General features: G+C 72.3%; 49 protein-coding genes and 1 pseudogene (1 of these 50 running past the window's edge). 30 read left to right on the top strand and 20 right to left on the bottom strand.

Annotated elements, in window-relative coordinates; translation table 11 throughout:
* The 3 genes from ACFY0D_RS37310 to ACFY0D_RS37300 form a co-directional block, all read right to left on the bottom strand.
* Positions 1-1,227: the 5' portion of a PucR family transcriptional regulator gene (locus ACFY0D_RS37310; RefSeq protein ID WP_390802330.1), read on the bottom strand. It extends 393 nt beyond the left edge of the window; the window shows 1,227 of its 1,620 coding nt (coding positions 1-1,227); its start codon is at positions 1,225-1,227; its stop codon lies off the left edge, out of view.
* A gap of 35 nt (positions 1,228-1,262) precedes the next feature.
* Positions 1,263-2,645 carry an FAD-binding protein gene (locus tag ACFY0D_RS37305; RefSeq protein WP_390802329.1) on the bottom strand — a complete coding sequence of 461 codons (1,383 nt, stop codon included), beginning with the start codon at positions 2,643-2,645 and terminating at the stop codon, positions 1,263-1,265.
* Positions 2,646-2,786: 141 nt separating this feature from the next.
* Positions 2,787-4,598: a glycoside hydrolase family 15 protein gene (locus ACFY0D_RS37300; protein ID WP_390802346.1), complete on the bottom strand. Its 1,812-nt coding sequence runs from the start codon at positions 4,596-4,598 to the stop codon at positions 2,787-2,789.
* Positions 4,599-5,062: 464 nt separating this feature from the next.
* Between ACFY0D_RS37300 and ACFY0D_RS37295 the strand changes: the two genes are divergently transcribed.
* From ACFY0D_RS37295 to ACFY0D_RS37230, 14 genes are all read left to right on the top strand, one after another.
* Positions 5,063-6,715, top strand: a complete 1,653-nt coding sequence (locus ACFY0D_RS37295; RefSeq protein ID WP_390802328.1) for a CTP synthase — start codon at positions 5,063-5,065, stop codon at positions 6,713-6,715.
* Between the two features lie 83 nt (positions 6,716-6,798).
* Positions 6,799-7,434 carry an NUDIX domain-containing protein gene (locus ACFY0D_RS37290; protein ID WP_390802345.1) on the top strand — a complete coding sequence of 212 codons (636 nt, stop codon included), beginning with the start codon at positions 6,799-6,801 and terminating at the stop codon, positions 7,432-7,434.
* 210 nt (positions 7,435-7,644) lie between these two features.
* Positions 7,645-9,633 carry a tetratricopeptide repeat protein gene (locus tag ACFY0D_RS37285; protein WP_390802327.1) on the top strand — a complete coding sequence of 663 codons (1,989 nt, stop codon included), beginning with the start codon at positions 7,645-7,647 and terminating at the stop codon, positions 9,631-9,633.
* Between the two features lie 152 nt (positions 9,634-9,785).
* Positions 9,786-10,901, top strand: a complete 1,116-nt coding sequence (ald, locus tag ACFY0D_RS37280; RefSeq protein ID WP_390802326.1) for an alanine dehydrogenase — start codon at positions 9,786-9,788, stop codon at positions 10,899-10,901.
* Positions 10,902-11,269: 368 nt separating this feature from the next.
* On the top strand, positions 11,270-12,388 hold the full coding sequence (locus ACFY0D_RS37275) for a ParA family protein (protein ID WP_351160871.1): 1,119 nt from the start codon (positions 11,270-11,272) through the stop codon (positions 12,386-12,388).
* Positions 12,373-12,894, top strand: a complete 522-nt coding sequence (locus ACFY0D_RS37270; RefSeq protein ID WP_390802325.1) for a hypothetical protein — start codon at positions 12,373-12,375, stop codon at positions 12,892-12,894. Before ACFY0D_RS37275 ends, ACFY0D_RS37270 begins: the two co-directional genes overlap by 16 nt.
* 338 nt (positions 12,895-13,232) lie before the next feature.
* Positions 13,233-14,303: a segregation/condensation protein A gene (locus ACFY0D_RS37265; RefSeq protein WP_390802324.1), complete on the top strand. Its 1,071-nt coding sequence runs from the start codon at positions 13,233-13,235 to the stop codon at positions 14,301-14,303.
* 8 nt (positions 14,304-14,311) lie between these two features.
* Positions 14,312-14,935 carry an SMC-Scp complex subunit ScpB gene (gene scpB / locus ACFY0D_RS37260; protein ID WP_376165076.1) on the top strand — a complete coding sequence of 208 codons (624 nt, stop codon included), beginning with the start codon at positions 14,312-14,314 and terminating at the stop codon, positions 14,933-14,935.
* A complete protein-coding gene (locus ACFY0D_RS37255; RefSeq protein ID WP_390802323.1) occupies positions 14,935-16,374 on the top strand; it encodes a pseudouridine synthase in 1,440 nt (479 codons plus the stop codon). Before scpB ends, ACFY0D_RS37255 begins: the two co-directional genes overlap by 1 nt.
* A gap of 145 nt (positions 16,375-16,519) precedes the next feature.
* Positions 16,520-17,128, top strand: coding sequence for a nicotinamide riboside transporter PnuC (gene pnuC / locus ACFY0D_RS37250; RefSeq protein WP_390802322.1), 609 nt, complete (start codon positions 16,520-16,522; stop codon positions 17,126-17,128).
* The gene (locus ACFY0D_RS37245) at positions 17,125-18,204 is read left to right on the top strand and encodes an AAA family ATPase (RefSeq protein ID WP_390802321.1); all 1,080 of its coding nucleotides are present in this window, start codon (positions 17,125-17,127) and stop codon (positions 18,202-18,204) included. Before pnuC ends, ACFY0D_RS37245 begins: the two co-directional genes overlap by 4 nt.
* Positions 18,201-18,929, top strand: coding sequence for an NUDIX domain-containing protein (locus ACFY0D_RS37240; protein ID WP_390802320.1), 729 nt, complete (start codon positions 18,201-18,203; stop codon positions 18,927-18,929). Before ACFY0D_RS37245 ends, ACFY0D_RS37240 begins: the two co-directional genes overlap by 4 nt.
* Positions 18,926-19,936, top strand: a complete 1,011-nt coding sequence (locus ACFY0D_RS37235) for an ADP-ribosylglycohydrolase family protein (RefSeq protein WP_390802319.1) — start codon at positions 18,926-18,928, stop codon at positions 19,934-19,936. Before ACFY0D_RS37240 ends, ACFY0D_RS37235 begins: the two co-directional genes overlap by 4 nt.
* 3 nt (positions 19,937-19,939) lie before the next feature.
* On the top strand, positions 19,940-20,698 hold the full coding sequence (locus ACFY0D_RS37230) for a DNA polymerase beta superfamily protein (protein WP_390802318.1): 759 nt from the start codon (positions 19,940-19,942) through the stop codon (positions 20,696-20,698).
* Here the strand turns inward: ACFY0D_RS37230 and ACFY0D_RS37225 are convergent.
* From ACFY0D_RS37225 to ACFY0D_RS37215, 3 genes are all read right to left on the bottom strand, one after another.
* Positions 20,687-21,367 carry a DNA polymerase beta superfamily protein gene (locus tag ACFY0D_RS37225; protein ID WP_390802317.1) on the bottom strand — a complete coding sequence of 227 codons (681 nt, stop codon included), beginning with the start codon at positions 21,365-21,367 and terminating at the stop codon, positions 20,687-20,689. The genes ACFY0D_RS37230 and ACFY0D_RS37225 overlap by 12 nt on opposite strands.
* A gap of 28 nt (positions 21,368-21,395) precedes the next feature.
* A complete protein-coding gene (locus ACFY0D_RS37220) occupies positions 21,396-21,872 on the bottom strand; it encodes a Rieske (2Fe-2S) protein (protein ID WP_390802316.1) in 477 nt (158 codons plus the stop codon).
* 81 nt (positions 21,873-21,953) lie between these two features.
* Positions 21,954-22,295: a DUF952 domain-containing protein gene (locus tag ACFY0D_RS37215; protein ID WP_301372060.1), complete on the bottom strand. Its 342-nt coding sequence runs from the start codon at positions 22,293-22,295 to the stop codon at positions 21,954-21,956.
* Between the two features lie 137 nt (positions 22,296-22,432).
* Here ACFY0D_RS37215 and ACFY0D_RS37210 point away from each other — a divergent pair, with 137 nt between their 5' ends.
* The 5 genes from ACFY0D_RS37210 (at position 22,433) to der (ending at position 27,149) form a co-directional block, all read left to right on the top strand.
* Positions 22,433-22,894: a YidB family protein gene (locus ACFY0D_RS37210; RefSeq protein WP_390802315.1), complete on the top strand. Its 462-nt coding sequence runs from the start codon at positions 22,433-22,435 to the stop codon at positions 22,892-22,894.
* 132 nt (positions 22,895-23,026) lie between these two features.
* Positions 23,027-24,115, top strand: coding sequence for a prephenate dehydrogenase (locus ACFY0D_RS37205; protein ID WP_390802314.1), 1,089 nt, complete (start codon positions 23,027-23,029; stop codon positions 24,113-24,115).
* Positions 24,116-24,257: 142 nt separating this feature from the next.
* The gene (cmk, locus tag ACFY0D_RS37200; RefSeq protein WP_390802313.1) at positions 24,258-24,965 is read left to right on the top strand and encodes a (d)CMP kinase; all 708 of its coding nucleotides are present in this window, start codon (positions 24,258-24,260) and stop codon (positions 24,963-24,965) included.
* A 56-nt stretch (positions 24,966-25,021) separates the two neighbouring features.
* The gene (locus tag ACFY0D_RS37195; RefSeq protein ID WP_373041677.1) at positions 25,022-25,609 is read left to right on the top strand and encodes a lysophospholipid acyltransferase family protein; all 588 of its coding nucleotides are present in this window, start codon (positions 25,022-25,024) and stop codon (positions 25,607-25,609) included.
* 76 nt (positions 25,610-25,685) lie between these two features.
* Positions 25,686-27,149 carry a ribosome biogenesis GTPase Der gene (gene der, locus ACFY0D_RS37190; protein ID WP_390802312.1) on the top strand — a complete coding sequence of 488 codons (1,464 nt, stop codon included), beginning with the start codon at positions 25,686-25,688 and terminating at the stop codon, positions 27,147-27,149.
* A 33-nt stretch (positions 27,150-27,182) separates the two neighbouring features.
* On the opposite strand, the gene ACFY0D_RS37185 is transcribed toward der, so the two are convergent.
* Positions 27,183-27,545, bottom strand: coding sequence for a hypothetical protein (locus ACFY0D_RS37185; RefSeq protein ID WP_390802311.1), 363 nt, complete (start codon positions 27,543-27,545; stop codon positions 27,183-27,185).
* A 209-nt stretch (positions 27,546-27,754) separates the two neighbouring features.
* A complete protein-coding gene (locus ACFY0D_RS37180) occupies positions 27,755-28,564 on the bottom strand; it encodes a hypothetical protein (RefSeq protein WP_390802310.1) in 810 nt (269 codons plus the stop codon).
* Between the two features lie 296 nt (positions 28,565-28,860).
* On the opposite strand from ACFY0D_RS37180, the gene ACFY0D_RS37175 reads away from it, so the two are divergent.
* The 3 genes and pseudogenes from ACFY0D_RS37175 to ACFY0D_RS37165 all read left to right on the top strand — a co-directional run.
* Positions 28,861-29,565: a transglycosylase family protein gene (locus tag ACFY0D_RS37175; RefSeq protein ID WP_390802309.1), complete on the top strand. Its 705-nt coding sequence runs from the start codon at positions 28,861-28,863 to the stop codon at positions 29,563-29,565.
* A gap of 119 nt (positions 29,566-29,684) precedes the next feature.
* On the top strand, positions 29,685-30,236 hold the full coding sequence (locus tag ACFY0D_RS37170) for a hypothetical protein (protein WP_390802308.1): 552 nt from the start codon (positions 29,685-29,687) through the stop codon (positions 30,234-30,236).
* 37 nt (positions 30,237-30,273) lie between these two features.
* A pseudogene (locus ACFY0D_RS37165) lies at positions 30,274-31,227 on the top strand (helix-turn-helix transcriptional regulator); the annotation flags it as partial.
* A gap of 313 nt (positions 31,228-31,540) precedes the next feature.
* On the opposite strand, the gene ACFY0D_RS37160 reads toward ACFY0D_RS37165, so the two are convergent.
* Both ACFY0D_RS37160 and ACFY0D_RS37155 read right to left on the bottom strand, forming a co-directional pair.
* A complete protein-coding gene (locus ACFY0D_RS37160; RefSeq protein WP_390802307.1) occupies positions 31,541-32,662 on the bottom strand; it encodes a phosphatase PAP2 family protein in 1,122 nt (373 codons plus the stop codon).
* 242 nt (positions 32,663-32,904) lie between these two features.
* Positions 32,905-34,020, bottom strand: a complete 1,116-nt coding sequence (locus ACFY0D_RS37155; protein WP_390802306.1) for a hypothetical protein — start codon at positions 34,018-34,020, stop codon at positions 32,905-32,907.
* Between the two features lie 304 nt (positions 34,021-34,324).
* Here ACFY0D_RS37155 and ACFY0D_RS37150 point away from each other — a divergent pair, with 304 nt between their 5' ends.
* Together ACFY0D_RS37150 and ACFY0D_RS37145 are read left to right on the top strand one after the other, a co-directional pair.
* Positions 34,325-35,995, top strand: coding sequence for an MFS transporter (locus tag ACFY0D_RS37150; protein ID WP_390802305.1), 1,671 nt, complete (start codon positions 34,325-34,327; stop codon positions 35,993-35,995).
* Between the two features lie 250 nt (positions 35,996-36,245).
* On the top strand, positions 36,246-37,418 hold the full coding sequence (locus ACFY0D_RS37145; RefSeq protein WP_390802304.1) for an acyl-CoA dehydrogenase family protein: 1,173 nt from the start codon (positions 36,246-36,248) through the stop codon (positions 37,416-37,418).
* A gap of 9 nt (positions 37,419-37,427) precedes the next feature.
* On the opposite strand, the gene ACFY0D_RS37140 is transcribed toward ACFY0D_RS37145, so the two are convergent.
* The gene (locus ACFY0D_RS37140; protein WP_052875748.1) at positions 37,428-37,877 is read right to left on the bottom strand and encodes a cell division protein SepF; all 450 of its coding nucleotides are present in this window, start codon (positions 37,875-37,877) and stop codon (positions 37,428-37,430) included.
* A gap of 285 nt (positions 37,878-38,162) precedes the next feature.
* Here ACFY0D_RS37140 and ACFY0D_RS37135 point away from each other — a divergent pair, with 285 nt between their 5' ends.
* From ACFY0D_RS37135 to ACFY0D_RS37120, 4 genes are all read left to right on the top strand, one after another.
* Positions 38,163-39,443, top strand: a complete 1,281-nt coding sequence (locus tag ACFY0D_RS37135; RefSeq protein ID WP_390802303.1) for a DUF5685 family protein — start codon at positions 38,163-38,165, stop codon at positions 39,441-39,443.
* A 77-nt stretch (positions 39,444-39,520) separates the two neighbouring features.
* Positions 39,521-40,336, top strand: coding sequence for a DUF1684 domain-containing protein (locus tag ACFY0D_RS37130; protein ID WP_390802302.1), 816 nt, complete (start codon positions 39,521-39,523; stop codon positions 40,334-40,336).
* Positions 40,337-40,472: 136 nt separating this feature from the next.
* A complete protein-coding gene (locus ACFY0D_RS37125) occupies positions 40,473-41,369 on the top strand; it encodes a S1 family peptidase (RefSeq protein WP_390802301.1) in 897 nt (298 codons plus the stop codon).
* Positions 41,370-41,466: 97 nt separating this feature from the next.
* Positions 41,467-41,946, top strand: a complete 480-nt coding sequence (locus ACFY0D_RS37120) for a hypothetical protein (protein ID WP_390802300.1) — start codon at positions 41,467-41,469, stop codon at positions 41,944-41,946.
* A gap of 24 nt (positions 41,947-41,970) precedes the next feature.
* Here ACFY0D_RS37120 and ACFY0D_RS37115 read toward each other — a convergent pair whose 3' ends face one another.
* The 9 genes from ACFY0D_RS37115 to ACFY0D_RS37075 form a co-directional block, all read right to left on the bottom strand.
* Entirely contained in the window at positions 41,971-42,867 is an 897-nt protein-coding gene (locus ACFY0D_RS37115; RefSeq protein ID WP_390802299.1) for a DUF4231 domain-containing protein, read from the bottom strand.
* An 84-nt stretch (positions 42,868-42,951) separates the two neighbouring features.
* A complete protein-coding gene (fxsT, locus tag ACFY0D_RS37110) occupies positions 42,952-46,950 on the bottom strand; it encodes an FxSxx-COOH system tetratricopeptide repeat protein (RefSeq protein ID WP_390802298.1) in 3,999 nt (1,332 codons plus the stop codon).
* Complete coding sequence (locus tag ACFY0D_RS37105; protein ID WP_390802297.1) at positions 46,934-48,310, bottom strand: TIR-like protein FxsC; 1,377 nt, start codon at positions 48,308-48,310, stop codon at positions 46,934-46,936. Before ACFY0D_RS37105 ends, fxsT begins: the two co-directional genes overlap by 17 nt.
* Positions 48,311-48,390: 80 nt before the next feature.
* Positions 48,391-49,236, bottom strand: coding sequence for an aminoglycoside N(3)-acetyltransferase (locus ACFY0D_RS37100; protein WP_390802296.1), 846 nt, complete (start codon positions 49,234-49,236; stop codon positions 48,391-48,393).
* Positions 49,233-51,485 carry a radical SAM/SPASM protein FxsBH, inactivated beta-hydroxylase extension form gene (gene fxsBH, locus ACFY0D_RS37095; protein WP_390802295.1) on the bottom strand — a complete coding sequence of 751 codons (2,253 nt, stop codon included), beginning with the start codon at positions 51,483-51,485 and terminating at the stop codon, positions 49,233-49,235. The genes ACFY0D_RS37100 and fxsBH overlap by 4 nt, the downstream gene beginning before the upstream one ends.
* Positions 51,486-51,513: 28 nt before the next feature.
* Positions 51,514-51,678, bottom strand: coding sequence for an FxSxx-COOH cyclophane-containing RiPP peptide (gene fxsA / locus ACFY0D_RS37090; protein WP_094744751.1), 165 nt, complete (start codon positions 51,676-51,678; stop codon positions 51,514-51,516).
* Positions 51,679-51,916: 238 nt separating this feature from the next.
* Positions 51,917-52,180, bottom strand: coding sequence for a hypothetical protein (locus ACFY0D_RS37085; protein WP_390802294.1), 264 nt, complete (start codon positions 52,178-52,180; stop codon positions 51,917-51,919).
* Positions 52,181-52,328: 148 nt separating this feature from the next.
* A complete protein-coding gene (locus ACFY0D_RS37080; RefSeq protein ID WP_301372113.1) occupies positions 52,329-53,231 on the bottom strand; it encodes an alpha/beta fold hydrolase in 903 nt (300 codons plus the stop codon).
* Between the two features lie 358 nt (positions 53,232-53,589).
* The gene (locus ACFY0D_RS37075; protein ID WP_390802293.1) at positions 53,590-54,192 is read right to left on the bottom strand and encodes a TetR/AcrR family transcriptional regulator; all 603 of its coding nucleotides are present in this window, start codon (positions 54,190-54,192) and stop codon (positions 53,590-53,592) included.
* Between the two features lie 143 nt (positions 54,193-54,335).
* Between ACFY0D_RS37075 and ACFY0D_RS37070 the strand changes: the two genes are divergently transcribed.
* Together ACFY0D_RS37070 and ACFY0D_RS37065 are read left to right on the top strand one after the other, a co-directional pair.
* Positions 54,336-55,727: a purine-cytosine permease family protein gene (locus ACFY0D_RS37070; protein WP_390802292.1), complete on the top strand. Its 1,392-nt coding sequence runs from the start codon at positions 54,336-54,338 to the stop codon at positions 55,725-55,727.
* A 32-nt stretch (positions 55,728-55,759) separates the two neighbouring features.
* Entirely contained in the window at positions 55,760-57,418 is a 1,659-nt protein-coding gene (locus ACFY0D_RS37065; protein WP_390802291.1) for an amidohydrolase, read from the top strand.
* Positions 57,419-57,671 lie beyond the last annotated feature (253 nt).

Genomic DNA, 57,671 nt, shown 5'->3' with positions numbered 1-57,671 from the left:
CGCCGCCCAGCCACCCGCCACGCCGACGACCACGGCCGGCGGGGCGGCGGCCCGGTCCAGGCCCGCGCGCTCGACGCCCGCCCGCAGCGCGGCCGAGACCCGGTCCGCCACCGCCGTACGCTCCGACTCCGCGCGCAGGGAGACCAGCAGCGGCACCCGGCCCTCGACCGGGCGGACGCCCAGCAGGACCGGGACCCCGACGGACGACAGCTCCTCCAGCACCGCACGGGCCAGGACGGCCCAGTTCCCGGACGGGCCGAGGTCGGAGGCCAGCCGCATCACCACCGGCAGCAGCGGACCGCCGCCCGGCTTGAAGCCCAGGACACGGGCCTGCGCCGGTGCGTCCTCCGCCGAGATGCGGCCCTCCGCCAGGTCGGTCAGGAAGTCGCCGCGGCCGCGCGCCGCCAGCTCCTCCTCCTGCCGGGCCTGCATCAGGACGACGGCCAGGACGCCCGCCGTGCGTTCGGCCGCCATCCGGTGCACCGGGAGCAGCGGGGCCGAGACACCGACCAGGACGACCCGGGCCCGGACCGAGCCGGTGCCGTGGCCCCCGCCCGGTACGTCGACCACCACCGTGTTCGTGGAGGGTTCGGCCTCGCGCTGGCCCCGCAGGCCCTCCCACACCTGGAGCGGGTCCGCGCCCGCGTCCCCGGCCGCGCTGCCGGCCGCGTACAGGAGCTGCCCGTCGGGGGTCTCCAGGAAGACCGGGTTCCCCGTGAAGTCGGCCAGGATCCGCAGGACCTGCGGGATGCCCCCGCCGCCCAGCAAGGCCTCCGTGCAGCGGCGGTGGACCTCCTCGGCCCGCTGGAGCAGGGCGTAGTGGTGGTTGACGATCTCGGTGTGGACCTCCTCCGTGACCGCCACGAAGGGGACCTCCCGGTGGAGCTGGACCAGGGGCAGCCCCGCCGAGCGCGCGGTCTCCACGAGGGTCGCCGGCAGCCGGGTGAAGCGCGGGCCCAGCTCGACCACCAGCGCGGCGATCCCGCGGTCCGCGAGGCGGCGTACGAAGGCACGCTGCTCGGCCGGCCGGGTGCCGAGGCCCAGGCCCGTGGTCAGCAGCAGCTCACCGCCCTTGAGCAGGGAGGCGATGTTCGGCACCTCGCCCGCGTGCACCCAGCGGACGGTCCGCCCCAGGCGGTCGGCGCAGGCCACCACCTCCGGCAGTCCGCTGCGCAGCCCCGGCAGTTCCAGTGCCCGCTGAACCGTGATCCCGCCCTGGTTTTCCATATCGCGGGACGCTACCGGCACAACCGTGCCCATCGTCAGGCGGGCCGGATGTTGTGGTTGAAGCGGAAGATGTTGTCCGGGTCGTACTGCCGCTTCAGCGCGCCCAGCCGCTGCATGTTCTCGCCGCCGAGGCCCGAGACCACCCGCTCCACGCCCTCGTCCCCGGTGAAGTTGAGGTAGACCGCGCCGGTGCTCCACGGCCGGGCGTCGGCGCGGACGTCCTTGACCCACTGCCGGCAGCGCTCGTCGTCGGCCGCGTCCTCCCAGATCCCGAACGGGTGCACCGCCCACGGCGCGTCGCGGTACGGCACCGGGTAGTCGGCGGGGCCGGAGGCGATGGCGCCGCCCTGCGGGAAGACCAGGTGCTGGGTGCCGGTCGGTACCGGCATGGCCTCGGCGCGGGCGCAGAAGACGTCCACGAACGCGTCGGGACAGCCGGTGAGGTACTCGGCCGACCAGTAGTTCCGCATGCCCGGCGGGTCGTCGATCATGCACTGGAGATCGGCGTACGGGATGGCGGTGACGATCTCCGACTCGTGGGGGATCGCCAGCAGCGGCTCGGCCAGTTTCCGCATCTCGTCCTCGGGGCCGGCGTACGTCAGCAGCGTCCCGGCCAGCAGCCGGCCGACCAGGTGCGGCGGGACGAACTCCTCGGGCGGGCCGGTGAGGTAGAGCGCGGCGCCCGCGGCCTCGGGCGGTGCGGCCTCGATGACGTCCCGGTAGGTACGGACCACCTCGGGCCCGCGCTCCGGCAGGTACAGCAGGAACGCGATCGACATGGCGGGCAGTTCGTACAGCCGCAGGGTCAGCGAGGTGGCGATGCCGAAGTTCCCGCCGCCGCCGTGCAGCCCCCAGAACAGCTCCGGATGCTCCTCCGCGGTCGCGTGGATCAGCTCGCCCTCCGCGGTGACCAGGTCCACGCCCAGCAGGTTGTCCACGGCCAGGCCGAACTTCCGGTCCAGCCAGCCGCTGCCGCCCCCCAGGACGTAGCCGCCGACGCCGGTGGTGGAGGCCCGGCCGCCGGTGGTCGCCAGCCCGTACGGCTGGCAGGCCCGGTCCAGGTGGCTCATGGTGGCCCCGCCCCCGATGTGCGCGGCCGCGGCCGCCGGATGGACCGTCACCTCGTGCATCCGCCGCAGGTCCACGACGAGGCCGCCGTCGTTGAGGGACATCCCGGCCACGCTGTGCCCGCCGCCGCGCACGGCGACGTTCAGGTCCAGATCCCTCGCGAACCGCACGGCGGTCACCACGTCCGCCGCGCTCTCGCACTGGGCGATGACGGCGGGCCTGCGGTCGATCATCGCGTTGAAGAGGGTCCGGGCCTCGTCGTACCCCGGATCCTCCGGGGCGAAGACCTCGCCGGACAGATCCTCGCGGAGCGCGGTCAGGGCCGCGCCCGCCTTCGACAGGGGAGCCATGGCTGCCCCCTTCCACCGGGGGGAGGGCATAGGACCCTTCCAGGGTAGGCGCGGACGATCACCGGGGCGCGGCGAGAAGATCCGCGCCCCGGGCGAGTCGCCCGCAGCCGAGCCGAGCCGGCCCGGGCCGGCCCTTTCGACCTAGCCTCCGTACGCCCCGCTGGCCGTCAGCCGCAGGGCCGTGTCGATCAGCGGAACGTGGCTGAAGGCCTGCGGGAAGTTCCCCACCTGCCGCTGGAGCCGCGGGTCCCACTCCTCCGCGAGCAGACCCAGGTCGTTGCGGAGCGACAGCAGCCGCTCGAACAGCCGCCGCGCCTCGTCCACCCGGCCGATCATCGCGAGGTCGTCGGCCATCCAGAACGAGCAGGCCAGGAAGGCCCCCTCGTCGCCCTCCAGGCCGTCCACACCGGCCTCCTCGCCCGCCGTCGGGTAGCGCAGGATGAAACCGTCGGGCGTGGACAGCTCGCGCTGGATCGCCTCGATGGTGCCGATGACCCGCTTGTCGTCCGGCGGCAGGAAGCCCATCTGCGGAATGAGCAGCAGGGAGGCGTCCAGCTCCTTCGACCCGTACGACTGGGTGAAGGTGTTGCGCTCCTTGTCGTAGCCCTTCTCGCACACGTCCTGGTGGATCTCGTCGCGCAGCTCGCGCCACCGCTCCAGCGGGCCGTCCGCGTCCCCGCTCTCGATCAGCTTGATCGTGCGGTCCACGGCCACCCAGGCCATCACCTTCGAGTGCACGAAGTGGCGGCGCGGGCCGCGCACCTCCCAGATGCCCTCGTCCGGCTGGTCCCAGTGGGTCTCCAGGTAGCGGATCAGTTTGAGCTGGAGCAGCGAGGCGTAGTCGCTGCGGGCGAGCCCGGTCATGTGGCCCAGGTGCAGGGCCTCGGTGACCTCGCCGTACACGTCGAGCTGCAGCTGGCCGGCGGCGCCGTTGCCGACCCGGACCGGGGTGGAGCCCTCGTAGCCCGGGAGCCAGTCGAGCTCGGTCTCGCCGAGCTCCCGCTCGCCCGCGATCCCGTACATGATCTGCAGGTTCTCCGGGTCGCCGGCGACGGCGCGCAGCAGCCACTCGCGCCAGGCGCGGGCCTCCTCGCGGTATCCGGTGCGCAGCAGCGAGGAGAGGGTGATGGCCGCGTCCCGCAGCCAGGTGTAGCGGTAGTCCCAGTTCCGGACCCCGCCGATCTCCTCGGGGAGGGAGGTGGTGGGCGCGGCGACGATCCCGCCCGTGGGGCCGTACGTGAGGGCCTTGAGGGTGATCAGCGAGCGGATCACGGCCTCCCGGTAGGGCCCGTGGTACGTGCACTGCTCGACCCACTCGCGCCAGAACTCGGCGGTCGACTCCAGGGCCGCCTCGGCGTCGGGGGTCTCGGGCGCGTCGCGGTGCGAGGCCTGCCAGCTGATGCTGAAGGCCTTCCGGTCGCCGGGGCCGACGGTGAAGTCGGAGTACGTCGTCAGGTCCTTGCCGTAGGTCTGCGCGTCGGCGTCCAGCCAGACGGAGTCGGGGCCGGCCACGGCCACGGTGCGCCCGTCGACCTTGTGCACCCACGGCACGACCCGCCCGTAGCTGAAACGCATCCGCAGGGCCGAGCGCATCGGCACGCGCCCGCTGATGCCCTCCACGATGCGGATCAGCTGCGGCGCGTGATCCTCGCGGGGCGGCATGAAGTCGATCACGCGGACCTTGCCGCGCGGGGTGTCCCACTCCGACTCCAGCACCAGCGAATCGCCGCGGTAGCGGCGGCGGGTCGCACGCGGGGCCTCGGTACCCGCCGGGAACGACGGGCCGATCCGCCAGAACCCGTGATCCTCGGTGCCGAGAATGCTCGCGAACACGGCGTGCGAGTCGAAGCGTGGCAGGCAGAGCCAGTCCACCGCCCCGTCCCGACAGACCAGTGCCGCGGTCTGCATGTCCCCGATCAGTGCGTAATCCTCGATGCGCCCGGACACGTGCATCTCCAGTCGAACGGCCACGTCCGCCCCGAAGGGCGCTTGCATTGCGCGGTTGCGCGGTCTCCTGTGTGCAGGGATCTCCGCGTGAGCCCATGATTCCGTATATCGGCTCGGTTAGGCCGTCTGACGGACTGCCCGGCGGTGATGTGTGCAATATCCGAGCAGGATATGACGGCACCCTAGTGATCTACGTGAGCCTGTGGAGAATGCGGCTGGGCCGAACGGGTGAGCAGCGGCGATGCCGCCCCGGCGCACTTCGGCGCTCCCGGACCGAGCGTGCGCGCCGCGTGCCCGGAGGCGGACCGCTCCGGGCGCTGATAGGCTGGTACCCCGTGGACCGGTGGTCTGCCTGTGCGAATCAGGAGCCCCGAAACCGCAGCTTCGGCGCCCCCCGAGACCCTTCCGGATCGAGGGTGGCCGGCGCCGGACGCACCTCACCTCGCGACCACGGGAGCCCCCTCTTGGCGATGCCGCCCAAATCCATGACGACCAAGCACATCTTCGTCACCGGGGGTGTCGCTTCCTCCCTCGGCAAGGGCCTGACGGCCTCCAGCCTGGGTGCGCTGCTGAAGGCGCGCGGTCTGCGGGTCACGATGCAGAAGCTCGACCCGTACCTGAACGTCGACCCCGGCACGATGAACCCGTTCCAGCACGGCGAGGTGTTCGTCACCAACGACGGCGCCGAGACCGACCTGGACATCGGCCACTACGAGCGCTTCCTCGACGTCGACCTCGACGGCTCGGCCAACGTCACCACCGGCCAGGTCTACAACACGGTCATCGCCAAGGAGCGCCGCGGCGAGTACCTCGGTGACACCGTGCAGGTCATCCCGCACATCACCAACGAGATCAAGCACCGCATCCGCCGCATGGCGACCGAGGACGTCGACGTCGTCATCACCGAGGTCGGCGGCACCGTCGGCGACATCGAGTCGCTGCCGTTCCTGGAGACCGTCCGCCAGGTGCGCCACGAGGTCGGCCGCGACAACGTCTTCGTCGTGCACATCTCGCTGCTCCCCTACATCGGCCCCTCCGGTGAGCTCAAGACCAAGCCGACCCAGCACTCGGTCGCGGCCCTGCGCAACATCGGCATCCAGCCCGACGCCATCGTGCTGCGCGCCGACCGTGAAGTCCCCACCTCCATCAAGCGCAAGATCTCGCTGATGTGCGACGTGGACGAGGCGGCCGTGGTCGCGGCGATCGACGCCAAGTCGATCTACGACATCCCGAAGGTCCTGCACACCGAGGGCCTGGACGCGTACGTCGTGCGCAAGCTCGACCTGCCGTTCCGCGATGTCGACTGGACGGTGTGGGAGGACCTGCTCGACCGGGTCCACAACCCCGACCACGAGGTCAAGGTCGCGCTCGTCGGCAAGTACATCGACCTGCCCGACGCCTACCTGTCGGTGACCGAGGCGCTGCGCGCCGGCGGTTTCGCCAACAAGGCCCGGGTCCAGATCAAGTGGGTCACCTCCGACGACTGCAAGACCCCGGCCGGTGCCGCGGCGGTGCTCGGCGACGTGGACGCGATCTGCGTGCCCGGCGGCTTCGGCGACCGCGGCGTCAACGGCAAGGTCGGCGCGATCACCTACGCCCGCGAGAACAAGATCCCGCTGCTCGGCCTGTGCCTGGGCCTGCAGTGCGTGGTCATCGAGGCCGCGCGCAACCTCGCGGGCATCGAGGACGCCAACTCCACCGAGTTCGACGCCTCCACCCCGCACCCGGTCATCTCGACCATGGAGGAGCAGCTGGCCTTCGTCGAGGGCGCGGGCGACCTGGGCGGAACGATGCGCCTGGGCATGTACCCGGCCAAGCTCGCCGAGGGCTCCATCGTCCGTGAGGTCTACGGCGACGAGGCCTACGTGGACGAGCGCCACCGGCACCGCTACGAGGTCAACAACTCCTACCGCGGCGAGCTGGAGAAGAAGGCGGGCCTCGTCTTCTCCGGCACCTCCCCGGACAACAAGCTCGTCGAGTACGTCGAGTACCCGCGCGAGGTGCACCCCTACCTGGTGGCCACCCAGGCCCACCCGGAGCTGCGCTCGCGCCCGACGCGCCCGCACCCGCTCTTCGCCGGCCTGGTGAAGGCGGCCGTGGAGCGGCAGCAGTCCGCGAAGTGAGAGCCTGACCGCATAACGTAGGCAGCCGGGGCACGGACCGTGTCCCGGCTGTCGCGTTCTCGGGGAAGGTATCGGCCATGGCCATGGGCAACGACATCGTGGACACACCGGAGTCGTGGGCGGTCGTCGCCTCACGTACCCCGTTCGAGGGCGCGAAGACGGCCGTTAAGTCGGACCAGGTGCGGATGCCCGACAGCTCGGTGGTCCGCCGCGACTACCAGGTGCACCCGGGCTCGGTGTGCGTCCTCGCCCTCGACGAGGAGCAGCGGGTGCTGGTCCTCAAGCAGTTCCGCCACCCGGTGCGGCACCGGCTGTGGGAGCTCCCGGCCGGACTGCTGGACGTACCCGGCGAGAACCCGCTGCACGCGGCCCAGCGGGAGCTGTACGAGGAGGCGCACGCCAAGGCGGGCGAGTGGCGGGTGCTGGCCGACTTCTTCACCTCGCCCGGCGGATCCGACGAGGCCGTCCGGATCTTCCTCGCGCGGGATCTGGCGGAGGCCGAGGGGGAGCGGTACGAGGTCTCCGAGGAGGAGGCGGACATGGAGATCGCCCGGGTCCCGCTCGCGGACCTGGTCCGCGGGGTGCTGGCGGGCGAGCTGCACAACCCGGGGCTGGTGACCGGGGTACTGGCCCTCACGGCGGCCCTCGCCTCCGAGGGCGGCATCGACGCCCTGCGCCCGGCCCTGGCCCCCTGGCCGGCCCGCCCCTACGAGGCTTAGGGGGCCTCCTGGCGATCCCGCCGGGCTCGTCGGCACGACACCACCCAGGGCGCGTCCGCGGGGTGCCGGCCGGGCGCGCCGCGCGAGCTGCGCGTGAAAAATAGGCCCATCTGCTGATCCGATTGGGGGATTTGCCCGCCGCGCTCCACCCGGGTCGTCGCTCTGCGTGAACTACGCTCGCAATCCGGTGGCAGGGAGAGGAGCGGATCCGTGGCGGATTTCGTCGGGCGGCGGCGTGAGCTCAAGGAGCTGCGCGAGGACATCGCGCGGACCGGGCTCGACACCCTCTCCGGCCGCAAGGCCAAGGCGCCCCGGGCCCGGGTGCTGCTCGTCGCCGGGCGGCCCGGCTCCGGGCGCACGGCCCTCGCCGAGGCCTTCGTGCGCGAGGTCGCCGAGGAGTACCCCGACGGAGTCGTCCGCACCCGGCTCACCGCCCCCGGCGGGGAGACCGTGGCCACCGAGCGGGCCGTCCGGAGCCTGTTGGAGGGACTGGGGCGGCCCACCCCGCCCGGGGCCGGTGAGGACGAGCTGAGCTCCGCCCTGCGCACCGCCCTCGAAGGCCGCCGGGTCATCATCCTGGTCGACGACGCCGCCGACCCCGAGCAGGTGGACGCCCTGCTGCCGGACACCCCCGAGTGCCTCGTCGTGGTCACCGCCGAGGGGCCGCTCACCGGGATCCCCGACGTCCGGCCCTGCACCCTCGGCGGGCTCGACACCCCCTCCGCCGTGGAACTGCTCGCGCAGCGCATCGGCGACACCCGCGTCACCGCCGACCCCCGGGCCGCCGAGGCCCTCGCCGAGGAGTGCGGGGGCCAGCCCGCCGCGCTCGTCCTCGTCGGCGGGTGGCTCGCCGCCCACCCCAAGGCCTCCGTCGCCGACGTGGCCAAGCAGCTCCACGACATGCCCGCCACCACCGGCGGCCCGCTCGCCCGCGGCTTCCGGCTGGTCTACGAGTCTCTGCCGCAGCCCGCCCAGCGGACCCTGCGGCTGCTGCCGCTCGCCCCGGCCGGCATCGTCGACTCGCACACCGCCTCCGCCCTCGCCGGCTGCTCCGTGGCCGCCGCCCAGTCCACCCTGGACGACTTCGCCGGGCTGGGCCTCGTCCGCCCCTCCCGCGACGGCCTCTTCCTGCTGCCCGGCTGTCTCGCGCCGCTGCTCCAGGCCCTCCTGGAGGCCAAGGAACGCCCCGCCGAGGTCCAGCTGGCCCGGGCCCGCATGCTGGAGCGCACCGTACGGCTGCTGCACTCCTGCCGGGCCATGGCCGAGGCCGAGGAGCCCGGGGTGGACGCCGCCGTCGACGACGGCCTCCGCGAGCTGCTGGACGGCCTGCCGCGCGCCCTGCGGTTCCCCGACCGGCGGGCCGCCGCCACCTGGCTGGACACCCGGCTGCCCGCGCTCACCGCGGCCGCCTCCCTGGCCGTGGCCGACGGGGAGCTGGACACCCTGGCCCGCCGGCTGGTCGCGGCCCTCGTGCGGGCGCTGGCGGACCACCGGGGCACGGCCGGGGCCGCCCCCGAGCTGTACGGGCTGCACCGCCTGGTCCTGGACGTGGCCGAGCGGCGCAATCTGCGCCGGGAGCAGGCCGCCGCGCTGCTGAACCTGGCCGACCTGGACGCCGAGACCGGCCGGACCCAGGAGGCCCTGGAGCGCTACCGGGCCGCGCTGGACGCCGGACGGGCCGCGAACGACCCGTACGCGACGGGCCGCGCGATGGAATCCGTAGGCGGCGCCTACCAGGAGCTGGCGGACTGGCACCGGGCCTCCGACTGGTTCGGCCGGGCGCTCTCCCAGGCCCTCGCGCGGGGCGAGCGCGCGGACGAGGCCCGGCTGTACGGGCGGCTCGGGAACGTCCACACCTACGCGGGGCGGTACGGGGACGCGCTGCGCAGCTGGCGGGCGGCCGCCGCGGGCTACCGGAAGCTGGCCGATGTCCCCGGTCAGGCCAAGGCGTTGAGTGAGATGGCGCGGGTCCAGGAGTACGCCGGCCGGCCCGAGGAATCGCTGCACACCTGCCGCGAGGCGGTGGAGCTGGCACGCAGGGCGGGCGACCAGCGACTTCAGGCCGCACTGCAGGTCCGGCTGGCCGACACGCTGGACAGGCTGGGGGACCCCGCGGCTGCCAGGCTGCACCGCTCCGCAGCCGACAGATTGCTGGGAGATGACCCCGCAGCCTGCGAAATCCGTAGTGCTTCCGACTGAGATTATTGGTTTGCAAGGCTAGACAGCGACTCATCCTTCATTAGACTGGGTTCACCGCGGCTTCCCGTGGTGCATCCCGTTGCGCGTTCTTGTGGGCGGGTATGTATGGAAGTGCCCCGTAATATCCCCTGAGCCAAGGACCGTGATCGACGATGAAGGTCGGCATCCCCCGCGAGGTCAAGAACAACGAGTTCCGGGTCGCCATCACGCCCGCCGGCGTGCATGAGCTGGTCCGAGGCGGCCACCAGGTCTTCATCGAGCAGAACGCCGGTGTGGGCTCCTCGATCACGGACGCCGAGTACGTCTCGGCCGGCGCCGAGATCCTCGGTACCGCCGACGAGGTCTGGGCCACCGCCGACCTTCTGCTCAAGGTCAAGGAGCCCATCGCGGAGGAGTACCACCGCCTCCGCAAGGACCAGACGCTCTTCACCTACCTGCACCTCGCGGCCTCCCGCGAGTGCACGGACGCCCTGCTGGAGTCCGGCACCACCGCCATCGCCTACGAGACGGTCGAGCTCGCCAACCGCGCGCTTCCGCTGCTCGCCCCGATGTCCGAGGTCGCGGGCCGCCTGGCCCCGCAGGTCGGCGCCTACCACCTGATGCGCTCGGCCGGCGGCCGTGGCGTCCTCCCCGGCGGTGTCCCCGGCACCCACGCCGGCGAGTGCGTCGTCATCGGCGGCGGCGTCTCCGGCTGGAACGCCGCGCAGATCGCCATCGGCATGGGCTTCCACGTGACCCTGCTCGACCGCGACATCAACAAGCTCCGCGAGGCCGACAAGATCTTCGGCACGAAGATCAAGACGATCGTCTCCAACGCCTTCGAGCTGGAGAAGGCCGTCGTCGAGGCCGACCTCGTCATCGGCGCGGTGCTGATCCCGGGTGCGAAGGCCCCGAAGCTGGTCACCAACGAGCTCGTCGCCAAGATGAAGCCCGGAAGTGTCCTTGTCGACATTGCGATCGACCAGGGCGGCTGCTTCGAGGACTCCCGTCCGACCACTCACGCCGAGCCGACCTTCATGGTCCACAACTCGGTCTTCTACTGCGTCGCCAACATGCCGGGCGCGGTTCCGAACACCTCCACCTACGCGCTGACGAACGCGACGCTGCCCTACATCGTGCAGCTCGCCAACCTCGGCTGGGTCGAGGCGCTGCGTCGTGACGCCGCGCTCGCGCTGGGCCTCAACACCCATGACGGCCAGGTCGTTTACGGTCCCGTCGCCGAGGCCCACGGCCTTGAGACCCTTGAGCTGAGCACGCTGCTCGGCTGACACGTCAACGACTGACGTCAATCTCACGTATCCGGCCGGACCTTGCCCGCAAGGTCCGGCCGGGCGCGTTTGCGGGGTGCCCCGGGACCCCGTTCAACTCGCCTCGAACGTAACCCTTTAACCCTTTCGCACACCCGCGAAACTTCGCAGCGACAGCTCGTGCGCCCTTGACAGAGTGGTGTTCGGTTGCCGACACATCGTGCCGGGTCCGGCGGATTGTGTTGCCGCTGGGCGGTGACACGCCATAGAGTCGCCAACCGTCGGCATGGTGCCACGCTGACCTATCGATAAGTGTCCTGGTCACGTCCGAGGAGGTAAGACGACTTGTGAATGAGTCGACATTTGCTCCTGGGGGTGGTCGAGCAGGGATGCCTGAGCGGGGCCAGGGCCCTACCGGGCTCGAAGCCGTCGGCTCCGTCGCAGTACGCACCTTCGCAAACCACCAGCACATGACGACGCCCCAAAAGAGCATGGACGGCCTAGACGTGAACTCCAGGGCCGGCGACCTGAGCGGCGAAAAGCCCGTGGGTTTCGCCGACTACGAAAATGTGCCCGAGGGGCACTTCTACGACCCCGACGCGGAGTACGAACCGGACCCCGAGTACGCGGCCACTCTCGCCCCCGACGCTGCCCGTCAGCGCCGTGAGCGGATCGGCCCGACCGGACGCCCGCTTCCGTACTTCCCCATCCCGGGTCCGCTGACCGACCACGGTCCGGCGAAGATCATCGCGATGTGCAACCAGAAGGGCGGCGTGGGCAAGACCACGTCGACCATCAACCTGGGTGCCGCGCTCGCCGAGTACGGGCGCCGCGTGCTGCTCGTCGACTTCGACCCGCAGGGCGCGCTGTCCGTGGGTCTCGGCGTGAACCCGATGGAACTCGACCTGACGGTCTACAACCTGCTCATGGAGCGGGGCATGTCGGCCGACGAGGTGCTGCTCAAGACGGCGGTCCCCAACATGGACCTGCTGCCGAGCAACATCGACCTGTCCGCTGCCGAGGTGCAGTTGGTCAGTGAGGTCGCGCGCGAGTCCACCCTGCAGCGGGCCCTGAAGCCCCTGATGGCCGACTACGACTACATCGTGATCGACTGTCAGCCCTCGCTCGGTCTGCTGACCGTCAACGCCCTGACGGCGGCTCACAAGGTCATCGTCCCGCTGGAGTGCGAGTTCTTCGCGCTGCGCGGCGTGGCGCTGCTGACCGAGACCATCGAGAAGGTGCAGGAGCGGCTCAACCCCGAGCTGGAGCTCGACGGCATCCTCGCCACGATGTACGACTCCCGTACGGTGCACAGCCGTGAGGTGCTGGCGCGCGTCGTCGAGGCCTTCGACGACCACGTCTACCACACGGTCATCGGCCGCACGGTGCGCTTCCCGGAGACCACGGTCGCCGGTGAGCCGATCACGACGTACGCGTCCAACTCCGTCGGCGCCGCCGCCTACCGCCAGCTGGCCAGGGAGGTGCTCGCCCGGTGTCCCGCCGAGTGAGTCTGCCCGGAGCCGACGAACTGTTCCGTACGACCGGTGGGATGGCGCTCCAGTCGTCCTCACCGCGGCGCGGGGCCGAGGAGGCGCCCGCCGCGGAACACTCGGCCACTTCGGCCGAGGGCACGGCGGGCGAGGGCCGCGGCCGGGAGACCACGGACTCCGGCGGGCCCGTCGTGGGGCAGCCCAGGCGGCCGCAGGAAGGTTCTGCCGGACCGGCCGGCGCCGTGGGGTCCGCCCCGGCCGGCGCGGGCCGCCGGGGCAAGGGGCAGGGCCGGGGCGCGAACCGGCGCCCCAGCGGCCGCGAGCGCCACGACGAGAAGATCACGGTCTACGTCTCCGCCGAGGAGCTCATGGACCTGGAACACGCGCGGCTGGTGCTGCGCGGGGAGCACGGACTGGCGGTGGACCGGGGCCGCATCGTCCGCGAGGCGGTCGCGGTCGTCCTCGCCGATCTGGAATCCCGCGGCGACGCGAGCATCCTCGTACGGCGCCTGCGCGGCCGCTGACCGCCCTGCGGGCCCGCTCTCCCGATGCCCCCGCCCGTCCGGGCCGCCGGCGCGTCGCCGCCCGGCCCGCGGCGCGCGCTCCCGGAGCCGGGACCCGGCGGCCGTCCGCCCGATGGCCGGGCCTCCGGGCGATCTGCGGCCCCGTCCCCCGGAACTTCGCCCCGGCGCGGGGAGCCGCCCCCACGGGGCTCCGTACAGGCGGGGGAGCGCCGGTCCGGCGGTGGGCGCCGTGCCGGGCGGTGGTCCACCGGGGAGCGCGGGGGAGCCCGTAGGCTGCTGGTGGCCGCGGCCACGGCGCCCGGCCCTCCACGCCGCCCCCATGCACCTTCTGGACCGCGATGCCCTTCCCCGCCGAATCCGGCCGACCGACCCGGCGCGTCCTGGGGCGCGGCCCCGGCGCCCCCGACGCGGCCCGGCAACCGGACGCGCGTGAGGGGGGAGCGGGCCCCGAAGCCCCTGAGGCGCCCGCTGTGCGCCCCGCGCCGACGGCGGGCGGTACCCAGCCGGAACGTTCCCCCGGGCCCGCAGACGGGCAGCAGCAGCCTCCTGAGTCCTGCCCGGCCCCCGACGCCGGGGCGGCCGTACGCCCGGACACCGCGCCTCCCGCGGGCGGCGACGGGCGGTTCACCCTGCGCCTCGCCAACTTCGAGGGCCCCTTCGACCTGCTGCTCCAGCTGATCTCGCGGCACAAGCTCGACGTCACCGAGGTCGCGCTGTCCAAGGTCACCGACGAGTTCATGGCGCACATCCGGGCCATGGGGCCCGACTGGGACCTCGACCAGACCACCGAGTTCCTCGTCGTCGCCGCCACCCTCCTCGATCTGAAGGCCGCCCGGCTGCTGCCGGTCGCCGAGGTCGAGGACGAGGCGGACCTGGCCCTGCTGGAGGCCCGGGACCTGCTCTTCGCGCGCCTGCTCCAGTACCGGGCGTACAAGCAGATCGCCGAGATCTTCGAGCGGCGCGCGGAGGCCGAGGGCAGGCGGTACCCGCGGACGGTCGGGCTGGAGCCGCACCACGCGGACCTGCTGCCCGAGGTCGTCATCAGCATCGGCCCGGAGGGGTTCGCCCGGCTCGCCGTGAAGGCCATGCAGCCCAAGGCCAAGCCCCAGGTGTACGTGGACCACATCCACGCCCCCCTGGTCAGCGTGCGCGAGCAGGCCGGGCTCGTGGTGCGGATGCTGAAGGCGCGCGGCGAGGCCACCTTCCAGGAGCTCACCGAGGACGCCGGGGACACCCTCACCGTCGTCGCGCGCTTCCTGGCCCTGCTGGAGCTCTACCGGGAGAAGGCGGTCGTCCTCGACCAGGAGGAGGCCCTGCAGACCCTCACCGTGCGCTGGAGCGGCGGGGACGGCGACGGCATGCCGACCGTGACCGACGAGTTCGACCAGATCGTGGAGGCGAAGGATTGAACGGCGACGTGAGCGCGGTGGCCGCGCTGGAGCTGAAGCCGGCCCTGGAGGCCGTGCTCATGGTCGTGGACGAGCCGGCCACCGAGGCGCACCTGGCCAAGGTGCTGGAGCGCACCCCGCGCGAGGTCGGGCAGGCGCTGCGGGAGCTCGCCGACGAGTACACGGCCGCCCGCCGGGGCTTCGAGCTGCGGCTGGTCGCCGGCGGCTGGCGGTTCTACACCCGGGCCGCGTACGCGCCGGCCGTGGAGGGCTTCGTACTGGACGGCCAGCAGGCCCGGCTCACCCAGGCGGCCCTGGAGACCCTGGCGGTCGTCGCGTACCGCCAGCCGGTGAGCCGGTCGCGGGTCTCGGCGGTCCGCGGGGTCAACTGCGACGGGGTCATGCGGACCCTCCTCCAGCGGGGTCTGGTGGAGGAGGCGGGGACGGAACCCGAAACAGGTGCGATCCTGTACAGGACGACGAACCACTTTTTGGAGCGGATGGGCCTGCGCGGTCTTGACGAGCTCCCGGAGCTCGCGCCCTTCCTCCCCGAGGCGGAGGCGATCGAAGCCGAGACGCAGGAAGGTGTTCCGTCGTTCGATCCGGACGCACCGGACACAGATGCAGACGACGACAAGACGACGGAACTTTGATGCGAAGCAGCGGCAACGGCAACGGTGGCGGCAACAGGAACAGCGGCGGCGGCGGTGGCGGCGGGCGCGGTAACGCCCGCGGCGGCTCCTCCAGCGGCGGCGGTGGCTACCGCGGGAGCGGCTCCGGCGGTGGCAGCGGCTCCGGCGGCTCCCGCGGCGGCAGCTCCGGCGGCGGCTACCGGGGTGGCAGCTCCGGCGGCTCCGGCAGCTCCGGCGGCGGTGCCCGCGGCGGCAGCTCCGGCGGCGGCTCCCGTGGAGGCAGCTCCGGCGGCTCCCGCGGCGGCTACCAGGGCGGTGGCTACCAGGGCGGCGGCTCCCGCGGCGGCAGCTCGGGCGGCGGCTACCAGGGCGGTGGCGGCTACCAGGGCGGCGGCTCCGACTCGCGCGACCGCGACCAGCCGGCCCCCCGCATCCGCAACCCGCGTCCCGAGGAGCGCCGCTACGACGTAGGCCCCGAGGGCGAGCGCAGCGGACGCAGCGGCCCCAAGGCGGGCGGCGGCGGTGCCCGCGGCGCCGCGGCGCGCGGTGGCGCCAAGGGCGGTCCCCGGACCTCCAAGACCCCCGGCATCGGCGGCGCCGGCGGCCCGCGCAGCGGCCCCGGCAGCCGTAGCGGCCAGTCCCGCCCGCGCGAGCTGGACGCGCGGATCGAGGAGCGCGTGCGCGACCGGTACGCCGACAAGCCCGTGGTCAAGACCCCGAAGACCTTCCCGGGTGCCGAGGAGGAGGGTGAGCGTCTGCAGAAGGTGCTCGCCCGCGCCGGCATGGGTTCGCGCCGCGCCTGCGAGGAGCTCATCGAGCAGGCCCGCGTCGAGGTCAATGGCGAGATCGTGCTGGAGCAGGGCAAGCGCGTCCTGCCGAAGGACGAGATCAAGGTGGACGGCCTGACCGTCGCCACCCAGTCGTACCTGTTCTTCGCGCTGAACAAGCCCGCCGGTGTCGTCTCCACCATGGAGGACCCGGACGGCCGTCAGTGCCTCGGCGACTACGTCACCAACCGTGAGACCCGTCTCTTCCACGTCGGCCGGCTCGACACCGAGACCGAGGGCATCATCCTGCTCACCAACCACGGTGAGCTGGCCCACCGCCTCACGCACCCGAAGTACGGCGTGAAGAAGACGTACGTGGCGGCCATCACCGGCCCGCTGCCGCGCGAGATCGGCAAGCGGCTCAAGGACGGCATCGAGCTGGAGGACGGCTACGCCCGCGCCGACCACTTCCGCGTCGTCGACCAGGTCGGCAAGAACTACCTGGTCGAGGTCACCCTCCACGAGGGCCGCAAGCACATCGTCCGCCGCATGATGGCGGAGGCCGGCTTCCCGGTCGAGAAGCTCGTCCGGACCTCCTTCGGTCCGATCGAGCTGGGCGACCAGAAGTCGGGCTGGCTGCGCCGCCTGACCAACACCGAGGTCGGCATGCTGATGCGCGAGGTCGGTCTCTAGGACGCAGGCCGGCCGCCGCGCAGGCGGCCGGTCCGATCGCAGAAAACCCGCGGTGCCCCACGGCGCCGCGGGTTTTCTGCTTGTCGGGGACCCCCATCACTGTTTATAGTCAGTCTGACCATTAAACAGTCCGAGGGGGGTCGTCATGAGCTGGACCATGAGCTGGACCGAGGTGCTGGGCTTCGCCACCGGCGCCCTGTGCGTCTGGCTGGTCGCCCGGCAGCACGTGGCCAACTGGCCGATCGGGATCGCCAACAACGTCTTCTTCATCGTGCTCTTCGCCCAGGCCGGCCTCTACGCCGACGCCGGGCTCCAGATCGTCTTCATCGCCCTCGCCGCCTACGGCTGGTGGTCCTGGACCCACGGGGGTGGACCAGGATCCGCCGAGGCCCTGCCGGTGCGCCGCACCACGCGCACCGAATGGGCCGCGCTCGCCGCGGCGGGGGCGGTGGGGGTGCTCGCGCTCACCCTGCTGCTGAGCCGGGCCACCGACTCCACCGTCCCCTTCTGGGACGCGCTGACCACCGGGCTCTCGCTCGTCGCCACGTACGGGCAGTGCCGCAAGCTCGTGGAGTCCTGGTGGCTGTGGATCGCCGCCGACCTCGTCTACATCCCGCTCTACGCGCACAAGGGGCTCTACCTGACCTCCGCGCTCTACGTGGGCTTCCTCGCCCTGTGCGTGGTCGGACTCCTCGGCTGGCGGCGCACCCTGCCGGCGCGCGGCGCCCGTACGGCGGCGGAGGCGACGGCATGAGACGCCACGGCCACGGCCTGGTCCTCGGCAAGTTCTACCCGCCGCACGCCGGGCACCACCACCTCGTACGCACCGCCCAGGACCAGTGCGAGCGACTGACCGTGCTGGTGTGCGCGGCCTCCGTCGAGTCGGTCCCGCTCGCCGACCGGGTCGCCTGGATGCGCGAGGCGCACCCCGGGGCCGACGTCGTCGGCGCGGTGGACGACATACCGGTCGACCTGCACGACCCGGAGATCTGGGAGGCGCACATGGCCGTCTTCCGCGGCGCCGTCCCCGGGCGGGTGGACGCCGTGTTCACCTCCGAGGAGTACGGCGGCGAGCTCGCCCGGCGCTTCGGCGCCGAGGAGGTCCTGGTGGACCGGGAACGGACGCTGTTCCCGGTGTCCGGTACGGCGGTACGCAAGGACCCGGCCGGCTCCTGGGAGTTCCTCGGGCCGGCCGTCCGCGCCGCCCTGACCCGGCGGGTCGTCGTCCTCGGCGCGGAGTCCACCGGGACCACCACGCTCTCGCGGGCCCTGGCGGACCACTACCGGCGGCGCGGCGGCGTCTGGGCCAAGACGGGCTGGGTCGCCGAGTACGGGCGCCGGTACAGCGAGGAGAAGCTGGCGGCGGCCCGCGCCGCCGACCCGGCGGCCTCCTGGGCGGACGTGTCCTTCACCTCGCAGGAGTTCCCGGTCATCGCACGCCGCCAGGACGCGGACGAGGAGCACGCGGCCCGGCTCGGCTCCCCGGTGCTGTTCTGCGACACCGACTCCTTCGCGACCGCCATCTGGCACGAGCGGTACATGGGCGGCCGGAACACGGAGGTCGAGCGGATCGCCGACCTCACCCGGCGCGACCTGTACCTGCTCACCGACCACGCCGACGTGCCCTTCGAGGACGACGGACTGCGGGACGGGCCACAGCTGCGGCCCTGGATGACCGAGCGGTTCCGGGCGGAACTGGAGCGCACCGGGAGGCGTTTCCTCGTCGTACGCGGGGACCGGGCGGCCCGGCTGGAGGCAGCCGTCCGGGCCGTGGACGGACTGCTCGCCGAGGGCTGGCACTTCACCGACCCCCTTCCGGAGAACCGATGACCGCCGGCTATGACCCGTACGCCTTCGAGCCGTTCGCGGTGACCGTCGACCTGGCCGTCTTCACCGTGCGCGGCGGCGCCCTGCACGTCCTGCTGATCCGGCGCGGCCAGGAACCGTACGCCGGGGCCTGGGCGCTGCCCGGCGGGTTCGTCCTGCCGCGGGAGTCCGCCGAGACCGCCGCCCGGCGCGAACTGGCCGAGGAGACCGGCCTGCCGGACCGGCTCGTGGCCGCGCTCCACCTGGAGCAGCTGCGCACCTACAGCGAACCCGACCGCGACCCCCGGATGCGGGTGGTCTCGGTGGCCTTCACCGCCCTCGTCCCCGACCTGCCGGAGCCGGCGGCCGAGGGCGGCGGGGACGCGGCGCACGCCCGCTGGACCGCACTGGACGAGGTCTCGGAACTCGCCTTCGACCACGCGGTGATCCTGGCGGACGCACGCGAGCGGATCGGCTCCAAGCTGGAGTACACCTGCCTGGCCACCGGCTTCTGCCCGCCCGAGTTCACCCTCGGCGAGCTGCAGTCCGTCTACGAGACCGTCTGGAACACCACCCTCGACCGCCCCAACTTCCGCCGCAAGGTCCTGGCGACGCCGGGATTCGTCGAGGCCGTACCGGGCGCCGCCCGGCTGACCGGCGGCCGCGGCAAACCGGCCGCCCTCTACCGGCCCGGTCCCGCGACCACCCTCCACCCTCCCCTGCTGCGACCGGAAGGAACCACCCGATGACCAAGCGAGCCGCGACGGGCGCCCTGATCGGCCTGGCCCTGGGCGATGCCCTCGGCTTCCCGACCGAATTCAACGACGTGCCCTCGATCCTGGCCAAGACGGGCCCCTGGCGCGAGATGCGCCTGCCGCGCCCGGCGTTCGTCACGGACGACACCCAGATGACCCTCGCCCTGGCCCGCGGCATGCGCACGGCGGCCGAGCGCGGCCCGGTGGGCCCGCTGCGCCTGACCCGGCCGGTCCGCGAGGAGTTCGTCGACTGGTACCACTCCCCGGAGAACAACCGCGCCCCGGGCCGCACCTGCATGACGGCCTGCCGGCTGCTCGACACCCCGGACCGGGACTGGCGCGACGCCAGCCAGATCGGCTCCAAGGGCTGCGGCGCCAACATGCGGGTGGTCCCGGTCGGGCTGGTGCCGGACTGGACCGAGGAGGAGCGGGCCGGCGCCGCACAGCTCCAGTCGGCCCTCACCCACGGACACCCGACGGCGCTCGCTGCCTCCGACCTGACCGCACGGGCGGTGTACCTGCTGGCCGAGGGCACCGAGGTGACCGGGCTCGTCGGACGGCTGCGCTCCTACGCCCTGGAGAACCGGACCCGCTACCACGAGCGCTGGCTGGGCGACCTGTGGATGCGGACCGCGTCCGACGCCTCCCCGGAGTCCTTCATCGCACGGGGCTGGGACGAGTGCCTGGCGGTCCTCGACCGGCTCGCGGCCGCCCTGCGCTCCCCCTCCCCGGAGACCGACCCGTGCCTGACCACGGGAGACGGCTGGATAGCCGAGGAAGCCCTCGCCACCGCCCTGCACTGCTTCCTGCTCTTCCCCGACGAGCCGCTGACCGCGCTGCGCCGGGCCGCCTGCACACGCGGCGACTCCGACTCCCTCGCCTGCCTCGCGGGCGCCTTCGCCGGAGCCCACCTCGGCGCGGACGCATGGCCCCGCGAATGGGAGGGCCGCATCGAGTACCGGGACGAACTCCTGGCCTTCGGCACCCTCTGGGACGCTTGATCCATGCTGGACGCACTGAGTATCGACCTGACCCCCGTCGTGGCGGAGCAGCCCGACCCGCTGCTCTTCGCCACGGTCTCCGGCGCGCACCTGTACGGCTTCCCGTCCCGGGACTCCGACATCGACCTGCGCGGCGCCCACCTGCTCCCGGCGCGGGACCTGCTGGGCCTGCGCGATCCGCAGGAGACCCGGACCCGCATGTGGGACCGGGACGACGTGGAGATGGACCTCGTCACGCACGACCTGCGCAAGTTCGTCCGCCTGATGCTGAACCGCAACGGCTACGTACTGGAGCAGCTGCTCTCCCCGCTCGTGGTCCACACGACGGCGGCGCACGAGGAACTGATCGCGCTGGCCCCCGGCGTGCTGACCTCCCACCACGCCCACCACTACCGGGGATTCGCGGGCACCCAGTGGCGGCTCTTCGAGAAGGCCGCCGCACTCAAACCGCTGCTCTACGCGTTCCGGGCGCTGCTCACCGGCATCCACCTCATGCGGTCGGCCGAGGTGCAGGCGCACCTGCCGACCCTGCTGGCCGAGGTGCCGGAGGCGCCCCCGTACCTCGCCGCCCTCATCGAGGCCAAGGTGGCCGCCGAGCACGGGGGCTACGAGGGACCGCCCGTCGGCGGCGTGCGCGAGGACTTCGAGGCGCTGCACGCCGTGCTGGACGCGGCGCAGGCCGCGTCCGCGCTGCCCGAGCAGGCGACGGCGTACGACGCGCTCGACGAGTTCGTCGTACGGCGGCGCACGCTACGCGGCTGACGCGCGGCGGGTGCGGACCAGGAAGTCCTGCACCCGGGCGTGGTCCGGCTCCGCGGGCAGCACGGTGGAGGCCAGGGCGCTCTCCGTCTCCTCCTGGAGGCGGGCCATCCAGGCGTCGACCTCCTCCCAGCCGAGCTCGCCGCGGCGGACCGCGAGCAGGCGGTCGCGGTGCGGGCCGGCGTCGATGGTCAGCCGGCCGGTGCGCAGGAGGTCACGGCAGGACAGCAGCAGGCGCAGCAGGTGCATGGCGTGCTTCCAGCGCGGGGCGCCGTGGATGCGGACGTCCGCGAGGAGTTTGCCGCGCTGGGAGGCCGCGTACCGGCTGAAGCTGGTGTGGGCCCGGCGGGAGAGGAAGGCCCCGCGGAGGGAGAGCAACTCCTCGCCGACCGGGGTGACCTCTTCCACCAGGGGGGAGTGCAGGCACTCCAGGATGTTCGGGTTGGCCCGCAGGGCGAGTTCGCAGAAGCGCTCCAGCTCCCAGGAGAACTCCTCGTCCCGCGGGCCCTCCACATGCGTGGGGGGCTTCTCGAACCGCCAGAACAGCGGCGTCGGGGCGAGGTAGACACCGCGCAGGTCGGTGTCGCTCGCCTCCGTCGCCAGTCCGAACGCCCGGGAGCCCATCACGCACCGGTAGACCGTGTGGTCCCGTACCAGCGTCAGATCGTCCATCAAGGGAGCGTAGGCGCCTGACCTGCCGCTATGCGAGCGAGATATTGCCGTCCGCCGCGACCTTGATCTTCTTCTCCGCCAGCCCCTTGGTGGCCGGACCCTTGGTCACCGCGCCGTCGGCGATCGCGAACTTGCTGTTGTGGCAGGGGCAGTCGATGCTGCCGTCCTCCACCTTGTTGACCAGGCAGCCCTGGTGGGGGCAGACCGCCGTGAAGCACTTGAAGGTGCCGGCCTTGGGCTGGGTGACCACGACCTTCTCCTCCTTGAAGACCTTGCCGCCGCCCACCGGCACGTCCGCCTTCTTGGTGAGGGCCTTGCCGGCCGCGCCCGCGTCCGACGGGGTGGCGGGGGCCGGGGCGGCGGGCTGGACGGCAGCGTCGTTCGGTTCCCCCGGGGAGGCCTTCTCGCCGCTTCCAGCGCCGCAGGCGGTGATCGCGCCGCCTGCCAGGGTGGCCGCGCCGATCGTCAGTACCGTGCGCCGGGCGGTGTGCGTGAGGTCGCTCATGAGTCTCTCCTCGCTTCGTGGCCGGATGGCGTGCAGCATCCTGGCCTGCGGCGGGCCTCAGGTGAAGCCTGCCGCGCCGGTTCATCGGCCCGGTTCCCATGGGGCCAGTGAGGCAGGGCTGCCGGGTGTGCGTACGACCTCCCACACGTGGATCACGGCTTCCCGGTTCAGCGGACCGTGAACATGTGGATATCGGCCACCGGAATCACTCTCCCGGCGGACCTCGGCGGTCAGCACGCCCTCGTCGAGCTCCACCGCGAGCAGGATCCCGGGTACCGACCGGTAGTGCGCGTCGACGATCGCGAGCGCCGTGGGGCGGTCCGCGGAACAGTGGACGAACCCCTCGGCCTCCAGCGAGGGCGGGGCGTACGGGAGCTCGGGCGCGGCGGCCCAGTCGGCGAGCGGGACGATGTGGAAGATCATGCGGATCGTTCTACCTCAGGGGGCGTGTACGTGTGCGCCAGGTGGCGGCATGGTCCGCAATGGGTGACATTGTCCGTGTCTCGAAGCCGGGTGTGCCGCTGTCCGCGCGGCCCGGTCCCTCTGCGAAAGGCATGACGATGGCGGGTAACGACCTCGGCTCCCTGCTCGGCGGCCTCCTGGGTGGCAGCGGCGGCCAGGGCGCGAGCTCCGGCGGCGGCAACATCCTCGGTGCGCTGCTCGGCGCCCTCATGGGCGGGGCCGGCGGTTCCCAGGCCGGTGGTTCGCAGGCCGGCGGTTCCCAGGCCGGTGGGAGCAACCCGCTCGGCGGGCTGCTGGACATGCTGACCAAATCCGGCCTCGCCGACCAGGCCCAGTCCTGGATCGGCACCGGCGACAACCAGGCGGTCAGCGGCGCCCAGATCGCCGAGGCGGTGCCCGACGAGGCCCTGCAGAAGGCGGCCGCGCAGGCCGGCGTCAGCCCGCAGGAGGCCGCCGACCAGATCGCGCAGGCGCTGCCGGCGGCCGTCGACAAGCTGAGCCCGGAAGGACAGCTTCCGACCGGGTCGCTGGAGGACATCATCCGCGCGCAGAAGTTCTGACCGCCCGACAGCGCCGCACGAGGGCCCGGCCGCCGTCCCACGGGATGGGCGGTCGGGCCCTCGTGCCGCGGGTGCTGGATACCCTGGCCGGACAGCCCGTCAGCTCGCCTTTTCGTCCCCTGGGAGTGCCTCGTGAGAACCGCCGTCGTCATCGGAACCGGACTGATCGGCACCTCCGCGGCGCTCGCCCTGTCCGCCCGGGGGATCACCGTTCACCTCGCCGACCACGACCCGGACCGGGCCCGTACGGCGGCGGCCCTCGGAGCCGGCACCGACGAGGCCCCGCAGGGCCAGGTCGACCTCGCGATCGTCGCCGTACCGCCGGCCCACGTGGCCGCGACCCTGGCCGACCTGATCGGGCGCGGGGTCGCGCGCGCCTACGTGGACGTGGCCAGCGTCAAGGGCGGACCGCGGCGGGAGCTGGCGGCGCTCGGCGTGGACGTCACCGCGTACATCGGGACGCACCCGATGGCCGGCAAGGAGCAGTCGGGGCCGCTCGCCGCCACCGCGGACCTCTTCGAGGGCCGGCCGTGGGTGCTGACCCCCTCCCGGGACACCGACCACGAGGTGCTCAACCTCGCGCTGGAGCTGGTGGCCCTGTCCCGGGCCGTACCGGTGGTGATGGACGCCGACGCCCACGACCGCGCGGTGGCGCTCGTCTCGCACACCCCGCAGCTGGTCTCCAGCATGGTCGCGGCCCGGCTGGAGGAGGCCGACGAGACGGCGGTCCGGCTGTGCGGGCAGGGCATCCGCGACGTGACCCGGATCGCGGCCTCCGATCCGCGGATGTGGGTGGAGATCCTCTCGGCCAACCCGGGACCGGTGGCCGACGTCCTCGCCGGGATCGCCGCCGACCTGGAGGAGACCGTGGAGGCACTGCGGGGCCTGCAGTCCGCCGACGTGGAGAAGCGGCGCGGCGGCGCCGCCGGCATCGAGGACGTGCTGCGCCGCGGGAACGCGGGCCGGGTCCGGGTGCCGGGCAAGCACGGTGCGGCGCCCACGGTCTACGAGACGGTGGCCGTGCTCATCAGCGACCAGCCCGGTGAGCTGGCGCGGATCTTCGCCGACGCAGGGCGGGCCGGGGTCAACATCGAGGACGTACGGATCGAGCACGCGACGGGCCAGCAGGCCGGCCTCGTCCAGCTCATGGTGGAGCCGCGGGCGGCGGCCGGCCTGACCGCCGAGCTGCGCGAGCGGGGCTGGGCGCTGCGACAGCAGTAGCGGAGCGGCAGGGCGGCTTCCGGGGGCCGGCCGGCCCCCGGAACGCACGGCGGGGACGGGGGCCGTCCGGGGCCGGTAACCTTGGGGAGGGGCGCTTTGCCGCGCCCGGACACGTACGCGCAACCAGGAAGGTGCCCGCACCGTGGAAACCGCAGCTCCGTCCGCCGTGATCGTCGCCATCGACGGTCCCTCCGGCACGGGCAAGTCCAGCACCTCCAAGTCCGTGGCCGCCAAGCTCGGGCTGCGCTACCTGGACACCGGCGCCCAGTACCGGGCCATCACCTGGTGGATGATCACCAACGGCGTCGACACCGACGACCCGCAGGCCATCGCGATCGCCGCCGGCAAGCCCACCATCGTGTCCGGCACCGACCCGGCCGCCCCCACCATCACCGTGGACGGCCTCGACGCCGCCGGTCCCATCCGGACCCAGGAGGTCACCTCCAAGGTCAGCGCCGTCAGCGCCGTCCCCGAGGTGCGCACCCTGATCACCGACCTGCAGCGCTCCATCGCCGCCGAGGCGGCCCAGGAGGCCGACGGGATCGTCGTCGAGGGCCGGGACATCGGCACCACCGTCCTGCCCGACGCCGACCTCAAGATCTTCCTGACCGCTTCCGCCGAGGCGCGCGCCGCCCGGCGCAGCGGCGAGCTCCGCGGCAAGGAGGCCGCCGACCTCGCGGCCACCAAGGAGGCGCTGATCAAGCGCGACGCGGCCGACTCCGGCCGCAAGACCTCCCCGCTGGCCAAGGCCGACGACGCCGTCGAGGTGGACACCACCGAACTCACGCTCGACCAGGTGATCGAGTGCGTCGTGACGCTGGTGGAAGAGAAGCGGGCGGGCCGCAAGTGAGCCAAGCGCCCTCCCTCAAGGGTGCGGCGGTCGGCAGGCGCATCGGAATCGGGCTCATGTACGGGCTCTGGAAGCCGCGCGTACTGGGGGCCTGGAAGGTGCCCGCCTCGGGCCCCGTCATCCTCGCCGTGAACCACTCGCACAACATCGACGGCCCCATGGTCATGGGCACCGCGCCCAGGCCGCTGCACTTCCTGATCAAGAAGGAAGCGTACGTGGGCCCGCTCGGCCCCTTCCTCGAAGGGATCGGGCAGGTCAAGGTCGACCGCGGCGGCCCCGACCGGACGGCGATAGGCCGCGCCCTCGGCGTGCTCGACAATGGAGGGGCCCTGGGGATATTTCCCGAGGGCACCCGGGGCGAGGGCGACTTCGCCTCGCTGCGCGCGGGCCTCGCGTACTTCGCGGTCCGCAGCGGCGCACCCATCGTCCCCGTGGCCGTCCTGGGCAGCGGGGACACCCCGGGCCGGGTCGTCAAGGGCCTGCCGGCCCTCAAGAGCCGGGTCGACGTCGTCTTCGGCTCGGCCTTCGACGCGGGTGACGGCAGTGGCCGCCGTACCCGTACCGCGCTGGACGAGGCCACCGTACGCATCCAGGACCGGCTGACCGCCCACCTGGCCGACGCCAAGCGCCTCACCGGGCGCTGAGCGAGACTTGAAACCAGTAGTGGAACCGCGCTGCGCGGGTACCACCGATCACCACGAACGACGAGGAACGGACTTCATGAACGACCAGCACGACCACGGAGCACTTGGCGATGCCGAGTACGCGGAGTTCATGGAGCTCGCCGCGGAAGAGGGCTTCGACATCGAAGACGTCGAAGGCGCGATCGAGGAGGCCGGTCACGGCCCGCTTCCCGTCCTCGCCGTCGTCGGCCGCCCGAATGTCGGCAAGTCGACCCTGGTGAACCGGATCATCGGCCGCCGCGAGGCGGTCGTCGAGGACAAGCCCGGCGTCACCCGCGACCGCGTCACGTACGAGGCCGAATGGGCCGGCCGCCGCTTCAAGGTCGTCGACACCGGCGGCTGGGAGCAGGATGTCCTCGGCATCGACGCCTCCGTCGCCGCCCAGGCCGAGTACGCCATCGAGGCCGCCGACGCGGTCGTCTTCGTCGTCGACTCCAAGGTCGGCGCCACCGACACCGACGAGGCCGTCGTACGGCTGCTCCGCAAGGCGGGCAAGCCCGTCGTGCTGTGCGCCAACAAGGTCGACGGCCAGAGCGGCGAGGCCGACGCGGCCTCCCTGTGGTCGCTCGGCCTCGGCATGCCGCACCCGGTCTCCTCGCTGCACGGCCGCGGCACCGGCGACATGCTCGACGCCGTCCTGGAGGCCCTGCCCGAGGCCCCCGCGCAGACCTTCGGCGGCGCCGCCCTCGGCGGCCCGCGCCGCATCGCCCTGATCGGCCGCCCGAACGTCGGCAAGTCCTCGCTCCTGAACAAGGTGGCGAAGGAGGACCGCGTCGTCGTCAACGAGCTGGCCGGCACCACCCGCGACCCGGTCGACGAGCTGATCGAACTCGGTGGCATCACCTGGAAGTTCGTCGACACCGCCGGTATCCGCAAGAAGGTCCACCTGCAGCAGGGCGCCGACTACTACGCCTCCCTGCGCACGGCCGCCGCCGTCGAGAAGGCGGAGGTCGCGGTGATCCTGATCGACACCACCGAGACCATCAGCGTCCAGGACCAGCGCATCATCACGATGGCCGTCGAGGCGGGCCGCGCCATCGTCATCGCGTACAACAAGTGGGACGAGCTCGACGAGGAGCGCCGCTACTACCTCGAGCGCGAGATCGAGACCGAGATGCAGCAGGTCGCCTGGGCGCCCCGGGTGAACGTCTCGGCGCTCACCGGCCGCCACATGGAGAAGCTGGTCCCGGCGATCGAGACGGCGCTGGCGGGCTGGGAGACGCGCGTCCCCACCGGCCGGCTGAACGCCTTCCTCGGTGAGGTCGTCGCCGCCCACCCGCACCCGATCCGTGGCGGCAAGCAGCCCCGCATCCTGTTCGGTACCCAGGCGGGCAGCAAGCCGCCGCGGTTCGTCCTCTTCGCCTCCGGCTTCCTGGAGCACGGCTACCGGCGCTTCATCGAGCGCCGCCTGCGCGAGGAGTTCGGCTTCGACGGCACCCCGATCCACATCTCGGTGCGGGTGCGCGAGAAGCGCGGCGCCCAGTACAAGAAGAAGAAGTAGGACCGGGCGGGGACTCCGGCGGACTCAGCGGGGTCAGTAGCCCCGGCGCGGAGCGGGCGGCAGGGCCGCCGGGATGTGCGTCATCCCGGTCTGGTGCTGCCGCCCGTCGGCGTATCCGGGGCTGCCCGCGTACGAGTACGCCGGCAGCGGCTGCGGGGTGTACGAGGGCTGCCAGCCGTCGACGCGCTGCCACGCGGAACCGCTCCAACCGCTGCCGTACGAGCTGCCGCTCGTGTACGAGCCCCCGTATGAGAAGGACGTGAACCCGTGGTCCTCCTCGCCCGTACGGTCGCCCGGCAGCGCCCGGAAGGCGCGCAGGTACTCCGAGTACAGCGTGTCGTAGATCGGGGTGTGCGAGACGGCCGGAGGGGTGTCCCGGTCCCGTGCGGGACGCATCGCGGGGACGGTGCTCGGATAGGACGGGGCGCGGGAGGAGTCGTATGAATGCACGTACCAGCCAACGAAACCGGCGCGCTGCGGATGCGGGGTGACAGGGGACGAAACGCAGATCGCCGGGGGTGTGCGGGACGGACCGCACACCCCCGGCGCACGCCGCCCGGCCCCCTCGGCGGGGGGCTGGGCGGCCGTTCTCCTGCCGGCTGGGATCAGGCGCCGGGCGTACCCGCCAGCGGCATCGCGGCGGCAACGAGCTTGCCCGCGGCGGCGGCCTTGTCCAGCGCGTCGCGCAGCAGGTCCTCACGGGGCTGCTGGCCGATGGAGCCGACCGGGGCGGCGTAGATGAGCACGCGCTGGGTCTTGTTGACGGCGGCCCGCCAGCCGTCGGTGACCGACAGCGCCTGGTGCGCCTGCCACCAGGCGACCTGGCCGCCGCCGTCGTTGCCCGGCTGCAGCACGGCGTGCAGCTGGCCCGCGGCGAGCAGGACCGACCAGCCGCCGAGGACGGTGGGGACCTCGGCGGTGTCGGTGACCGGGATGAAGCCCTGCTCGATCAGGAGCGGCAGGAAGTCGTCGCCGGGGCCGTCGCTGCCGGGGCGGGCGATGGGCGCGGTCGGCTCGACGACCAGGGCGGGGTGCAGTTCCCCGGCGATCAGGATCAGGCCGCTGGTGATGCCGAGGACGGCCTGGCCGCCGGGCACGTTCTGCGGGGCGGCACCGGGGCAGCCGGCGGCCGCCGGGCTGTCACCGGTGATGCTGCGGACGGCGCCCTGGAGCTGCTCCTCGGAGACCGAGACCACCTGCGAGGGGATGCAGGTGGCGTGGGCGAAGGCGAGGACGGCGGTCTCCTCGCCGACGAACAGCACCGTGCTGGTGCGGTCGTTCTCGGGGTCGCCCGGGGTACGGCAGGAGGTGCAGTCGTAACTGCGCGGCGCGTCTTCGCCGACGAGCAGCCTGTCGGCTTCTTCGTCACCGATCTCGGCACGTACCTCATCACTGACGTCGAGCATGCGCGGCACGGGGTGGCTCCTCGGCATAGGTGCGGGTCCGGGAGGCTCCCGGCTCGCCGGGCTCAACGGCCGAGCGGCGGCCGGGGTCACGCCATTTGAGGGAACGGATTCGAACCTGGCCCCCGGAAGGGTGAACCGTGCGACCGGCGCTTCCCTTTCGTGCCAACTGTTTTCTGCTTGTGCTCAGTTGATGCCCGGGTGTGGTCGTTTTGGGTGGTGGTGACGGTCGGCCGACCGGGTGGGGTGCGGTGACCTGCCGCGTGGCGGGCCGAAGGGGGCCGCAGGTGGCTGCGTAGCGTGACCCGATGCCCAACCACCGGACCTGTCGGGCCGTATCCGGCGGCGCCGTCGTGCTCGCCGCCGTGCTGGCGCTCGTACTTCCCTGCGCGGCCGCAGCCGCGGCCGTGGCTCCGCCGCCACCGGCGCCCGGGCCGGCCGGGGCGGCGCACCCCGGCTCGCCCGGTGTGATCGGGGACGGGCCGGGGGACTGCGGACCGGGCGGGGAATGGCCCTGGGACTGCGTGGCCGACTGCGAGAGCGGCGGGCGGTGGGCGGTGAACACCGGTAACGGCTTCTACGGGGGGCTGCAGTTCTGGCAGCCGACGTGGGAGGAGTTCGGCGGGCCGGCGTTCGCGGAACGGGCCGACCTGGCCAGCCGCGTGCAGCAGATCCGGGTCGCGGAGGACGTCCTCGGCTCGCAGGGCTGGAACGCGTGGCCGGTGTGCTCCAAGCGGTACGGGCTGGCCGGACGGATGCACGCGGTGCGGGACGGCGACACGCTGGTGTCGGTCGCCCACAAGCACCGGGTCCGGGGCGGGTGGCGGGCCCTGTACGAGGCGAACCGGGAGCGGATCGGGCCGAAGCCGGAGGCCCTCACGGTGGGCATGCTGCTGGCCCTCCCGACCCCGGAGCCCGCCGCCCCGCCGCAGGTCCCGGCCGGGCCGGCGCCCTCGCCGGTGCCGGGGCCGGTCACCGCTCCGGCCGCTCCGCCGGCGGCCCCGCGCCCCTGACCGGGGCGGCCCGGGCCGTCCGGGCGGCCCGGCCGGCCGCGCGTTGCGCGATGCCGTGCGGGCGCTGACCCTGGAAACGACGAGCCGTACGGCTCGCTCGGAGACCGGTGGTGAGCCAGATGCTCCAGAGCAGACACCCACGCGCCCACCCACACGTAGACCCGCGCGCACCCGTACGGGCCGCGGCCTGCACGGCGGCCGCGGTCCTGCTGGCCGTCCCGGCGGCCGTGGGGTGGTCCGCACCCGCGGTGGCGGCGGGGCCGCCGGGCCCACCGTCCGCAGCCGTCCTGATCCTGCCGGCCGCGGACGGGCCCGCGGATCCCGCGGCGGCCAAGGAACAGATCGAGAAGAACTGGACCGCATTCTTCGACCCGAAGACCCCGACCGACGAGAAGGCCGGGCTGTTGCAGCACGGCGACCTGCTCAAGGTGCTGCTGGACGGCTTCTCGGCCGGTGCCGAAGCGGCCAAGACCTCCGCCAAGGTCACCGGCGTCACCTTCACCTCGCCCACCGAGGCCGAGGTGACCTACGACCTGAAGGTCGGCGACGAGACGGTACTGCCCGGCAGCAAGGGGACCGTGGTGTTGGAGGACGGGGTCTGGAAGGTCTCTCTGAAGACCCTCTGCACACTCGTCGAGCTGAGCGGCGCCGAGGCACCGCTGGTCTGCTGAGGCCCGGCCGGGCGCGGCGCGCTGGCAGACTCTGGGGATGCTCGATACCTCCGCACGACTGCTGCGCCTGCTGTCCCTGCTGCAGGCCCACCGCGAATGGACCGGGGCCGATCTCGCGGACCGCCTCGGGGTCACCGCGCGGACGGTCCGGCGCGACGTGGACCGGCTGCGGGAGCTCGGGTATCCGGTGAACGCCAGCCCCGGGACCGGCGGCGGCTACCAGCTGGGCGCGGGGGCCGAGCTGCCGCCGCTGCTGCTGGACGACGACGAGGCCGTGGCCGTCGCCGTAGGCCTGCGGACCGCCGCCGGGAACGGGGTCGAGGGCATCGGGGAGGCCTCCGTACGCGCCCTCGCGAAGCTGGAGCAGGTGCTGCCGTCGCGGCTGCGCCGCAGGGTGTCCGCGCTCAACGAGTTCACCGTACCGATGCTACGAGGCGCCCAGCGGTCCACCGTGGACCCCTCGGTGCTGACCGAGCTGGCCTCGGTCTGCCGGGACGCCGAGCGGCTGCGCTTCGGGTACCGCGACCACGAGGGGAACGTCAGCCGCCGCACCGTCGAACCGCACCGGCTGGTGTGTACCGAGCGGCGCTGGTACCTGGTCGCCTGGGACCTGGACCGGGAGGCGTGGCGGACCTTCCGCGCGGACCGGATCGAGCCCAGGCCTCCGCACGGACCGCGGTTCACCCCGCGCCCGGCGCCCGCCGAGGACCTCGCCGCGTACGTATCCGAGGGCGTCTCGCAGCGGGTGTACGCGGCCCGCGCGCTGGTGCGGCTGAAGGTTTCGGCGCAGGACGCGGCACGGATCATCGGGCCGAGCGACGGGGTCCTGGAACCGGTCGACGGGCAGAGCTGTCTGCTGCGCACCGGGGCGGTCAACCTGGACGTTCTGGTGATTCACGTCATGCTGCTCGGTTGTGAGTTCGAAGTGGTCGAGCCGCCGGAGCTGACGGATCGGATCAGGGCCGCGCGTGATCTCCTGGGGAGGGCCGTGGAGACCGGAGAAGTGAAGGAAATGTAGGGGAGCTGAGGGGGATTCAACTGGTCTGGTCCAAGAGGATCGCGGCAATCCCGGACAGGAATTCGCCAGGGTTCGGCGCAAATTCCAAACCGCCTGAACCCCGGGCGTGTCGCGGACCGGTAAATAATTTGCGGCTGTTGATATTCTGTGACACAAGCGTGACCCGGGACGGACGAACGTCCGGGCGTGGCGCTGACGAACGGCGAAGGCGGGCCGGGTCCGAGGACCCGGCCCGCCTTCGTGCGTCGCGGGGAGAGGTGGTGCGTACCGCCCCCGCGGTGGGACGTCAGCCCCCGGCCACCGGACGGGCCGCGGCCCCCCGGGCGGGGGCCCGTTCGGTGTGCGCCGGGCGGCGGCTGCCGACCGGCGTGACCGGGGTCCGCTCGGAGCGGATCACGTGCGGCCGGCCGGCCGGATGCACGGCGGGCCGGGCGGTGGGGGAATGCGCGGTGACGTTGCTCGTGGCGCTCGTGGTGGTTGTGGTGCTCGTGGTGGCCGCCACGGCCACGGTCGCCGTGACGGGCTGCGGGACCGGCTCCGCGGCGGTGCCGGCAGCCGTCTCGGCGGGACTCCGCAACTGCCATTTGCCGCCCGCCGAAAGCAGCGGGGTGAGCACGGAGACGACCGGCGCGGGCATCCGGCCGGTCTCGGCGCGGCGGCGCAGCAGCTCGCGCACGTCGAAGACGTAGGCCTCGGTCCGGGCGATGAGCGGCTCGAACCAGGGGAGGGCCAGCAGGATCAGCAGGCCCGCGGACCAGCCGAGCAGGACGTCACTGACCCAGTGGGTGCCGAGGTACACGGTGGTGGCGCCGACGCTCAGCGAGACGACCGCGGACACCACGGACAGCACCCGGCGGGTGACCCCGGTGGAGGCCAGGTAGGCCAGGATTCCCCATGTCACCACGGCGTTGGCGGTGTGACCGGAAGGGAATATATCGCCACCGGCGAAGAGTTCGGCGGATCCGATCTCCGTGGCGTAGTGCGGACCGAGCCGGCCGAGGCCGAGCTTGACGGAGCCGACGGTGATGTTGAGCAGCAGCAGCGCCACGCCGAGGGTGATCAGCGGGCGGAGGGTGTGCTGCCGCCAGGAGCGCCAGCCGAGCCAGGCGGCGACCATGACCGCGGTGGGTCCGCGCTGGCCCAGCACGACCAGATAGTCGAGGAAGGCGTGCAGCTGCGGCCACTGCTCGTAGGGCCGGAAGAACATGATCTGCCAGTCCAGGCGGACCAGCCAGGAAGTGGTCAGTACGGCAACCACGATTGCGAGATAGAAGGCGAGGGTCGATCCCAGGAGTACGACGCGGTGCCGGCTCATCTGCGGGGTTTGCAGATGAGCCGGTCGCTCTGGTTCCCGGTCCAGCCGGGCGAACACCCGCTCCAGACGGGTCAGGATTTGGTCGGTACGCACTCAATCGACGTTACCGCCCGTCGATGGTCGGCCCGGGCGAATCGCGGGCTTTGTGATGACCATGTGATGTGGAGTTGGTCTCACGCGGGACTTAATTCCCGCTATTTCGACAGCGGTTGGCGGCTGCTTGATCCACTGTCTCGGCGAATTGATTCGGTCACTTATCCGGACTTTATTGCCGCGCGGGCCATTTCTTTTGCTGAAAGATGGACCGGAATGATCCGTTCCGTGACGTGGGGGCTCTATGGAGGACCCGAGCCGTTCAGCCAGAACGCCCCGTAGACCGCCGAGGCCAGGGCCAGCGCTCCCACCACCGCGGCCGCCCGCCCGGTCCGCCACCGCGACAGCGCCACCGCCGGCGGCAGCAGCAGCGGGAAGGCGGGCAGCAACAGCCGGGGCTTGGAGCCGAAGTACCCGGACGCGCACAGCGCCAGCGCCACGACGATCCCGCAGTACACGAGCAGCGGCACCGGCTGCCGCTGCCCGACGCACTTCGCGTACAGCCAGAGCACCAGCACGACCCCCGCGATCAGCCCCACCCCGGCGAGGAACGCGGACGAGGCCAGCTTCGCCCCGATGAACCCCGCGAACGCCCAGCCGCCGTCGAAGCCGTTGCCCCAGCCGCCCTGCACGTCCAGGTAGCCCAGCAGACCGCCCCCGGTGCGCGCGCCGACCCACAGGACGTACGCCGCCGCGCCCGCCGGAGCCAGCAGCACCCCCGCGACCGTCCGCCAGGACCGCTCCCCGCGCCGCCAGGCCATCGCCGCGGCCACCCACACCGCCGCGACCACCGCCGCGCCGACCGGGCGGGTCAGCCCGGCCCCGGCCGCGAGCAGCCCCGCCGTCAGCCACCGTCCGCGCAGGGCCCCGTAGAGCGCCCAGGCGGCCAGGGCGGTGAACAGCGACTCGCTGTACGCCATGGACTGCACGATCCCGACCGGCAGCGCCGCCCAGACCGCGACCGCGAACACCCCGGCCCGGCGGCCGTGGACCAGATCGGCCACCGCGAAGATCCCCCAGGCCGCGGCGAGCCCCGCGATCACGGACACCACCAGACCCGCGGAGCCGTACGAGAACCCGGTCGCGGCGGACACCACCCGTTCCAGCCACGGCAGCAGCGGGAAGAACGCCAGGTTCGAGTGAACGTCCCCGTTCGGGAGGAGCACCTCGTACCCGTACCCCTCCGCGGCGATGCGGGCGTACCAGAGCGAGTCCCAGCGGGCCGACAGCAGCGTGTGCGGGCTGCTGCCGACCGCCGCGCCCCACGCCGCGAGCACGGTCAGCCCGAGCAGCCGGACCGCCGCGAAGACGGCCAGTGCGGGCGCGGCCCGGCGAAATCCAAGATCTTCCACAGACATGATTATCGGTGGAGCCGGCAATACGTCCCTCAAGGGGCAGGGAACGTGGCGTGCGGAAACCACGGGCCGTGAGTGCGCGTGTACACGGGGGAAGGAGGGCGGCGGAGGGAGTGGCATACACCACACCGGGGCCGCCACCGGGATGAGAGCTTGACCACGTGTCGGGCAGACGAACTCGCGTACGCTGACCGTTCACTCGCGTGTCGATGCCGGACCCCGTGGGACGCCGCACAGCGCACCACCCCCCGTGGCTCCACAAGACGCTGGTCCGCCGAGCGCGAGGGATCACCTGGGAGGTACATGCATGTCGGGGACGAACGCGGCCGGGGTCAAGACCCCTTCCCCCTGGCAGCGGCTGAACGCCGCCTCCGGTGGGACCAACCGCTGGGTCGTCCTGGCGGTGCTCTGCGTCAGCCTGGTCCTCGTCGCGCTCGACGCGACGATCCTGCACGTCGCCGTCCCCTCCGTGACCGAGGACCTGCGCCCCGGCTCGATCGAGCTCCTGTGGATCGTCGACGCCTACCCGCTGGTCTGCGCCTCGCTGCTCATCCTCTTCGGCACCCTCGGTGACCGGGTCGGCCGCCGCCGCATCCTCCTCCTCGGCTACGGGCTCTTCGGCGTGGCCTCCGCGATCGCGGCCCTCGCCGACAACGCCCAGGTCCTGATCGCCGCGCGCGCCCTGCTCGGCATCGGCGGCGCGATGATCATGCCCGCCACCCTGTCGATCCTGCGGCAGGTCTTCCCCGACCGGCGCGAGCGGGCGCTCGCCATCGGCATCTGGACCGCCGTCGCCGCCATCGGCGCGGCCAGCGGCCCGGTGCTCGGCGGCTTCCTCGTCCAGCACTTCTGGTGGGGCTCCGTCTTCCTCATCAACATTCCGCTGATGGCACTGATCCTGCCGCTCGGCCGCTGGCTGCTGCCGGAGTCGCGCGGATCCGCCGACGGGCCGTGGGACGTGCTCGGCGCGCTGACGGCCGCCGCCGGAGTGCTCGGCACGGTGCTCGGGATCAAGCGGCTGGGCGCCGAACGCCGGCTCCTCGACGCCGAGGCGCTGCTCCCGCTGCTGCTGGGCGTGGTGCTGCTCGTGCTGTTCGTGCGGCGGCAGAAGCGGCGCGAGCACCCGCTGATCGACATGCGGATGTTCTCGCGGGCCGCCTTCTCCACCTCGGTCGCCTGCATCGTCCTCGCCATGCTGGCCCTGGTCGGCCTGGAGCTGATCGCCGTCCAGTACCTGCAGCTGGTGCTGCACCTCAGCCCGCTGGAGACCGGCCTGCGGCTGCTGCCGCTGACCTTCGCCGCGATGGCCGCGGGCGCCACCGGCTCGTACACCCTGGGGCGGGTCGGGCCGCGCACGATGGTGTCGCTGGGCTTCGTCCTGACGGCCTTCGCCGTGCTGCTGCTGACGCTCATGGGCCAGCACGACCGGCCGCTGCTGCTGACCATCGGCTTCATCCTGCTCGGCTTCGGGCTGCAGACCACGCTGTTCGCCGCGTACGAGTCGATGCTGAGCGAGGCCCCGTCGGCCACCGCGGGCGGCGCCGCCTCGATCGGCGAGACCTCGTACCAGCTGGGCGCGGGCATGGGCATCGCGCTGCTGGGCAGCGTGATGAACGCGGCGTACCGGCCGGGGCTGGTCGGGGTGCCGGGGGTGACGGCGGCGGATTCGGCGGGCGCGGCGAATTCTCTGGGCGAGGCCTACCAGATCGCGGCGCACCTCGGGGGGCCGGCGGGGGCGTCGCTGTACGCGGCGGCGCGGCAGTCGTTCGTGCACGGACTGCATGTGACGTTGCTGGTGAGCGCGGTGCTGTTGTTCGCGGGGGCGGTGATGGCACTGAAGTTGCCGCGGGCGATGGATTGCGGGGCGGTGGAGGACGAGGCGGCGCCGGCCGCCGGCGAGGCCGTGCGGTTGCCCGCGCAGGCGAAGGGTGAGGTGCGGTCGGCCCCGGTCCCGGCCCCGGTCGAGCAGGCGGGCTGACGCCGTCCGGTGCCGCCGGGTGCGGCGCCGTTGCCGGGGGCGCTGCCCCCGGAACCCCGCACCTCAAACTCCCCCAGCTACCGCTGGGAGGTACCCCCTGGCGGGGCGGGGCGGGGCTGGGTTGGTGAGGCGGGGCCGGGTTGGCGGGGCCGGGTTGGTGGGGGCTGGATTTGCCCGGCGCGGGCGAATAGCTTCGGACGAGCGCAAAACTTGCGCTGCTAGGTTCTGTCTCAGGCCGCCGGGAGGCCCAGTGTCCGCGTTCCTGCCCCATGATCCGCTCGGGCTCGACGAGCTCCTCGGGCCCGAGGACCTCGCCGTCCGGGACACCGTCCGCGCCTGGGCCGCCGACCGGGTGCTGCCGAACATCGCGCAGTGGTACGAGAGCGGGGAGCTGCCCGGGATCCGTGAGCTGGCCCGGGAGCTCGGTGGCATCGGAGCGCTCGGGATGTCCCTCCAGGGCTACGGATGTGCCGGTGCAAGTGCCGTGCAGTACGGGCTCGCCTGCCTGGAGCTGGAGGCCGCCGACTCCGGGATCCGCTCGCTCGTGTCGGTGCAGGGCTCGCTCGCCATGTACGCGATCTGGAAGTACGGCTCCGAGGAGCAGAAGCAGCGCTGGCTGCCCGGTATGGCGGCCGGCGAGCTGATCGGCTGCTTCGGGCTGACCGAGCCCGATGTGGGATCGGACCCCGCGGCGATGCGGACCTTCGCCAAGCGCGACGGCACCGACTGGGTGCTGAACGGCCGCAAGATGTGGATCACCAACGGTTCCGTCGCGGCGGTCGCCGTGGTGTGGGCGCAGACCGACGAGGGGATCCGCGGTTTCGCGGTGCCGACCGACACCCCCGGGTTCTCCGCGCCGGAGATCAAGCACAAGTGGTCGCTGCGGGCCAGCGTCACGAGCGAGCTGGTGATGGACGACGTACGGCTGCCCGCCGACGCGGTGCTGCCGCTGGTCACCGGGCTCAAGGGGCCGCTCGGCTGCCTCAGCCACGCGCGGTACGGGATCATCTGGGGATCCATGGGCGCGGCGCGGGCCAGTTTCGAGTCCGCGCTCGACTACGCGAGGACGCGGGAGCAGTTCGGCAAGCCGATCGGCGGTTTCCAGCTCACCCAGGCCAAACTGGCGGACATGGCCCTGGAACTCCACAAGGGCATCCTGCTCGCCCACCACCTGGGCCGGCGGATGGACGCGGGCACCCTGCGGCCGGAGCAGATCAGCTTCGGCAAGCTCAACAACGTCCGCGAGGCCATCGAGATCTGTCGCACCGCGCGGACCATCCTCGGCGCCAACGGGATCTCCCTCGAATACCCCGTCATGCGGCACGCCACCAACCTCGAATCGGTCCTCACCTACGAGGGCACCGTCGAGATGCACCAGCTGGTGCTGGGCAAGGCGCTCACCGGCCTGGACGCCTTCCGGTGAGAGCCCTGCTCAGCTCTGGTTGAAGAAGTCGCGTGAGCGGCCGCCCGCTTCGCCGCTGACGATCTGGGTGTCGGCCGGGGTCAGGAGGAAGACCCTGGTCGCCACCCGCTCGATCGAACCGCGCAGCCCGAAGGTCAGTCCGGCCGCGAAGTCGACGACGCGCTTCGCGTCGCCCGGGTCCATCGACGACAGGTTGACGATCACCGGGACCCCGTCGCGGAACAGCTCGCCGATGCCCCGCGCGTCACGGAAACCGTCCGGGGTGACCGTCGCGATGCGACGGCCGTGCTCCACGGCCGACTCGGATGCCACGCGGACCCGCGGGTCGGTGACCCACTGCTCGCCGGGGCCGGCCACCGAACCCTGGGCGGCCTCCGCGTAGTCGTCGTCGTAGTAGCGCTCGTCGTCGCTGTCCTCCACGAGACCCAGCCAGGCACTCGCCTTGCGCACCGAACCCATGGACTGCCTCCTTTCACCGCGGTCAGTCTGTCTTCTCTCCGCTGCCCCTATGCTCGTCCATGATGCTGACAACGCGCCAAGTGGATAGTCGCCGCGCAGGGGTTTCGTGACGGTACTGGTGCAGAACATCCGTTGCACGGTCAAGGATCCTGGTGGCTACCACTGCTGACTGAGTGAAAATACGACCGCAGCCGCCGTACGGGTGAGCGACGCGGACGTACGGGTGAAACGCGCGGGTCGATACGATGCCCGGCAAGCACGCGTACGACACACGGGGGAAGCAGCTTGTTCGGCATCGTGAGACCTTGCACGCACAGGTTGGGGGAGCGGTTCAAGGCGGAGTGGATGGCCCATCTGTGCGGGCTCTGCCTGGCACTTAGGGGAGACCACGGACAGTTCGCCCGGATCGTGACGAACTATGACGGGCTGCTCGTCTCCGTTCTGACGGAGGCTCAGTCGGGTACCGCGCCCGAAGCCCGGCGCACCGCCGGGCCCTGCCCGCTGCGCGGGATGCGCACCGCCTCCGTGGCCCAGGGCGAGGGGGCGCGGCTCGCCGCCGCCGTCTCGCTCGTGCTCGCCTCCGCCAAGGTGCGCGACCACGTGGCCGACCGGGACGGGCTGTTGGCCCGCGCTCCCATCGCCGCCGCCGCGCGCAAGGTGGCCCGGGGCTGGGACCGGGCCGGAGCCCGCACCGGGGCCTCGCTCGGCTTCGACACCGCTGTGCTCGTCGACGCCGTGGACCGGCAGGCGGGCATCGAGACGCTCGCGGGCCTCGGCACTCCCGTGCTCGTGGTGACCGAGCCGACCGAGACCGCGACGGCCGCCGCCTTCGCGCATACCGCGCAGCTGGCCGGACGGCCGGGCAACGCCACCGCGCTGGCCGAGGCCGGCCGGTACTTCGGCCGGCTCGCGCACCTGCTGGACGCGGTGGAGGACCAGGGCGCCGACGCCGTCGCGGGCGCCTGGAACCCGCTCACCGCCACCGGGACCTCGCTCACCGAGGCCCGCAGGCTCTGCGACGACGCCCTCCACGGCATCAGGCTGGCCCTGCGCGAGGTCGAGTTCACCGACGCGGGGCTCGCCCACCGGCTGCTCGTGCACGAGCTGCGCACCTCGGTGGACCGGGCCTTCGGCGCCGGTAGCTGCGGCCACACGGCGACGGCCTCCGCAGGTCAGGGCGGCAACCCGTACGCGGGTGGGCCCGCGGTGGAGAGCCCGTACGGGTCGAACCCCTACGGCGGGAATCCGTACGGCGGCAACCCCTATGCCCCGAACGCCCCCCAGGCCCCCGGCGGCCCGGGTATGCCGCCGCCCATGGGGCCCGGCGGAGGCGGCGGTGGCGGCGGCCGGCCCCCGCAGCGGCCGCGCCGCGGGCTGCTCGCGGGCTGCGCGGTGGCCATCGGGCTGTTCTGCACCTGCCAGATGTGCTGCACCGAGTACGAGGGCCCGTGGTCGCGGGAGCGCCGCGAACCGCTCTGTGACGGCGAGGACTGCTGCGACGGCTGCGACTGCTGCGGCGACTGTGGATGCAGCGACTGCTGCTGCTGTCCCTGCGACGGCTGCTGAGGCTCTTTCAGAATTCACAGGTCCGGACGGCGTACGCGGGGATTCCCGTCCGGACCCGTGTGGAAGGGTTGAGCGGGATGAGCGACGACGCAGACGACCCGCACGCCGCGTGGCGGGAATGGCACGAGCGCAGGGCGGCGGCCGTGTCCGCGCCCTACGGCCCCCTCGCGCTGACCGGAACCTTCTGGCTCGCCGACTACCCGGAAGGTCGAATTCCGGCCGTTCCGGGGCACTGGCGCCGGACAGGGACCGGTGTGGCGCTCACCGCCACCGCCGGGGACTCCTGCCGTCTCGACGGCGAGCCCTTCACGGGTGACGTCGTCCTGGGCGCCGACGAGGCCCCGCCCGCGCACTCCAGGCTCTCCGCCGGGGAGCCCCGGATCGTGGTGATCCGGCGCGAGGAGGAGTGGGGCGTCCGCGTCTACGGCCCCGCCTCCGAGGCCCGCCGGGCCCACGCCGGCCTCGAAGCCACCCCCTACGACCCGGCCTTCGTACGGCCGGGGCGATTCCGTCCGTACGCCGAGGACCGCAGCGTCCGGGTGGAGAACGCCGACGGGCGGGCGCGCGGACTGGACCTCGGCGGGGAGCTGGTCTTCTCCTTCGGGGGAGCCGAGCACACCCTCCAGGTCGCCGTCGACGCCGACGACGGCAGCCTCTGGGCCGTCTTCGGCGATGCCACCGCCGGGCGCTCCAGCTACCGCTTCCGGTTCCTGAAGCCCGGCATACCCGACGCGCGAGGCGCGATGGCGGTGGATTTCAACCGCTCCCTGCTGCCTCCCTGCGCCTTCGCGGACCACTTCATCTGTCCTTTCCCGCCGCCCGGGAACACGCTGCCCTTCGAGGTGACGGCGGGCGAGCGGAGGCTGAAAGCCGCTCTTGCGACCGGTATCTGACGACAGGACACTCCCGACAGCGCTTGTCAGGGGCACGGCCAAAGTTCATGCGCCCGCCGTGCCCCCGGCTGCGCCTCACGGGCTCTGGCAACCCCCACGACCGCCGGGCCCCCGACCCTCTCCAGGAGGACGAGAAGTGAGGATCAAGCGCATGACCCGTACCAGGCTGCTCGCGGCGGCCACCGGCCTGGCCGCCGCCGCAGCGCTCGCCGTCCCCACGGCCGCGAGCGCGGACTCCGACCGGGACGGCAAGGACACGGCATTCAGCGCCGACCGGCTCGCCTCGGCCGGCGCCTCCGTCCTGCGCGCCGACGTGGCGGGCACCGCCTGGCACACCGACCCCGCCACCGGAACCCTCGTGGTCTCCGCCGACTCCACGGTCTCCGAGGCCGGAATCGCGAGAATCAAGCGCGAGGCCGGAGCCGACGTCGGAGCCCTGCGCATCGAACGCATCCCCGGCAAGCTGACGAAGCTGGTGTCCGGCGGCGATGCGATCTACGCGAACAGCTGGCGCTGCTCCCTCGGCTTCAACGTGCGCAGCGGCAGCAACTACTACGCCCTGACCGCCGGACACTGCACCGACGGCGCGGGCACCTGGTGGACCAACTCCGCCCGCACCACCGTCCTCGGCACCACCACCGGATCCAGCTTCCCCACCAACGACTACGGCCTCATCAAGTACGCCAGCAATACGCCGGTGCCCCCCGGGACCGTCGGCAGCCAGGACATCATCAGCGCCGTGAACGCCACGGTCAACATGTCGGTGACCAGGCGCGGCTCCACCACCGGCATCCACAGCGGCCGGGTCACCGGGCTCAACGCCACCGTCAACTACGGCGGCGGCGACATCGTCTACGGCATGATCCGCACCAACGTGTGCGCCGAACCCGGCGACAGCGGCGGCCCGCTCTACTCGGGCACCCGCGCCGTCGGCCTCACCTCCGGCGGCAGCGGCAACTGCTCCTCCGGCGGCACGACCTTCTTCCAGCCCGTGGTCGAAGCCCTCAACGCCTACGGTGTCAGCGTCTACTGACGGTGGCTCACGCGCCCCTGTCACACCCCTGGACGTCCTCCCGCCTTCTGGGAGGATGTTCCAGGCGACCGTGTCCACGGGGGAGGCTGGTTTCTGCATGAAACGAATCGGCGTGACCGGGCACCGAGCCATTCCGGACTCGGTGCTCGGCCATGTGGAGAGCGGACTGCGCGCCGTACTGGGCGGCCACGAAGGACCGCTGGAGGCCTTCTCCAGCCTCGCCGAGGGAGCGGACCAGCTGTTCGCCTCCATCGCCCTCGAACACGGCGCCGACCTCACCGTGGTGATCCCCAGCGGGGACTACGAGGACGCCTTCGAAGGCGCCGAGGCCCTCGCCCGCTACCGGGGCCTCAAGAACCGGGCCGCCCAGGAGATCCGGATGGACTTCGCCCGCTCCACGGACGAGGCCTACTACGCCGCCGGCACCTACATCGCCGACTCCTGCGACCGGCTCGTCGCCGTCTGGGACGGGCAGCCCGCCCGCGGGCACGGCGGCACCGCCGAGATCGTCGCCTACGCGCGATCGCTCGGCAAACCGGTCACCGTCATCTGGTGCGAGGGCGTGACCCGGGACTGAGCCACACCTCCCACCAGCAGCGCCTCAACTGCTGTGCCGAGCCAGCCAGTCCGTGTGCTGCGGCGACACGTACCGCTCCGTCTCGTACACCGACGAAGGCCACTGCGACTCGGTGATGGTCGTCTGCATCACTACCATCATCGCCGCCAGATCCTGCTCGATCAGCGTGTGCGCCTCGATCAGCGGATGGTGGCGGCGCACCTCGTTCCAGGCGATCCCGGCCGCCGCCGCCGCGCTCAGCAGCGCGGTCAGCCTCGGCCCCGGACCCGAACCGAACGACCCCAGCAGCGCGAACAGCAGCGCCAGGCAGGTCAGCAGCACGATCGTCCACGACCACACGCTCGTCGCCCGCCGGGACACCTCCGTGCGCCGCCGGTACCAGTTGCGCTGCTCGATCAGCCGGTCCCGGACGTACGTCTCGCGCCGCGCCTGGTAGTCCATCCCGCGCAGCCGCTGCATCGCGCCGGTGATCTCCCCGCCCTCCGGCACCGTCCCGGCGGCCCGCGGATCCTCCCAGCCCATCTTCCGCAGCTCGGCCAGACCCGCCTCCAGCCGGGTGCGGTACGTCGCCTCGGGCGCGGCGACCTCACTGCCGAACGGCGCCCCGTGCACCGCGTACCGCCAGGCCAGGGACTTGACGAACTCCGCCGCACTGCGGTTGAGCTGCCACTGTGGGCGGGCCCGGCGCCGGGTCGCCCGCATGCCCACGCCCAGCACCCCCACGTACGCGAGCACGCTCAGCAGCCCGAAGAGGTACATCGAGCCCAGCTTCGGCCCGGCGGGCAGCGCGGCCGCCGCCGCGGCCGCGACCAGCAGCAGCAACTGGGCGCGGGTGGCCTGGGTGGACTCCCGCTGCCGGGAGATCGCCGCCTGGTCGGTGTGGTGGAAGAGGGCCGGCAGGTCCTCGTTTCGAAAGGTCATGCTGTCGGTCACAGCGCCCCCCTGCTGTCGGGTGGCGGGCGGCGGGGGCCCCGCGGTCGCGGAGCCCCGCCGCCCGCCGTCGGATCAGACGGCGAGAGGCTCCAGGTCGCGATGGACCCGCCGCTCGTCGCGCGCGTACCGGGTCAGGCTGTGGTCCTCGCCGAGCAGCCGGGTCAGCTCGGACACCGCCTCCGCCCGCAGCCGGGCCGCCTCCTCCTTGCGGCCCATCGAGTCCAGGCTGACCGCCATGTTGGAGCTGCTCGCCAGGGTCTCGGGATGGTGCGCCCCGAGCGCCTCGCGCAGCCGCATCACCGCGAGCCGCTCCAGCTCCAGAGCGCCTTCCGGATCGCCCAGGTCGGCCCGCGTGTTGGCCAGGTTGAGGTGGGCGAAGACGGTGTGCGGGTGGTTGTCGCCGAGGACGTCCCGCATCCCCCGTATCGTCTGGCGCAGCATCGTCTCCGCCGTCTCCGCGGCGCCCGTGCCCCAGTGGAAGACCGCCAGGTTGTTCACGGCCGCCAGGGTGTACGGATGCCGCTCGCCCGGCACCTTCATGTACTCGTCCACCACCTCCTGCGCCAGGTCCCGCGCCCCGCCCGGATCCCCGGTCGCGAACAGGTCCGAGGCCAGGTTGAGCTCGCAGGACAGCAGGTCCGGGTTGACGGAGGTGTACTTGGCCCGGTAGCGGGCCCGGGTGGCCGTGGTCAGCCGGAGGGCGTCCTCCAGCTGGCCCGCCCGGCGCAGCGACACCGCGAGGTTCTTCGCGGCCGACAGGGTGCCGGGGAACGTCCGTCCCAGCGTCCGCTTGTAGGTGTCGTACGTCCGGCTGAGCAACTGCACCGAGTCCTCGTACCGGCCCACCTCGCGCAGGTCGCGGGCCAGGTTCTGCGCGGAGGACAGGGTGTACGGGTGCTCCGGCCCGAGCACCTCCGTGCGCAGGTCGTGCACCTCCTGGTCGATCTCCCGGGCCCTGGTGTACTGACCCACGAGCCGCAGGTTCAGCGCCAGGTTGTTCGCGGCGGCCAGCGTGCGCGGGTGCGCCTCGTGGAAGATCTGGCTGAAGCCCTCGTGCGCGTCGGTCGCCAGCTCCATCGCCTGTCCGTAATAGCCCAGCGCGCCCAGCGTGTTGGCCAGCCCGCTCATGGTCATGTACGTGTGCGGGTGCGAGGGGCCGAGCACCGCCTTCTGCCGCTCCAGCGTGACCTCGTCCAGCTCCTTCGCCTCCACGAACCGGCCCTGCGAGCGCAGGATGTTCGACAGGTGGAAGCGCAGGTACAGGTACTGGAGGTCGTCGTTGCCCAGCATCTCCTTCCAGGCCTCGCGCAGCTCCTCGCCGAGCTGGTAGGCGGCCTTGAAGTCGCCGCGCTTCCAGAGGTAGCGGACCCGGTCGATCAGCAGCCTGCGCGTCTCCGGTTCCTTGCAGTACCGGGCCTCCGACGGGGTGAGGTGCGACCAGATGGTGTTGAACCGCGGCCACGTCTCCGGGTTGTCGATCGGCTCGTCGTCGTCCGGCCGGGCGCCGGCCAGGATCCGGTGGACGGCGTGCCGGGCCTCCCGCTGGTCCTCCTCCGGCATCTGCGACCGGATCACGGCCTGGACCAGCCGGTGCACCTGGATGCTGTTGCTGACCTGGTCGACCTTGGCCAGCGCGAACCGGCCGATCTCCCGGATCACCCGGCCCAGCACCAGCTTCTCCTGGAGCGAGGCGTCGTAGGGCTTGAGGGCGTCGATCATCTCCTTGCTGTAGAGCAGGCTCGCGGAGATCGGCTCGGGAGCCAGGAAGGCGCACAGCTGGAGCAGCCGCACGGCGGCCGGGGAACGGGACTGCAGCCGCTCGATGGAGATGTTCCAGGTGGCGGCCACCGGCTCCGGATATCCGGGCGGCTGGTTCAGGCCCAGGACGCTCGCCGCCTGCTGGGCCAGCTGCTCGATGTACGCGGCCACCGGGGTCGCGGTCTCCGCGATCCAGGCACCCGCCTGCTCGACGGCCAGCGGCAGGTCGCCCACCGCCACCGCCACCTGCTCGGCGTCGTCCTTGCTGAGCCCGGGAGCCCGGCGCTGCAGGTGCTCGATGGACTCCTCCCGCAGGAACACGTCCACCGGCAGCGCGTCACCGTACTGCGACCAGGACTGGTTGCGGGAGGTCACCAGGACATGGCCCGGCCCGCCCGGCGGGAAGAACCGCTTGAGCGTCTCCGGATCGTCCGCGTTGTCGAAGACCAGCAGCCAGCGCGAGGAGGGAACCCCGCGCCGCAGCAGGTCGATCGCCTCCTGGGAGGCGGCCGCCATGTCCTCGCCGGTCTGCGCACCCAGCCGCACCGCCAGCTCCGCGAGGGCCGCGACCACGTCGTCGGTCTGCTCCGAGGAGATCCACCACACCAGGTCGTAGTCGGCCATGAACCGGTGCACGTACTCCAGCGCCACCTGGGTCTTGCCGACCCCGCCGAGCCCGAACAGGGTCTGCGGCTGGGGCAGCACCACGGCCATGCCCCCGCCGAGCTGGTCGCGCATCCGCTCCAGCACGATGCTGCGCCCGGTGAACCCGGGGTTGCGGGGCGGCGCGTTCCAGATCTTCGGGACGGTCCCCGGGAAACGGGGGCCGGGCTGCGAGGCACTGTTGACGCTGTCGGGCAGGGCCATGGGCCGCTCCACCGCACGCAGCAGGGCGGTCGTCGCGTGCACCTCGTCGAGCCGGAACAGGTCCACCGGGTTGCGGTCGATGTACGGCGTGGAGAGCCGTACGTCGCCCACCCTCAGCGGCACCAGCTGGCGCCGGCCCCCGGTCGGATCCTCGGCGGCCGCCCGCTCCCACACGTCCACGGCCCGGGCCGACTTGAGGTAGGCCGTGGAGAGCAGCACCACGGTCCGGGCGGCCGTGTCGATGCTGATGCCCGCGCCCCCGAGGGTGTCCCCGGCGGCCGTGCCCGGTGCCCGCTCGGCCGAGACGTCCTTCGGCACGACCCGGAAACCGGCCCGGGTGAGCACCGACTCGATCCAGTCGGCCCACATCCGGTTCTCGGCGACGTAGGACAGGAACAGGTCGGCGGGCAGCGCCGGACGGCGCCGGGTGAAGGCGTCCCTGATGCGCAGCCGGACCTCCTCGCCGATGACCGGCATGGAGGTGATGTGGCCCTCGGTGACCACGGCGGTGAGCCGTTCGAAGGCGGAGAGCAGGGAGTTGGTGAGCCCGGCCTCGTCTCCGAAGGTGGCCAGGGTCTCCTCGTAGGCGTAGTAGGGGCGGTACGGGATCTCCACCGCACCCCAGTAGGAGGTGAGCTCGTCCCCGACCAGGCCGTTCGGGAAGCGGTCGAACTTGATCCGGGCCAGCGCCCGGCCGGCGTCGGCCTTCTCCTTCTCGCCCTCGTCGATGCGCATCGGGACCGGATAGATCTTGATGCCGCGGTCGTTGAACCGCTCGTCGATCTGGCGGGCGACGGACGCGGCGCCGTCGATGGACTGGTCGGACAGGGTGAAGCAGTCGACGAGGATGTCCGGGAGGTGGACCGTGCAGATGTCGGCGATGTCGGACAGACCGGTGCGGCTGTCGATCAGGACGTAGTCGTAGTTCCGCTTCATGTCGGCGCGTAAGGCGTCGAAGAAGAGCCCGCCGCCGAGCCGGTCGTAGAAGTTGTCCCAGTCGAAGGTGGAGACGGTCGCCGAGTACTCGCGGTTCTGCCGGCCCGCCGAGACGAAGTCCAGGGTGCCGCCGTCCGGGAACTCCCAGCCGTGGGTCTCCGGGGTGAGCGAGACGGCGTGCGGCTGTATCCGCGCGTAGTCCTTGTGCCAGTCGTCGGGCCGCTGCACCGGGCTGGTCGCCGCCCAGGCGTACTCGCTGATCAGGTCGATGACCCCGGTGGTGGCCCCCAGCGTGGAGGGGTCCAGGAAGGGGTGGAAGAAACGGTGCAGGCCGGGCGCCTCCAGGTCCCAGTCCACGGCGAGGACCCGCTTGCCGTTCGCCGCCAGGATCCAGGCGGTGTTGGCCAGCGCCATGGTGCGGCCCGTGCCGCCCTTGTACGAATAGAAGGTGACGATGCGTCCGTCACGGCTGTCGCTGTCGCTGCCGCTGTTGTCACTGCTCGCTGTCATCCGCGTCCCCCCGGTCGGTGTCGTTGTCGTCGTTGTCGTGGAGGCCGGCCCCCGCCGGCCCGGCCCGGTGCCGGTCGGAGTCGGGCGGGAACGGGACACGGGGCGATGGCGGCCCTGGCGGCCCGTTCATCCCCATCGGCCCCAGCAACCGGGGCCGTTCGATGGAGGTGTCGCCCTTCGGCGGATACGGCTGCGCGTGTCTGAGGAACTGCTGGGCGGCGGCCTCGACCACCTGCGGCAGGATCTGGCCGAGGGTCTCCACGTTGGCCACGCCGTTCGCGGCGGCCCGGCAGGCGGCCCGGCCCTGGCTCATCGTCTTGGGCATGGTGCTCTCCAGCCGGTCGGCCAGCTCGGTCTCCTTCGACCGGCTCTGGTGGTCGTACCGGTTCCACGGCACGACCACGTTGACCCAGGGCCGGGGCTCCCGGTCGAAGGCGGCCAGGCGGCGGCGCCGCTGCTCGTCCTCCACCGCCCACCGGTCGACGATCAGGATCTCCGGCCGGGTCGGCAGCTGCTTGCTGTCGAGGTGCCCGGCCTCGTCGTCGAAGGAGGACATGGTGGTCTGGTAGTTGAGGTTCTTGACCAGGTCCTCGGCGACGTAGGCGATGGGCCGCTGGGCGACCGGGTGGTACGGGTTCCACTCCAGCGCGGTGTCCCCGTAGTACTCGGGGGTCCGGCCATCGGGCAGATCGTGCCGGGAGGCGGCGGCCACGGTCACGTGCAGGGTGCGGGCCGGACTGCCGCTGGAGCCGAAGGCACTCGGAACGTTGCGGTAGTCCAGCGGGCGGATGGGGTCCAGGTGGGCGGTCTCGGCGACCTGGACGATGCGCCGGGCGAGCTCGTACACGGCCTGCTCGTACTGCTCGGCGTAACCGCGCAGTTTGATCAGCCCGTACAGGCCGTCGGTGACGTAGCGCTCGCCGAAGGTGTTGTGGTTGAACTGCAACCGCTCGGCAGGTCCCGGGAGTTGCTCCGGCGGCACCGGCACCCATAACGCGGGCACGATGGCCTCGGCCTGTTTGTTGCTGACCGCGCCGTGCTGGACGGCACGCTGCGCGAAGGCGAACCACTCCTTCCCGCACATCTCGCTGGCGAAGTAGCGCGGCGAGAACAGGGGAACGAAGACCCGGCAGTTGGCGAGTGCCCGGGCGAGCCGTTCGGACCAGCCCTCGCCGCTGCGTATCTCCCGGTCCATGAACCCGACGTCGTACCCGGCGCGCAGGTCCGTCAGCGCCATGACATGCCCGCAGAGATCACGGAACAGGCGCTCGACCCACATGTCCGGGTCGGGGCCCCCGGCCCCGAACCTCGGTGTATGTGCGTAACTGAGAAAAAAGTACGGCTCCCCTGATGCGGGCACACGACCCCCGTCCCGAAGATGCGAAGCGAAGAAACATCATTCCGGAGCTGCTTCGCCACATCCCCTCATCGTTCAGTCAATCAGCGTCTGTTTTCGGTCATCCAGTCAAGGGCGTGATCGACGGCCTCCGGGAGGGAGAAGAGCATGGTCGACGCACCTCCCACCCGCCCCCTGCGCACCCGTGAATCCGGGAACGCGTCACCGATCTCCGCGAAATCGCCGTCGTCCAGCGCGACGTCCTCGTATGCGGTCCACTCCCCCTCCTGCCGGTGCCTTTGCGGCCCCGGAAGGTTCACCTTCACCACACACTCGTACATGCGCAAGGGGGGCTTCGGAATTCGGTACTCCGCGAGATGGAAAGCGGTACAGACCGAAAACCCCACATTGATCATGAGTACCTGCCCGCCCTCCCAGCACAGCTTTCCCAGGGGCGACTCTTCCCCCAGATGGCTTTCGAGGCGATGCCCCGAGCACAGCCGCTCCGCGTCCGCCCCGAGGGCCGCGAAGGAAGTCTGCGGGTGGGCGCTGCGCGCGGCGCCCGGCGCGGTGCGGACGGCCTCCGCCAGGGACCCCATGCCCTGGCTCGGGGTGCTCGCCGGGTCGAAGGCGGACATCCGCTCGCGGAAGGCCCGCACCCCGGCCTCGTCCAGACCGCGGATTTGCTCCAGGTGGGCGGTGGAGGTCTTGGAGTTCTCCGGGGTGAACGCAGGGACCACCAGGGTGCCGCGCGGCCCGAGGACGCCCGTCAGGGCGTCGCGCAGCAGCTCCGCGCGCAGCCCGGTCCCGCCGAGGGCGGAGTGCACCATGAGCCGCATGCCGGGGCGGACCCCGGCCAGCCGCAACTGCACGGCGAGCCGGAGCCTGCCGGGCGCGGAGGACGGCGCGGGGGAGGGCGCGGAGGACGGCGCGGGGGAGGGCGCGGTCACGCGTCGACCGTCTTCAGTTCGTAGCGGAGCTCCGCTACCAGGCTCTTCCCGGTGACGGTCAGCTCGGCCGCCTCCGAGAGCTGGTCCAGGGCCCGGTGGATACGGTCCGAGCCGCCCGGTTCGGGCGTGGCCGTGGCCCGCCGGTACGCCTCCACCGCCACCCGCTCGTGCACGTCCGCCAGCAGCCGGGACACCGGTACCGGCCGCTCCCGCCACGGCGAGCGGTGCTGCCACTGGCCGTCCAGCGCGTACAGGTCGGCCACCTCGGTCAGCGCCCGCAGCCTGGTCCGCCGCCGCCCGGTCAGCAGCGCCAGCGCGGTCTCCCGCACCCCCGCCGCGTACGGCACCCCGAGCGCACCCGGCCCGTGCCGCCCGGCCTCGCCCCAGCCGCCCGCCCGCGGGCCGCCCGCGAGCGGCGTCAGCGTGGTCAGCCCGGTGGCCGCCGCCCGGGCGAACTCCGGCACCGCCTTGTGCAGCAGCGCCCACGCCCGGTCCAGCCTGCCCCGCCACTCCTCGGCCTCCCCGGCGCCGAGTCGGAGCCTGGGCGGGCGGGGGAAGCAGTTGCGGTACGGGTCGAGGTCCTCCAGGGCCACCGGGGCCGCGTCCGGCCCGGGCGACCAGGTGCGTACGGGCTGCCAGCGGGCGTCCCCCGCCGTGGGCCCGAAGCGGTGCTCGGTGCGGCCGTCCCGTACGGCGTACCCCTCGGCGGTGACGTGCAGTGCGGCCCGGCCCTCCGTGCCGGGCTCCCCGAGCCGCAGCAGCCCCAGCGTCGGCAGGTACACCTCGCCGTCCCGGTAGGCCACTTCGGCCGGCAGGTCCAGCCCGCCGCGGAGCACGGCGGCGGCAGCCAGCGCGGTCAGCCTGCGCGCCGCCTCCGGGGCGTCCTGCCTGCCGTCGCGGGCGGCGTCCAGGGCCGCCAGTACCCAGGTCCGGGTGAAGGGGTGGTCCAGTACGGCGTCCAGCGCGTCCGGGCCCGCCTCCCCGGCCCCCTCCACGGCGGTCAGCAGCTCCCAGGCGTGCGCCCAGCCGGGGTCCGCGGCGAGGTCCGCGTGCAGCCGGGCCAGCAGGATCCGGGTCAGTTCCTCTTGGGAGCGGGCGAGTTCGGCCGGGTCGGTCAGCTGCGGCGCGGTCTCCCGCGGAGCGGTGCGGCCCTCGACCCCGTCCACGAGCTCGCGCAGGTCGGTGCAGTAGACGGAGGGGTTGTCGAAGCCGTTCCGGTCGCGGTAGCGGTGGGTGTAGAGCCCGCCCCCGCACGAACGTACGACGGGGCACCGGCGGCACGAGTCGCTGACGCCCGCGAGGCCCAGCTGTCGGGCGCGGACCCCGGGATGGGCCGCGACCTGGTCAAACGCGTGGTCGAAGACATTGAAGCCGGTGGCTGCGGCCCCCTCGAAGGCGCTCTTGAGGGAGTCCACCTGTTCCAGGGTGCCGTCGGTCTCGACGACGACGAGGTCGGTGGGCGCGAGGCCGAGCGACTCGGTGAGGCTGGGGCCGCCGCGCAGGGTGGAGAGCAGGGACTCGAAGAGCCGTACGGGCACCGGGCGTCCCAGCCGGTCCCAGTGGTCGAAGATCCGCAGCAGCCAGCGCGCGTAGGCGTCGGGGGCGCCGTCGGGGCGGGCCGGGGGCGTCTCCCACGTGGCGTGGGGGAGCAGGAAGTCCACGCGCGGGGGCTCCAGTTCGACCAGCGCGTCCAGGACGGCGACGGGGTCGTTGGCCACGTCCACGGTGCAGAGCAGGCCCTGGTAGAGGTGGCGGTACGGCTCGGAGCGGAGCAGGGCGACGGCGGCGAGGACCAGCGGGTGGCTCGTACGGCCGTCGGCGAAGCGGCGGTGGCGGTCGTTGGCGGCGCGGTCCCCGTCGAGGGAGATGCCGACCCGGACGCCGTACTCGTCGAAGAGGTCGAGGTAACGGGTGCTGAGCTGGAGTCCGTTGGTGTGGATGCGCAGGTCGAGTTCGGCGATCCCGCTGAGTGCCCGGGTGAACTCCTCGCACACGAGGCGGAGCCGGGCCGGGCCCGCCAACAGGGGTTCCCCTCCATGGAGAATCACCGTGACGGAGGGGAGTGCATGGTCACGGGCATGTTCGGCGAGCCTGGACGCGGTATGCGAAATGACCTCGGGGGAGATCACTTTCGGCCGGGCCCGCCAGCTCTGATCTGCGTGTTCGTAGACGTAGCAATGATCACAAGCAAGATCGCATCTGCTGTGAACTTTCAGGACGATCTCGCGAAATGCGATCAGGCCGGTCATTCCACCAGTCTAGAGCGCGGAGTTCGGGTCAGAGCGCGGAGTTGAAGATCGGTGCCTGAACCGGGCGAGCAGATTCGGCCGGCAGTACGCGACCGAGCGTCGTCGCCGCGGACGCGGTGTGGACGTCGATCTTGCCGAGCGGGACCCGGTGGGCCTTGACCGAGCTGGTCGCGGGGGATGCTGAAGTGTTCACGGCACCGTCCTTGGGGAAGCCATGTGGAATGGACATGTGAATGACAACGGCTACATGCTGCTGTCAAGCAGGGACTTTACTAGGACAGTCCCCCTTGGCAACACGAGACATGACGCCTGGTCAAGACTTCCATGCAATGCGCGGCGGATTTCTCAAGAGGGCGGATTCGGCCGTTTGCCGCAAGGAAAGATCCTTTTCATCGCCGGGGGTCCCGGCGGCGGCCCTGTCCGGACCGGACCTACGCCGGACGCACCCCGCTGACCTGGTGCGATGCGAGAGCGTGTCCCGTCGGCCGGAAGTCCGGCCCGGCCGGGGCGGAACCGCCCCCGCCGAACAGCAGGAAGAGCGCGGTGATCACCGCGGCGGCGGCGCCGATCGCGCCGACGATGTCCCCCTTGGAGGCGGCCCCGGCGGCGGCCCTGGTGTGCTTGTAGACGGCGTAGCCGACGAGGAGCCCGACGGCGAGGATGAGCAGGCCGACGTCGTCGATGTGCAGGGTCATGGGACAGCCTCCACGGCTCATGGGGCCCATCCGTCGAATGGTGGCGGGCCCGGCGGCGTGGACTTTACTGCGAAGAGCTCCGTGGGGAACGGCGCAGTGAATGCTGCCCGTTTGGGTGTGGTTCGAGCGCGTATGGAGTCAACAACCGCTATGCGGGCTGCTGTTCGTTGAGATCCGGCGCCGGGAGGTCGCGCAGCAGCCAGTTCAGCACGTCGGGCAGTGCGCGCAGGGAGGCGAAGTGCGCGGCGGCGGGAACGATGTTGGTCGTGGCCCCGGGGATGCGGCGGGCCAGCCAGCGGGAGTGGCCCACGGGGGAGAACACGTCGAGCTCGCCGTGCCAGATCAGCACCGGACAGCGGATGTCGGCGGGGTCGAAGCCCCAGGGGCGGCTGAAGGCGAGGACGTCGTCGATCCATCCGTACGCCGAATGGCGCAGCCCCTCGCGGTAGTTCCGCAGGAGCATCGACCGCAGGCCGGCGTCCGAGACGATCATGCGGTCGTTGTCGGTCAGCTCCCGGCGCAGTTCGTCCAGCAGTCGGCCGGGGTCCTTGCGGATGCCGTCGGCGCGCGGGATCAGCCGGGCCGCAAGCTCCTCGGGGTCGTCGGTGGCGGTGGTGTACTCCCGTACGTTCGACGCGGCCATCCCGGCGAACCAGTCCAGGTCCTCCGCGTCCCGGGGGGCGAGGCCGACCATTCCCGCGGTCCGGGTGACCCGGTCCGGGAGGAGGGCGGCACAGGCCAGTGCGCCGGCGGCGCCGCCGGAGCGGCCGGCGACCGCGAAGGTGTCCAGTCCGAGGGCGTCGGCGATGGCGGCCACGTCCTGGGCCACGTCGGCGACGGTGCGGCCCACGTGGCGGTCGGAGCCGCCGTAGCCGGGTCTGTCGTACGCGATGAGCTGCATCCGGCGCTGGTAGAGGACCATGCCCCGGGGGGCCGGGCCGAGGCGGCTGCCGGGCATGCCGTGCAGCAGAAAGACGGGTTTACCGTCGGGATCGCCCCAGCGCTCCACGGTCAGAGCGCGCCCGTCCGCTGTGCGCACCTGATTGCGCACGCGCTCCCTCCTTCACGGTCGATGTGAGTCGTCATCGCGATTGTGCGCGCTGGGGGAGGAGTGCGGTAGGGCGCACTTCCGGCGGAATTCTTGTGAATGCCTTCACGAGCCCGTGAAGGCCTTTGTTCCTCTTGCATATGCCCTGGTCAATGGGGTGTGCCGGGGGAGTGAACGGGCGTGAACGGATGCCTGGTCGCCGTGAAAGGCCTTTTCGGTGCGGCGGCTTCCGCTTTTGGCCGTCGAATTGACCCGCCGGGCCGAGTCGGCGGATCGGGTCATCGAGCCGAGTCGGCAGGTCGGGAAAAGGAAGGGGAGTTCCTGACCCGCCGGTGCGGGAAGGGCCGATCGGGCCCTCGCCTCAGATGCGGGGCACGAGCAGGGCCGCCGCCGAGCGGGCCTGCTCCAGGGCGCGGGCGCGGTCCGCGCCGCGCTGGCCCAGGACGACCCGGGTGCTCAGGCCGTCCAGCAGGGCGAGCAGCTCGGAGGCCCGCGCGGGCACGTCCATGGGCGCGAAGCGGCCCTGGTCCACGCCCTTGGCCAGGAGCGCCTCCAGGTCCCGCTGCCAGCTGTCGTCGATCTCCTCCTGGGCGGCCTTCAGCGGCTGGTTGGAGGCGGTGCGGGCCCACAGCTCGATCCACAGCGTCCAGCGCGGGTCGCGGGGACCCTCGGGGAGGTAGAGCTCCAGGAACTGGTCCAGCTTGCGAGCCGCCGTCACCCTGCGGCCCAGCAGCGCCCGGCGCTCCCCGGTGAGCTGCTCCTCGCTCCAGCGCAGGGCCTCCAGCAGGAGCCGGTCCTTGCTGCCGAAGTAGTACAGGATGTGGCCGCCGCTGGTGCCGAGGCGCTCGGCCAGCGCGGACATGGTGAGCGCGGCCAGTCCGTCCTCGGCGATGGCCGCCATGGCCTCTTCCAGCATCCGCTCCTGGGCGATCTGCCCGTCGCGCCGCCGTGCTGCTCCCGCCACCGCTCCCGCTCCCGCCCTCCGGATCTTCCTGGTCCGACCCTATCCCGGACAGGGTCTTGACGGGGTCGAGGTCCAGCCCTCATCTTGAATGTCATTCAAGAAATTAGAACGCCATTCAAGATCGTTCAAGGTCAGGGGTCCTCATGGGGCAGCAGGAGACAGTCGACGTCGACGAGGTGTTCCGGGTCGAAACACACGGGATCGACCCGATTCCGGACGCCGAACGCCACGGCAGCGCCAAGGACCTCTTCTGGCTCTGGTTCGGCTCCAACCTCACCTTCACCTACGTGATCAACGGCGCCCTCGCCGTCGCCTTCGGGCTCTCCTTCTGGCAGGCCACCGCCGTGGTCGTGATCGGCGGACTCTCCTTCTTCGCCATCAGCGCCGCCGGACTCAGCGGCATCCGCACCGGCACCGCCACCCTGGTCATCTCCCGCGCCACCTTCGGGGTGCGCGGCAACTTCCCGGCCGGCGTCCTCAACTGGGTGGTGAGCATCGGCTACACCATCGTCAACACCGTGGTGGGCACCCTCGCGCTGGAAGTCTTCTTCGCCGAGGCCGGCTGGCAGAGCGGCACGGCCGGCCGCGCCGTCGCCCTGCTGGTCACCCTCGCGCTGACCTTCGCCGTCGCCATGTGGGGCCACGCCACCGTGCAGTTCGCCGAACGCTGGATGGCCTACGTCCTCGCCGCCGGCTTCGGCGTCCTGCTCCTCTTCGTCCTGCCCGGCGCCGACACGGCCGCCCCGGCCGTCGCCCCCGGGCTCTCCGGCTGGAGCCTCGCCTTCGTGGTCATGCTCGCCGGACCCTTCTCGTACCTGCCGATGCCCGCCGACTACACCCGCTACCTGCCCCGGACCACCTCGCTGAAGTCCCTCACCTGGATGGGCGCCCTCGGCGGCTTCCTCTCCTCGGTGGCCCTCGGCGTCGCGGGCGTCGCCGCCGCCACCCAGACCGACATGACCGACGCGGTCGCCGGAGCCGAGGGCCTGCTGCCCGGTTGGTTCCAGCCGCTGTTCCTGGCCCTCGTACTCGGCGGCTCGGTCACCAACTCGATCATCACGCTCTACTCCTCCAGCCTGAACCTCCAGGTCCTCGGCATCCCGTGGAGCCGCGCCCGGGCCATCGTCATCAGCGCCGCCGTCACCGCCGCCGGCTCGCTCGCCGCGCTCTTCCTCACCGACTTCACCACCTCCCTCCTCTCCTTCCTCTCCCTGCTGATCATCGTGTTCGCCCCCTGGGGCGGAGTCTTCCTCGCCGACATGCTGCTGCGCCGCTGCCACTACGACGCCGACGCGCTGCACGCCGGGAGCGCGGGTGCCTACTGGTACCGCTCCGGCTACCACCCCGCCGGCATCACCGCCCTGCTCACCGGCATGGCCTTCGCCGCCCTGACCTGCGACTCCGAGCTGTGGACCGGGCCGCTGGTCGCCCCGCTCGGCGGCGCCGACCTCACCCTGCTCGGCTCGGCCGTCTCCGGACTCACCTACTGGGCCCTCACCCGCCGCCGGGTCGCGGCGTACGTCCCGGCCGCCTGAACGACACCGCACACGCAAGGGAGCACCCCCGCATGACACGCCACCCCTTCCCCGCCGACCTGCTGCTCACCGGAGCCCGGATCCACACCGTCGACCCCGACCGGCCCGAGGCCGAGGCCCTCGCCGTCCACGACGGGCGCATCGTCTGGGTCGGCGCGGACGACGCGGCCGCCGCCTGGGCCGGCCCGGACACCGAGCGGATCGACGCGGGCGGCAAGCTCGTCCTGCCCGGCTTCATCGACGCCCACAACCACGTCCGGCTCGGCTCCGACGCGGACTGCGTCCAGCTCGCCGGGGTGCGCACCCTCGAAGGCATCCACGAGCGGATCCTGGCCTGGCGGGCGGCCAACCCGGACGCCGGCTGGATCGAGGCCGAGGCCTTCGACTACTCCGCCATCCCGGGCGGGCGGATGCCGTGCGCCGCAGACCTGGACCCGGTCACCGGGGACACCCCGGCGATCGTGCTCTCGTACGACGTGCACACGGCCTGGCTGAACACGGCGGCCATGCGGCGGCTCGGGGTCTCCCGGGACCACACCGACCTCCCCTTCGGCACGGCGGCGGTGGACCCGGAGACCGGCGAACCCACCGGATTCGTCAAGGACTTCGCCATCAAGGGACTCTCCCGCGACGGCCACCGGGCCCTGCGCGAGCTGGGCGTGCCGTGGGCCTCGCCGGACCGGCAGTACGGGCGGCTCGCCAAGAGCCTCGACGACGCCATCGGCTACGGCATCACCACGGTGGTCGAGCCGCAGAACTCCCTCGACGACCTCGAACTCTTCGAACGGGCCCGCTCCGAAGGGCGGTTGCGCTCGCGGATCGTCGCGGCACTGTTCCACCCGCGCGGCACCGGCGACGCCGACCTGGACGAATTCGCCGACGCGGCGCGGAGGTTCGCCGGGGACCGGCTGCGGGTCGGCCCGCTCAAGCTGTACATCGACGATGTCGTGGAACCGCGTACGGCCGCGCTGCTGGAGCCGTACACCGGATGCGGCGCGCACCGGGGTGAGACCTTCTATCCGGCGGAGGAGTTCGCGGAACTGCTGGCGAAGCTGGACGCCCGCGGCTTCCAGTGCTTCGTGCACGCGACCGGCGACCGGGGCATCCGGACCGTCCTGGACGCGGTGGAGCACGCGCGGACCCTCAACGGCCCGCGCGACGCCCGCCACCAGGTGGTCCACGTGGAGTGCCTGGACCCGGCGGACGTACCGCGCTTCGCGGAGCTCGGCGTGATCGCGTGCATGCAGCCGAGGCACTGCGCGCCGGAGATCGCGGGCCCCGGCCAGGACTGGGCGCAGAACGTGGGCGAGGACCGCTGGCACAAGGCCTGGCCGATGCGGAGCCTGCACGAGGCGGGGGCGGTGCTGGCGTTCTCCAGCGACTGGAACGTGGCGGAGATGGACCCGATGGTCGGCATCTACACGGCGGTGACGCGCCGCCCGCTGTCCGGCGGCGGCCCGGCCTGGCAGCCGGCCGAGACGGTGGACGTGGCGACGGCCGTGTACGGCTACACGATGGGCTCGGCCCACGCCAACTTCCTCGAACAGGATCGCGGTTCCCTCACGGTGGGCAAGGCGGCGGACTTCGTGATCCTGTCCCGGGACATCCTCGCCGTCCCGGCGGACGAGATCCCGGGCACGGTCGCCGAGACGGTCGTGGTGGCGGGCGAGGTGGTCCACCGGGTGGCTTGATCCCCTGCGGTGCCCCTGCGGGGTGCTCGGCGGTGTGGCTTCCCTGCCGGTGCCCCTGCGGGGGGCTTGGCGGTGTGCGGCGGGTCCGGATCCACGCCGGGCTCCGCCGGTGCCCCTGCGGTCGGCTCGGTGGTGTGGCTTCCTCCTGCCGTGGTGGGGCGCCTCAATCGCCGGCGGGGCTGGGTGGTGTGGGGCGGTGCCCCGCACGAGGGTCTCCTCGGCTCGCGCCAGGCGGCCGTGGTTCGGCCAGACG

Source organism: Streptomyces sp. NPDC001502, from assembly GCF_042894785.1.
In the GTDB taxonomy this organism is placed as follows: Bacteria; Actinomycetota; Actinomycetes; order Streptomycetales; family Streptomycetaceae; genus Streptomyces; species Streptomyces kutzneri.
The sequence above is the reverse complement of the archived record's forward strand: the minus strand, read 5'-3'. Positions and strand labels throughout refer to the sequence as shown.

Coding starts and splice junctions, on each gene's coding strand:
- ACFY0D_RS37305 (WP_390802329.1), bottom strand. CDS start 2,645: ATGGCTCCCCTGTCGAAGGCGGGCGCGGCCCTGACCGCGCTCCGCGAG.
- ACFY0D_RS37300 (WP_390802346.1), bottom strand. CDS start 4,598: ATGCACGTGTCCGGGCGCATCGAGGATTACGCACTGATCGGGGACATG.
- ACFY0D_RS37295 (WP_390802328.1), top strand. CDS start 5,063: ATGCCGCCCAAATCCATGACGACCAAGCACATCTTCGTCACCGGGGGT.
- ACFY0D_RS37290 (WP_390802345.1), top strand. CDS start 6,799: ATGGGCAACGACATCGTGGACACACCGGAGTCGTGGGCGGTCGTCGCC.
- ald (WP_390802326.1), top strand. CDS start 9,786: ATGAAGGTCGGCATCCCCCGCGAGGTCAAGAACAACGAGTTCCGGGTC.
- ACFY0D_RS37275 (WP_351160871.1), top strand. CDS start 11,270: ATGCCTGAGCGGGGCCAGGGCCCTACCGGGCTCGAAGCCGTCGGCTCC.
- ACFY0D_RS37265 (WP_390802324.1), top strand. CDS start 13,233: ATGCCCTTCCCCGCCGAATCCGGCCGACCGACCCGGCGCGTCCTGGGG.
- ACFY0D_RS37255 (WP_390802323.1), top strand. CDS start 14,935: ATGCGAAGCAGCGGCAACGGCAACGGTGGCGGCAACAGGAACAGCGGC.
- pnuC (WP_390802322.1), top strand. CDS start 16,520: ATGAGCTGGACCATGAGCTGGACCGAGGTGCTGGGCTTCGCCACCGGC.
- ACFY0D_RS37245 (WP_390802321.1), top strand. CDS start 17,125: ATGAGACGCCACGGCCACGGCCTGGTCCTCGGCAAGTTCTACCCGCCG.
- ACFY0D_RS37240 (WP_390802320.1), top strand. CDS start 18,201: ATGACCGCCGGCTATGACCCGTACGCCTTCGAGCCGTTCGCGGTGACC.
- ACFY0D_RS37235 (WP_390802319.1), top strand. CDS start 18,926: ATGACCAAGCGAGCCGCGACGGGCGCCCTGATCGGCCTGGCCCTGGGC.
- ACFY0D_RS37230 (WP_390802318.1), top strand. CDS start 19,940: ATGCTGGACGCACTGAGTATCGACCTGACCCCCGTCGTGGCGGAGCAG.
- ACFY0D_RS37225 (WP_390802317.1), bottom strand. CDS start 21,367: ATGGACGATCTGACGCTGGTACGGGACCACACGGTCTACCGGTGCGTG.
- ACFY0D_RS37220 (WP_390802316.1), bottom strand. CDS start 21,872: ATGAGCGACCTCACGCACACCGCCCGGCGCACGGTACTGACGATCGGC.
- ACFY0D_RS37215 (WP_301372060.1), bottom strand. CDS start 22,295: ATGATCTTCCACATCGTCCCGCTCGCCGACTGGGCCGCCGCGCCCGAG.
- ACFY0D_RS37210 (WP_390802315.1), top strand. CDS start 22,433: ATGGCGGGTAACGACCTCGGCTCCCTGCTCGGCGGCCTCCTGGGTGGC.
- ACFY0D_RS37195 (WP_373041677.1), top strand. CDS start 25,022: ATGTACGGGCTCTGGAAGCCGCGCGTACTGGGGGCCTGGAAGGTGCCC.
- der (WP_390802312.1), top strand. CDS start 25,686: ATGAACGACCAGCACGACCACGGAGCACTTGGCGATGCCGAGTACGCG.
- ACFY0D_RS37185 (WP_390802311.1), bottom strand. CDS start 27,545: ATGCGTCCCGCACGGGACCGGGACACCCCTCCGGCCGTCTCGCACACC.
- ACFY0D_RS37175 (WP_390802309.1), top strand. CDS start 28,861: ATGCCCAACCACCGGACCTGTCGGGCCGTATCCGGCGGCGCCGTCGTG.
- ACFY0D_RS37170 (WP_390802308.1), top strand. CDS start 29,685: ATGCTCCAGAGCAGACACCCACGCGCCCACCCACACGTAGACCCGCGC.
- ACFY0D_RS37155 (WP_390802306.1), bottom strand. CDS start 34,020: ATGTCTGTGGAAGATCTTGGATTTCGCCGGGCCGCGCCCGCACTGGCC.
- ACFY0D_RS37150 (WP_390802305.1), top strand. CDS start 34,325: ATGTCGGGGACGAACGCGGCCGGGGTCAAGACCCCTTCCCCCTGGCAG.
- ACFY0D_RS37140 (WP_052875748.1), bottom strand. CDS start 37,877: ATGGGTTCGGTGCGCAAGGCGAGTGCCTGGCTGGGTCTCGTGGAGGAC.
- ACFY0D_RS37130 (WP_390802302.1), top strand. CDS start 39,521: ATGAGCGACGACGCAGACGACCCGCACGCCGCGTGGCGGGAATGGCAC.
- ACFY0D_RS37120 (WP_390802300.1), top strand. CDS start 41,467: ATGAAACGAATCGGCGTGACCGGGCACCGAGCCATTCCGGACTCGGTG.
- ACFY0D_RS37115 (WP_390802299.1), bottom strand. CDS start 42,867: ATGACCTTTCGAAACGAGGACCTGCCGGCCCTCTTCCACCACACCGAC.
- fxsT (WP_390802298.1), bottom strand. CDS start 46,950: ATGACAGCGAGCAGTGACAACAGCGGCAGCGACAGCGACAGCCGTGAC.
- fxsBH (WP_390802295.1), bottom strand. CDS start 51,485: ATGACCGGCCTGATCGCATTTCGCGAGATCGTCCTGAAAGTTCACAGC.
- ACFY0D_RS37085 (WP_390802294.1), bottom strand. CDS start 52,180: ATGACCCTGCACATCGACGACGTCGGCCTGCTCATCCTCGCCGTCGGG.
- ACFY0D_RS37070 (WP_390802292.1), top strand. CDS start 54,336: ATGGGGCAGCAGGAGACAGTCGACGTCGACGAGGTGTTCCGGGTCGAA.
- ACFY0D_RS37065 (WP_390802291.1), top strand. CDS start 55,760: ATGACACGCCACCCCTTCCCCGCCGACCTGCTGCTCACCGGAGCCCGG.